Consider the following 55,104-nt stretch of genomic DNA (forward strand, 5'->3'; position numbering starts at 1 on the left):
CCACCCCACTCACCCCAGCCTCGCCACCTCGGATCCCTTCAGGATCCCAAGCTGCTCGCCGTCTTGAGCGGAGCCTTCGATTATGACACGGTTTTTGAGCGCTGATCAACTGCCCACCCAACTTTTTGCGTGCGGCCCCAGCATCTACTGCCGCGCCATGCGGGTGTTGGCCGGCAGCGCCTGCGGCCAACTGGTGCGGAACGGGTTGATATCGAGCCCGCCGCGCCGGGTGTAGCGGGCATAGACGGCCAGCTTCGTCGGCTGGCAGCGGCGCCAGATGTCCCAGAACATGCGTTCCGCGCAGGGCTCGTGGAACTCGTTGTGATTGCGAAAGCTCACGATGTAGCCCAGCAGACCCGCCTGATCGATTGGCGGCCCGCTATAGCGGATCTGCACGCTGCCCCAATCGGGCTGGCCGGTTACGAGGCAGTTGCTCTTCAGCAGGCGGCTGGTGAGCGTCTCGGTCACGGGGACCTGCGTCGCGTCGCTCGCGAGCAGTTCAGGCGCCGGCTGGTAGTGCGTGCACTCGATGTCGAGCCGATCGAGATCGAGGCCGTCGAGTTCATGTACCTGCTCGCGGTCGAACATGTCTGGGGCCACCAGTTTCACGCCGACGCCTGCAGCACGGTCGCTGCCGCGCCACAGCGCTTCGCTCAAGTCCACGCGCAGGCGTTCGCGCACCGCTTCCGCATCGGCGAACACCGTGCTGTTGAAGCTGTTGAGGTAGAGCTTGAAGGATTTGCTCTCGATGATGTTGGGCGTCTCGCAGGGCACCGTGAAATGCGCAATAGCCAGTTGCGGCTTGCCGCGAAGGTTGAGCCAGCTCAGCTCGAAAGCTGTCCAGAGATCGGCGCCAAAAAAGGGAAGCGCGTTGGCCGCAATGCCCATGGCTTCGCGCTGCGTTGCACGCGAAATCGGAAACAGCAGGCCGGCGTCGTAGCGATCGACGTAGGCCGAGGCGCGGCCCAGTTGGGATTGTTCGGGAGTGTTGTCGAGGCTCATGCGCGTTTCTCGGCTGTCTGCAAGAAGGGGACGATGTGCTGCAAAAGGATGTCGACCACCTGCGGCGGCAAGTCATGTCCCATGCCAGGCACGGACACGAAGTGCGCGCCCGGGATGCGCCGCGCAGTATCCTGGCCGCAGGCGATGGGCACCAGTGGATCGGCATCGCCATGCAGGACGAGTGTGGGGCTGGCAATGCGCGCCAGCAGGGCTTCGCGGCCGCTATCAGCACCGATTGCCAGCATCTGCCGCACGATGCCCGCCGGCCGGTACGCCCGTCTCAGCCCGCGGGTGATTCGATCGGTCAGCACCCGCTCTTCCTGCGGATAGGCAGGGCTGGCGATCAGGCGAACAAAACCCAGGCTGTGCGCCACCAGTGCGGCCTCGGTTCGGCTGGCCGGACGCCGCATGAGTGCAGCCGCCACATCGGGCCGCGGACCCGGCAGATTGCGTGCGCCGCTCGAACTCATGATGCTGACCAGGCTGGTCATGCGCTGCGGCGCGGAGGCGGCCAGCCGCTGGGCAATCATCCCGCCCATCGACGCCCCCACCACGTGGGCGCGGCGGATGCCCAGCGCATCGAGCACGCCCAGCCCATCGTTCGCCATGTCCTGCAAGGTGTAGGCAGAGTGCACCGGCAGGCCGATGCGCTGCCGCACGCTCTGCCAGACCAGGTTGCCGGTGCCTGCCTCATCGAAGGTCTGGCTCAGGCCGATGTCTCGGTTGTCGTAGCGCACGACCCGGAAGCCGGCATCGGCCAGCGCCTGCACGAAGGCGTCCGGCCAGGCGATGAGCTGCATGCCCAAGCCCATGATCAGAAGAATCACCGGGCGTCCAGCGCCTCCGCTGTCTTCGACCTCGATCTGGATGCCGTTGGCTGTCAGTTTCATAACGTCGTCGACAACCCGCAGGAGCGCCGCGGGCTCTGGTGAGCTAGATGAATTCGCGCTCTCGCAACCATTTGGTCGCGACCCACTTCTCGCCCGCGAGCACCGGGGCCCCGCCATGCAGCGTACGCGTCGCAGGATCGGGGCGCTCGTAGCTGAAGAAGACGCCGGTGCCGCGCTTGGGCGCGACTTCGAGCCCGACGTCCGGAAAGGTGGTGGCGCCGCCCAGTTCAGGCTCCTGCAGGTACATCACGAGCGTCGCGACGCGCTGGCCACCACGCCGCAGGATGGTCGGCGTGCCGGGCTCCGCGGGATCGAAGTAGTCGTAGTGCGGCCGGTATTGCGCGCCGGGACTGTAGCGCAGGATCTGCAAGCCCTCGCCGAACTCGAGCGGCCAGTTGAGCAACTTCGCGATGCGCTGCTCGAGCCGAGCGACGAAAACGTTCTCGCCGCGCTCGAAGAACATGCCGTCGCTGGTGCGATCGACGTTGAGCGCCTCGCCGCCGGTCTGGGTCTCGACGGTGAGGGAACGCGCGAGCCGCAGCCGCGCGGCCGCGATGAGGCCCTCGCATTCCTCGTCGGAGACCAGGTCACCGAACACCACCACGCGTGGATGGAGCATGGTCTGGAGCACCTGGACACGGCGATCGCCGGTGTCGATATACAGCGGCGAGGTCGACAGGTCCGGCCCCGGCATCGCGGTGCGCGGCGGCGCGACGGCCGCCGCGCCTGCAGCCTGCGCCTCGACCTCGGCCAGCGCGGCGTCCGCCACCTCGCTATGCCAGCCGGCATCGCGCATTGAAGCCCGCAGGCTGGGTACCGAATGCCCCGCGGCGAGCTGCGCGACGACCCACTCGCGCAGCTCGGGACTGATCGCCTGCCCAAGACTCATGCCGCTTTCCTCCTGAATACGAAGCGCTCGGGCAGCGATACCCCGGCGTCGAAGGCATAGCCCTCGAGATCGAACTTCTCCAGCACCTTGGGCGTGGCCGCCCTGTGCAGCACGGCCCAGCGCGCCATCAGGCCGCGGGCGCGCTTGGCGAAGAAGCTGATGACCTTGTACTTGCCGTTCTTCCACTCCTCGAACACGCACTCGATCACCCGAGCCCTCAGCACCTTCTGGTCGACCGACCTGAAGTACTCCTGCGAAGCCAGGTTGATCACGACCGGCGTGCGGTCCGCCTGGAGGCGCTCGTTCAAGTAGCCGGCGATGCGCGAGTTCCAGAAAGCATAGAGGTCCTTGCCATGGCCATTGGCCAGTTGCGTGCCCATCTCGAGCCGGTAGGGCTGCAGCCGATCCAGAGGCCGGAGCACGCCGTAGAGGCCGCTCAGGATGCACACATGATCCTGCGCCCAGGCGAGCTGCTCTGTGCTGAGGGTCTTGGCGTCGAGCCCGCCATAGACATCGCCGTCGAAAGCCAGCGCGGCCTGCTTCGCGTTCTTCTCCGTCCCCTTGGAAGCCCAGGCCGCATAGCGAGCCACGTTGAGCGCAGACAGCTTGTCCGACAGGTGCATGAGTTCGGCGATCTGCTGCGGCGACTTCTGCCGCAGGAGCTTGATCAGCTCGGCGGCCGGGCCGCGCGGCCCTTCGAAACGAGGCTGAGTGGCGGGCAGCGCATCGGGTACCGGGGTGTCGTAGTCGAGCGACTTGGCAGGCGAGATCAAAAACAGCATCTCCGAATTATCTTCGGGCCCGGACGGACTGCTCTCGAAGCGGTAGAGTCCGCCCTGCTTCCAACCCCACTCCCAGGAGATCTGCGATGAAGGCTGCCTCCCTTCTGCGAACCAGCGCTTTCGTTCTTGTCGCCGCCTGCGCGGCCACCGCACTGTGGACACCCACCGCGACGTATGCGGCGGCACCCCTTGCCAAGGAAACCGCGCCGGCCTTCTACCGGCTGATGGTCGGCGACTTCGAGGTCACGGCCCTGTCCGACGGAACGGTGGCGTTGCCGGTGGACCAGCTGCTGACGCGCACTACGCCCGAGCAGGTGAAGAAGACGCTGGCCAGGTCTTATCTCCAGAGCCCGCTCGAAACCTCGGTGAACGGCTATCTGATCAACACCGGCGAGAAGCTGGTGCTGATCGACACCGGCGCCGGCGGCCTGTTCGGTCCGACGCTGGGCCGCCTCGCGGCCAACCTCAAGGCGGCGGGCTACCAGCCCGAGCAGGTGGACGAGATCTACATCACCCACCTGCATCCGGACCACGTGGGCGGCCTGGCAGCAGGCGACAAGCCAGCCTTTCCCAATGCCACGGTGCGAGCCGACCAGCGCGACGCCGATTTCTGGCTCAGCCAGGCGAACATGGACAAGGCGCCGGCCGACTCGAAGGGCTTCTTCCAGGGCGCGGTGGCTTCGCTCAATCCCTACATCGCAGCCGGCAAGTTCAAGCCCTTCGACGGCGACACCGATCTGGTGCCCGGCATCAAGGCCAAGGCGGCACGTGGACACACGCCAGGCCACAGCATCTTCGTCGCCGAAAGCAAGGGCCAGAAGATGGTGTTCTGGGGCGACCTGATGCACGTGGCCGCCGTCCAGTTCGAGAATCCATCCATCACCATCCAGTTCGACACCGACTCCCGGCCGGCGGCCGTGCAGCGCAGAAGGGCCTATGCAGAAGCTGCCATGCAAGGTTACCTGGTGGGAGGCGCGCACATCTCCTTCCCCGGCGTCGGCCGGCTGCGCTCGCAGGGCAGCGGCTACGTCTGGCTGCCGGTGAACTACGTGCCCACGCGTTGAACACGTCGCGCGCCGCAGTCGAATAAAATCCTTCGCTCATCCACCCCCACCAGCGGCATCCTGCGGGATGCCGCTCGTCTTTGCACCGCCATGAGCGACACCTTGTCCCAACCCGGCCTCGAGAGCCTTTCCAAATCCTTCGAACCTGCCGCCCTCGAGGCGCACTGGGGTCCCGAGTGGGAGCGGCGCGGCTACGCGGTCGCGGGCTTTCGCGGCACCGGGCAACCAAAGGACGACGTGCCCTCCTTTGCGATCCAGCTGCCGCCGCCGAACGTGACCGGCACGCTGCACATGGGCCATGCGTTCAACCAGACGATCATGGACAGCCTCGCGCGCTACCACCGCATGAAGGGCGACAACACGCTGTGGGTGCCAGGCACCGACCACGCGGGCATCGCGACCCAGATCGTGGTCGAGCGCCAGCTGCAGGAACAGAAGATCAGCCGCCACGACCTGGGCCGCAAGAACTTCGTCGCCCGCGTGTGGGAGTGGAAAGAGCAGTCGGGCAACACCATCACCAACCAGATGCGCCGCATGGGCGACACGGTCGATTGGAGCCGCGAATACTTCACGATGGACGAGAAGCTCTCGAAGGTCGTCACGCAAACCTTCGTGCAGCTCTATGAAGAAGGCCTGGTCTATCGCGGCAAGCGGCTGGTGAACTGGGACCCTGTGCTCAAGACCGCGGTGAGCGACCTCGAGGTCGAGAGCGAAGAGGAAGACGGCTTCCTCTGGCACATCGCCTATCCGCTCGAAGACGGCTCGGGCTCACTCACCGTGGCGACCACGCGGCCCGAGACCATGCTCGGCGACGTCGCCGTGATGGTCCATCCCGAGGACGAACGCTACAAGCAACTGATCGGCCGGCGCGTCAAGCTGCCGCTGGTGGACCGCCTGATCCCGGTGATCGCCGACGACTACGTCGACAAGGAATTCGGCACCGGCGTGGTCAAGGTCACGCCCGCGCACGACCACAACGACTACGCCGTGGGCCAGCGCCACGGCCTGCCGACCATCGGCGTGCTGACGCTGGACGCCACGATCAACGACAACGCGCCCGAAAAGTACTGCAGGCTCGATCGCTTCGTGGCGCGCAAGGCGGTGGTGGCCGACCTCGAGGCGCTCGGCCTCCTGATCGAAACCAAGAAGCACAAGCTCATGGTGCCGCGTTGCGCACGCACGGGTGCCGTGGTCGAGCCGATGCTGACCGACCAGTGGTTTGTCGCGATGACCAAGCCCGACGCCGGCGGTCAGTCGATCGCGCAGAAAGCCATCGACGCGGTGCGCTCGGGCGAAGTGAGCTTCGTGCCCGAGAACTGGGTCAACACCTACAACCACTGGATGGAGAATATCCAGGACTGGACCATCTCGCGCCAGCTCTGGTGGGGACACCAGATCCCGGCCTGGTACGACGAAGAGGGCCGGGTCTACGTGGCCCACGACGAGGCCGAGGCGCAAGCCAAGGCGCCGGGCAAGAAGCTCGTGCGCGACGAAGACGTGCTCGACACCTGGTATTCGTCGGCCCTGGTGCCCTTCTCCTCGCTCGGCTGGCCCGAAAAAACGCAGGACTACGACCTCTACCTGCCTTCGACCGTGCTGGTCACGGGCTACGACATCATCTTCTTCTGGGTCGCCCGGATGATCATGATGACCAAGCACTTCACCGGCCGGGTGCCTTTCAAGCACGTCTACATCCACGGCCTGGTGCGTGACTCGCACGGCCACAAGATGAGCAAGTCCGAGGGCAACGTGCTCGACCCGGTCGACCTGATCGACGGCATCGCGCTGCCCGAACTGCTGGACAAGCGCACGCAGGGCCTGCGCCGGCCCGAGACCGCACCCGCTGTGCGCAAGAACACGCAAAAGGAATTCCCGGACGGCATCCCGGCCTTCGGCGCCGATGCGCTGCGCTTCACCTTCGCGTCGCTCGCCTCGTTGGGCCGCAACATCAATTTCGACCCCAAGCGCTGCGAGGGCTACCGCAACTTCTGCAACAAGCTCTGGAACGCGACGCGCTTCGTGCTGATGAATTGCGAAGGCCAGGACTGCGGCCTGCGCGAGCACACCAAGGAAGAATGCGCCGTCGGCGGCCCGGCCCACGGCTACCTCCGATTCAGCCAGGCCGACCGCTGGATCAGCTCGCAGCTGCAGCGTGTCGAGGCCGAGGTGGCCAAGGGCTTCGAAGACTATCGGCTCGACAACGTCGCCAACGCGATCTACCAGTTCGCATGGGACGAGTTCTGCGACTGGTACCTCGAGATCGCCAAGGTGCAGATCCAGCAGGGCGACGATGCGCAGAAGCGCGCCACGCGCCGCACGCTGATCCGCACGCTCGAAACGCTGCTGCGCCTGGCGCACCCGGTCATTCCCTTCATCACCGAGGAGCTCTGGCAGAAGGTGGCCCCAGTGGCCGGCCGCGGAGGCGAATCGGTCATGATCGCGGCCTATCCGAAGAGCCAGCCCGAGAAGATCGACGAAGCGGCCGAGGCCCACGTCGCGCGGCTCAAGTCGCTGGTCGATGCATGCCGCACGCTGCGCGGCGAGATGAACGTGTCGCCCGCCACCCGGCTGCCGCTCTACGCCGTGGCCGACGATGCGACAAGCAGCGCCTTCCTGCGCGATGCCGCACCGGTGCTGCAGGCGCTGGCCAAGCTCAAGGAAGTGAAGGTCTTCGACGACGCGGCCGACTGGGCAGCGGCCGCCGAAGCGGCGCCGGTGGCGGTGGTCGGCGGCGTACGCATCTGCCTGCACATGGAAATCGACAAGGCCGCGGAGAAGGCGCGCATCGGCAAGGAGATCGCGCGCATCGAAGGCGAGATCGCCAAGGTCAACGCGAAGCTCAGCAACGAAGCCTTCGTCGCCAAGGCGCCGCCCGCGGTGATCGAGCAGGAGCGCAAGCGGCTCGCGGACTTCAGCGCCACGCTCGAACGGCTGCGCGACCAGCTTGTGCGCCTCGGCTGACAGACGCTCGACATCGGAGAGCTTTAGTATTCGGGTTCGGCGCCGAGGCGCCGCCCTCCTCCGATCCATCTTCCCCGATCAGACGCAAAGCCCATGTCCACTTCACCAGCGCGCATTCGCAAGGCCGTGTTTCCCGTCGCAGGCTTCGGCACCCGTTTTCTGCCAGCCACCAAGGCGCAGCCCAAGGAAATGCTGCCGGTGGTGGACAAGCCGCTGATCCAGTACGCGGTGGAAGAAGCCTACGCCGCCGGCATTCGCGACATGATCTTCGTCACCGGGCGCAACAAGCGCGCGATCGAGGATCACTACGACACCGCCTACGAGCTCGAAAGCCAACTCGAGGCCAGCAACAAGCTCGCGCTGCTCAAGATTGCACGTTCGGTGATGCCGGACGACATGACATGCTCCTATGTGCGCCAGCCCCGCATGCTGGGTCTGGGGCACGCCGTGCTGTGCGCCGAACACCTGGTCGGCGACGAACCCTTCGCAGTGCTGCTGGCCGATGACCTGATGGTCGGCCCCGAGAACGGTGAGCCCGTGCTGGCGCAGATGACGCGCGCCTTCGGCAGGCTCGGCGGCTCGTTGCTGGCGGTGCAGGAAGTGCCGCTCGAACACGTCAAGCGCTACGGTATCGTGGCCGGCGACACGGTCGAGGAAGGCTTGGTCAAGGTCAACCGCATGGTCGAGAAACCGCAGCCGGAGGACGCGCCCTCGCGCCTCGGCGTGGCGGGCCGCTACATCCTGACGCCGGGCGTGTTCGAGGAGATCCGCAACCAGCCCAAGGGCGCCGGCGGCGAGATCCAACTGACCGACGGCATCGCCGCGCTCATGAAGAAGGAATCGGTCTACGCCTATGCCTACCAGGGTGTGCGCTACGACTGCGGCAGCAAGGAAGGCTTCCTGCAGGCCACCGTCGAGCTCGCGCTCGCGCACCCGGAAGTCGGCGGCGAATTCCGCGCCTACCTCAAGAGCCTGGAGCTCTAGGCGGATTCGTCAGCGCCAGCGGCTCGAGGAAGCTGGCCAGCTCCTCGTCGGCTATCGGCGTCAGCGGCAGACCGAAAACGTCCTGCAGGCGCGCCACGAGGGCTTGCGCCCACAAGGCGTTCCACACCAGCCCCGAATGGCGATCTGCCAGCAGGGCGTTGCGGGGATCATCGCCAATCGTGTTCGTCACGTGCAGCGTCGAACCGATCGCCACCGTCTTGTAGTCCGGCTTGCCATCGGCGCTGCGTGATCCCCAGTGGGCCTGGAACCACGCGAGATCGTCGAAATAAGCCAGGCGCGGGTCGCTGTCGGCCAGCCGGCGGATGGCGGCATTGAAGCCGTCGAGCGCAGTCCCGATGTTCGTGGTTTCGGCTGCCGACTGCCATCGATCGAAGTTGGCGGGATCGTCCGCTTCGTTGCCGATGCCCACCAGCAGGATGCGCGTCGAAGGGTGCGAAGCATGGATCAACGCGACCGCCGCGCCGATCTCGCCGGCGCAATAGGCCGTGGCGGCACGCAGTTCAGGCGCGGAAGGGTCGCGCGCCTGGAGATCCAGCAGGCCACCCCAGTTGTTGAGGCCGATGCGGATCACCACCACGCCGCGCATCCAGCGCTCGGGCTCCTCGTCCATCAGTGCGACGAGGCGTGGCGCCTGGCGAAACCGGCCGCCCATGAGGTTCTTGCAGGCCGCCCCGGAGTTCGCGAAGTTGTAGAAATAGTCCTCCTTCTTCGGCGCCCGGCCGCCGCGCAGGCCCAGCCACTCGCGCGCCTGGGCCACGACGCCGGGCCGGCCCCAGAGAACCCACGGCCCGAGGTCCAGCTGCTGCCCGCGCAGGCGCGCGAGCACCTCGGTCCACTGGAAGGCGCGCGAACGCCATGCGCCGCCGCGCTCGGTCGTATCAGCGGGAAACCAGGCATGGTCCTGGTAGGAGTGGCTGTTCGAATCGCCCAGCACCGCGAGCGGGATCGCCTCGGAAGACAGGGGACGATGCGGGGGATCGGGCGGCATGCCGTCGCTCCAGAGGGTCAACGTGAGCAGCGCGGCCGCGACGAGCAGCGCAAGCGCCAGGACGGCAATGCGGGCGCTGCGCTTCACGGCGGCACCGTCAGCGGCGGCGCAGCACGTGGATGAAATCGGTGCCGACGGTCTGCTGCTCGACCAGGTCGTTGCCGGTCTGGCGCGCAAAAGCCTGGAAATCGCGCACCGAGCCCGGATCCGTGGACACCACCTTCAGCAATTGGCCGCTCTGCATCTCGTTGAGCGATTTCTTGGCCTTCAGGATGGGCAGCGGACAGTTGAGTCCGCGGGTGTCGATTTCTTTGTGGATGTCCATCGCCTTGTCCTGTCCTTGAAGCTGCGTCGATTCTAGGCAGCTCATTCGGCCACGGGGGTTGCCGGCCGCGGCCAGTCCATGAACTGGGGTTCGTGTCCGCGCGTGCGCAGCCAGTCGGCCAGCGCGTAGCCGGTGCCGGCCGGCCAGCACTTGAGGGTGCCGAGTTCGTAGAGCCGGTAATCGACCAGTTCCGGCGACAGGCGCACCTCGCCATCGGCCACCGCGTGGTAGGCAATGATCACCTGATTCATGCGCTGGAAGTCGTACACGCCGACCAGGTTCAGCGCGCTGGCGTCGAGGTTCGTCTCTTCCTTGATCTCGCGCGCGATGCCCTCCTGCGGCGTCTCGCCGGCCTCCATGAAGCCTGTGATCAGCGCATACATCTTGTGCGGCCACGCGGCATTGCGCGCCAGCAGCACCTGGCCGCGGTACTCGATGATCGCGGCCAGCACCGGCGTCGGGTTGTTCCAGTGGGTCCAGCCGCAGGACGGGCAGCGCAGGCGCGACTTCGGCCCGCCGTCCTCGGCCAGTTCGATGTGCGCCAGCGGCGTGGCGCAGGCCGGGCAGAACTTGTGCTCGGACATGGCGCGTTCAGGCGGGAAACACGCCGGTGGAGAGGTAGCGGTCGCCGCGGTCGCAGACCACGAAGACGATGGTCGCGTTCTCGACCGTCCTGGCGATCTCCAGCGCCACCCACAGCGCCCCGGCGGACGAAATGCCCGCGAAGATGCCCTCCTCGCGCGCGAGCCGGCGGCACATCTCCTCGGCATTGTCCTGGCTCACATGGACCAGCTGGTCGACGCGGCTGGGCTCGTAGATCTTGGGCAGGTACTCCTCCGGCCACTTGCGGATGCCCGGGATGCGCGAGCCTTCCTCGGGCTGCGCGCCGATGATGCGTACTTCGCGGTTCTTCTCCTTCAGGAAGTGCGAGACGCCGGTGATGGTGCCGGTAGTCCCCATCGCACTCACGAAGTGCGTGATGCGTCCGCCCGTGTCGGCCCAGACCTCGGGGCCCGTGGTCTCGTAGTGGATGCGCGGGTTGTCGGGGTTGGCGAACTGGTCGAGCACGCGGCCCTTGCCCTGCGCCACCATCTGCTCAGCCAGGTCGCGCGCGTATTCCATGCCGCCGCTCTTCGGCGTCAGAACGAGTTCGGCGCCGAAGGCCTTCATGGTCTGCGCGCGTTCGACCGACAGGTCCTCCGGCATGATCAGCACCATGCGGTAGCCCTTGATGGCCGCCGCCATCGCGAGCGCGATGCCGGTGTTGCCCGAGGTCGCCTCGATCAGCGTGTCGCCGGGCTTGATCTCGCCGCGCTCCTCGGCCCGCTTGATCATCGAAAGCGCCGGCCGGTCCTTGACCGAGCCGGCCGGGTTGTTGCCTTCGAGCTTGGCCAGGATCACGTTGCCGCGCTTCGCGTTGGCGGCCGCGTCGATGCGCTGCAGCGCGACCAGCGGCGTCTTGCCGATCGCGTCTTCAATCGTCGGATATTGCATGGAAGGCACTGTGCCATAATTTTGAGCTGCCTTCCTTCCGTGCCCGGGTGGTGAAATTGGTAGACGCAGGGGACTCAAAATCCCCCACCGAAAGGTGTGCCGGTTCGATTCCGGCCCCGGGCACCATGGCTTCTCGCCATGCATCTCATTCGTGGACCCGGCAGAGACATTCGCGCACGCGTGTCAGCCGCAGCCGACGCCCGCAGACCGGATGAATCCGGACAAGACATCCGCACCGGGGCCGACGAGGCGGTCAGCCGCGGGCTGCTGGCTTCCAGGGCCGTGAACGCCTATACCTTCAAGCATTGGAGGCGCGCCATGGACAAGATCATTCTGGATTCGGCAGGAGTGGGTTGGGGCTACGAATGCCTCGGGCTGAATGGCTCGAGGATCTTCACCAACAGCCAGGCCGAAGCCCACTTCTGGCATTCGCTCGGTTATGTGGTGCTTCACTATTCGCATTGGGCGACGTGAGCCATCGCATCGGGAATGCATAAAGAGAAAGCCATGCTCATCGTCATGACAAGAATCCCTTCCGTGCAGGATCCTCGCATCGTGATTGCGTGCATCCGCGCATGCGTCTGGGCCGGCGTCGAAGGCCGGCCGTTCTGCATGCTGCGGTGAATCGGCGCTTGCCTCTTCCGACTTCAATCGTCCCGATCGTCCCAATCCCGACGGTGGTGATGACGGTACCCGTGGCGGTAGCCGGGGCCGTAGTACACCGGCGCGGGCGGCCCGTAATACACGGGTGCGGGACGGTAGTACACAGGCGGGGGCGGACGGTAATACACAGGCGGCGCGGGCTGGTAGTAGACCGGTGCGGGGCGCGAATAGACGGGGGCGGGTTCGTAGTAAACCGGACCAGGTTCGGCCACGCCGATGGCCAGGCCTGGTGCATTGACACCCACTGACCAGCTCACACCCGCATTGGCCGAAGCTGCGGCGAAGAGCGCCGCGGCTGCCACGGCACCGGCCGCGGCGTACTTGAAGAAGACAGAACGGTTGAGGTTCACAAGGACTCCTGAGGACGGGCGAATACCGCCCATGTCCACCAACCAACGCGCCAACCGCAGCGGAAGTGGACTGTCCCGACGGTGAAGATCGTTGCCAAACGTCACAGCAGGGATTGCGGCGCTCAGCCCGTGTACGGGCCTTTGACTTCGCCCCAGCCCCATTTCGGCATCGGCGCATGCGCATCGACCGTGGCGCCCGGTTGCGAATTGATGACGGCCAGGCGCGAGCCCCATTCCAGGTAGCCGACCAGCGCGGATCGGAATTCGGGGTCGTCGGGCATGCCCAGTTCGTCGGCCGTTTCCAGCAGCAGGCTCACCCAGCGGCGCCGCTGGGCCTGCGTGAGATGGCGGCCCAAGTGCTGCCGGATCATGTGCGGATGGCCTCCGTGCCGTTCGGAATACGAGGTCGGCCCGCCGAGCACCTCCGCCAGGAAGGCCGCGACATGCGAAGGATGGTCCGCCCCCATGTGCGCGAACACAGGTCCGAGCAGTTCGTCGCCACGCACCTGCTCGTAGAAGCGCGTCGTCAGGCGGTTCAGGGCATCGATGCCGCCGAGCCATTCGTAGAGGCTTGGAATTCCTTGATCCGGCATGTCCGTGTCCCGAAAAAATTCAAAGATGAATGACGCCGAGCCGGGCCGCCTGCGTGACGGCGTCGGTGCGGCCCGTGGCATCGAGCTTGTCGATCAGCGAACCGACATGGAATTTTGCCGTGTGCACCGAGATGCCCAGACGCCGCGCGATGGCCTTGTTGGAGGCGCCTTCAGCCACCAGGGCCAGCACCTCGAGTTCGCGCGGGGTCAACACCGAATCCACTGCCTCGCCGTGCTCCACCGCCTCGGAAGGATGGACCAGTACGACATCGGCGGCCTCTCCGCGCTCGGCCAGGCGCAGGTCCGGCGCGGCTGCCAGGGCGGCAGCGAGCCGTTGCGCCAACTCGGCGTCGTCGATCTCGATCGCGACCACGATCGGTTTCATCGCGCGGCTTTCGTTCAATCGGCTGGCCTTTCGCCCACGGTGAGTTGGACTTCGACCGGCTCGCCCGCGCGCTGGAGCGACAGCGTGAGGACCGAGCCTACGCTCGCTGGACCGAGTGCGCGCAGCAGCAGTTGCACGCTGCGGATAGGCTCGCCGTTCACGGCCACGATGATGTCGCCCTGATGGATGCCGGCCGCCGCACCGGGCCCCTGCTCCGCCACGCCCATGACCATCGCGCCGACGCTGGCGTGACTCACCTTCACCGGCTGCAGGCTCAGGCCAAGATAGCCGCGCGGCATGCGGCCATGGGCCGCGAGCTGCGCAGCCACGCGCTCGATGGTCGGCGCTGGAATGACCAGCACGCGCCGCCGCGGGCCGAACACCGACATGCCGATGACGCCGCCCTTCGCATTGAGCACCACGCCGCCTTCGGCGCTGGGCCGCAAGCGCAGGTCGAGCTCGACCCTGGCGTCGATCTCGCCGCCGCGCAGGCTGCGCCAGCCCGGGCCGGCCAGCGAGACGATGCCGCTCGCGCAAAGCGGCACGCCTTCACGCGAACCGACTGCGAGCACGAACTCGCCGGCGCGCGTCGTTGAATTGTCGAGCGTCAACTGCGGAGCTTCCGCACCTTCGAAGCGAAGCAGCGCGATGTCGGTGGTGGGGTCGCGGCCGGCCACCTTGGCGGCGACGGTCGTGCCGCCGGGCAGCGTGATCTCAACCTCCTCGTCTTCGGGCAGCGCTTCTTCCGAGGAGACGATGCATCCGGGTCGCCAGACGAAACCGCTGGCGCGCGTGCGCCGCGTGTGCACCGCGACCACGCTGCGCGCTGCGTCGGCGACCATGTCGGCCATCGCCGCAGACAGTTGTTCGAGGGGCGGCAAGGAAACAGTGTTCGACATGAAGATCTCCAAAGACGCTTGCATTGTCGAAATCCCTGCACCGCGCGCCAACTGCCCGGTTGGGCAGGCAGCGGCTAGATCGTTGCTTCGACAGCCGAGGCGCGCCGCTCCCGCGTCACCCAATTGAACAGCGGGGTCGCCATCAGCGTGGTGATGATCGCCATCAGCACCAGGATCGAGAACAGCCCCGGCAGGATCACGCCGGCATGCAGCCCGATGTTGATGATGATGAGTTCCATCAGCCCGCGCGCGTTCATCAGCGAACCGATCGCGAGCGCATCGCGCTGGCTTTCGCCCGACATGCGCGCCGCGGCCCAGCAGGCGATGCCCTTGCCGCAGAACGATGCGGCGAGGATCGCGATCGCGCCGAGCATGATGCCGGGCTCGAACAGCACCGCCAGCCGCGTGTTGAGCCCCGAGTAGGTGAAGAACATCGGCAACAGGAAGATCACGACGAAGGGCTGCAATTGCGCACGCAGCTTTTCGGTGAGCGCGCCGCGCGGCAGCACCGCGCCCAGCAGGAAGCCGCCGAAAACCGCGTGGATGCCGATGGCGTCCATCGCGAAGGCGCTCAGGCAGAAGAGCACCAGCACGATGGCCAGCAGCGACGAACTTAGCGGCGCATCGGGCCGCACATGCGCAGCCAGGCGCTTGAGCAGGCGCGAGCCGATGAACACCATGAAGAGCGCATAGGCCACGCCGCCGCCGATCGCCGCATAGGCGCCGCCCCAGGAACCGCCGAAGCTCGCCAGCACCACGGCCAGGATGCACCAGGCCGCCGCATCGTCGACCGCGCCGGCGGTAAGTGCGAGCGTACCCAGCGAGGTGCCGGCCAGGCCGCGCTCGTGGATGATGCGCGCCAGCATCGGAAAGGCCGTGATCGCGATCGCGGCGCCGAGGAACAGCGAGGCCTCGAGCGGCTTGGCGCGCGCCGAGAACAACCCGGGGATGTCGTGCAGCCACGGCACCAGCGCAAAAGCCAGCACGAAGGGCACGAGGATGCCGGCCGCCGACACCGAGGCGGCGCTCCTGAAGCGGCTCTTGAAGTGATCGGCGCGGAACTCGGTACCGACCAGGAACATGTACATGCCCACGCCCAGCTGGCCGCCCACGTAGAGCATGCTCAGTGTTTCCTTGGGAAACAGCGCGCGCTGCGCCTCGGGGAAGAAGAGCCCGAACAGCGAGGGGCCGAGCATCACGCCCGCGATCATCTCGCCCACCACCTGCGGCTGGCCGATCTTCTGCGCCAGGCGGCCCACGAGCTGGCAGACTGTGATGATGACGGCGACCTGCAGGAAGAAGTAGACGGAGAGCTGGGTGGTCGGCATGGAATCCCTCGGAAACGGGTCAGGAGGCGAGCCCCGTGGCCACGGTCGGATGACGAAGCCGCACGCGCAACTCGCGCTTCAGCCGCGTATTGTCCATCCGCCGAGACTCGCCCATGAAACTGAGCAGCGACGACGGCAATTGCGCCTGGGCCTCGTCGCGCGCGATGCGCGGCGGGCGCGGCATGCCGTACAGGTCGGCGGCCAGGTCGATGTAGTCGCCCATCTTGATCTCGCTGTCGTCGCTCACGTGGAACACACGCTGCGGCCCGCCGCGCCACAGTGCCGCCACGCAGGCACGCGCCAGGTCGTCGGCATGGATGTGATTGGTGTAGACGTCGTCCTCGGCACGCAGCACCGGCGTGCCTTTTTGCAGCCGCTCGCGCGGCGTGCCGCCTTCGCGATCGGGCGCATAGATGCCGGGAATGCGCAGGATGCGCACGGCGACACCCGCGCGGCCGAGCCAGCGCACGCTGCGCTCGGCATCGACGCGGCGATGCGCACGCGGCGTGTCGGGCTTCACGGTTTGCGTCTCGCCGATGCGTGCGCCGCCGCAGTCGCCGTAGACGCCGCTGGTCGAGCCGTAGACCAGTGCGGCCGGCAGCGAGCGCAGCCGCAACGCTTGCACGAGCGCGGTGGTGCGCGCGTCGCGCCACCATAGCGCCCCCTCCACGCGCGCCGGCGGCGCGAGATGCAGCACGCGCGTGGCCAGGCCCGAGAGCCGGCGCAGCGTTGCGGGTGCATCGAGATCGGCCACGATTGGTCTGATGCCGGCCTCGCGCAACAGCGCCACGCGCCCGGGCGAAGAGGTCAGCGCGATCAGCTGCACGCGGCCGCGCAACGCGCGTGCCGCCCTGAGCCCGACATCGCCGCATCCGATCACGAGCACACGCTCGCGCCGGAAGCGCGAGGGCGCGGCGCCAAGAGGGCTGTTGATTGAGGGCAAAATCCAGTTCCTTTTTTGAATCAGAGTCGAAGAATACCCATGACCAGCGCAGCGCCGAACGAGGCGGGTTTTCACATCACGGTGGAGCCGAGTGGACGTCATTTCACCGCGCATGCCGATGAAACCATCCTTGCGGCCGGCATTCGCCAGGGCATCGGGCTGCCCTACGGCTGCAAGGACGGCGCCTGCGGCTCGTGCAAGTGCAGGAAGCTCTCGGGCAAGGTCAGCGTGGGCCCGCACCAGAGCAAGGCGCTCAGCGCCGAGGAAGAGCTGGCCGGCTTCGTGCTGACCTGCTGCGCGCATGCGCAGAGCGACGTGGTGCTCGAATCGCGCCAGGTCACCGATGCCAATGCCTTCCCGATCCGCAAGATGCCGGCGCGCGTGCTCGCGCTTTCGAAGAAATCGCATGACGTGGTGATGCTGCGCCTGCAACTGCCGGCCGGCGAGCCCCTGCAGTTCCACGCCGGGCAGTACATCGAATTCATCCTGCGCGACGGCACGCGGCGCAGCTACTCGATGGCCAATGCGCCGCACACCCTGGGCGAGCCGGGCACCGGCATCGAGCTGCATATCCGGCATCTGCCGGGCGGCAAGTTCACCGACCATGTGTTCGGTGCGATGAAGGAAAAAGAAATTCTTCGCATCGAGGGGCCGTACGGCAGCTTCTTCCTGCGCGAAGACTCGGACAAGCCGATGGTGCTGCTCGCTTCGGGGACCGGCTTCGCTCCGATCAAGGCACTGCTCGAGCACATGAAGTTCAAGGCCATCGACCGGCCCGCGACGCTGTACTGGGGCGGGCGGCGGCCGGAAGACCTTTACATGGACGACTGGGTGCGCTCGCATCTGGAGCAGATGCCGAACCTGCGTTACGTGCCGGTGATCTCGAATGCGGTGCCGGAAGACAACTGGCGCGGGCGGACCGGTTTTGTGCACCGGGCGGTGATGGAGGATTTCGCCGATCTTTCGGGGTACCAGGTGTACGCCTGCGGAGCGCCGATCGTGGTCGACTCGGCCAAGCGGGACTATGTGGCCGAGCGCGGCTTGCCCGAGGACGAGTTCTTTGCGGATGCGTTCACGACGGAGGCGGACAAGGCGGTGCCTTGAGTGCGCCTGCTCTACCAGCCTGACGCGGCACCGTCGCTGCGCGGATCGGTGCCGCCTTCGTAGCTGCCGTCGGCATGCAGTACGACAGCACCCGCATGTCCCATGATTTCGTCATAGGCCGGCACGATGTCCACCTCGTGCCCCAGAGCGCGCAGGCCCTCCACCGTGGCCGGCGGAAAGCGCGATTCCAGCTTGAGCGAATCGCTGGCCTGTCCCCACGTGCGGCCCAGGAGCCAGCGCGGCGCGTCGATGGCCTGCTGCGGGTTCATGCCGAAGTGCACGATGCGGCTGAAGACTGCACTTTGCGACTGCGGCTGGCCATCGCCGCCCATGTTGCCGTAAACGATAGTGCGGCCGTCATCGAGCTTCGCCAGCGCCGGGTTGAGCGTATGGAAGGGCTTGCGCCCCGGCATCAGCGGGTTGAGCGCCTGCGGCTCCAGCGAGAAGCTGCAGCCGCGGTTCTGCCAGTTCACGCCCGATTCCGAGAGCACCACGCCACTGCCGAACTCATGGTAGATGCTCTGGATGAAGCTCACCGCCACGCCCGCACGATCGACCACCCCCATCCAGACCGTATCGCCCGGGCCCTGTCCGCCGTCCCACGAAGCGACATGGTCGAGGGAGATTCGCGCTGCCATGGCGTCGAGCGCATCCGGCCGAAGCCATTGCCGCGGATCGTCCCGCATCCAGGCAGGATCGGTGATGCGCTTGTCGCGGATGGCAAAGGCCTGCTTGGTCGCTTCCACGCAGGCGTGCACATAGGAGGCGCAGAGCGGATCCATGCGCCCCGCGTCGAAGATGCGATCGAGCTGCCCCAGGATCAGCAGCGACACGAGCCCCTGCGTGGGCGGCGGCATGTTGTAGAGGGTGCCGGACGAATGCGCCATGGTCAGCGGCGTCTTCCAGACAGCGTGGTGACGCTCCAGGTCGCCCAGTGCCACCGGGCTTCCTATGGCGGCCAGGTCGCGCGCCATGGTTCGCGCGAGGTCGCCGCGATAGAAATCCGACAGGCCGGCACGCGCGAGCTGCTCCAGCGCGGCGGCAAGCCGCGGTTGCACGAAGCGCGTACCCGCAAGTGGCGCTGCGCCGCCGGGCAGAAAGGTTTCGGCAAAACCGGGGATGCCGCGCAGTTCGTCCTGCCGGCTCTCGGTGCAGAGAGACTGGCTGCGCGTGACGGGGATGCCGTCGCGCGCGTGGAAGATGGCGTCGGCCAGCAGCCGCGCGAGCGGCATGCGGCCTCCCAGGACCTCGCGCGACCAGGCGTGCGCCGCCTCCCAGCCGGAAACGGTACCAGCCACTGTATTGGCCGCCATGCCGCCTCGAAACGGAATGCTCGCGAATCCCTGCACTCGGTAAGCCTCCGGCGTTGCCGCGCCGGCCGCCGCACCGCAGGCCTCCAGCCCGAGCGGCACCTCGCCAGGACGGGCGATCAGCCAGAAGCCGTCGCCGCCGATGCTGTTCATGTGCGGATAGACCACCGCGATCGTGGCTGCCGCGGCGATCATCGCCTCGACCGCATTGCCGCCTTCGCGCAGCACGGCCACCGCGCTTTGAGCGGCCAGCGCGTTGGGTGCAGTCACCATGCCACGCATGCCGCGCGCCGGATTCGGGATGTGCGTCAACTTCTTTCTCCTTTGCCCTCGTTCATGCGGCGAGCGGATGCAGGCAGGCCACGTGGCGCCGGCCGTCCAGCAGCGTCTGCGCCGGATCGATGCGCGAACAGTCGTCGCGAACATGCAGGCAGCGCGTGCGGAAGCGGCAGCCCGAAGGCAGATCGGCAGCGCTCGGAATCTCGCCCTGCAAGCTGGCGGCCAGCGGGGCGCCGAAGCGCGGAAAGGCCTGCATCAGCGCTTGCGTGTAGGGGTGCCGGGGCGACTGCAGGATCTCGCGCGTCGGTCCCATTTCGACGATGCGGCCGAGATACATCACCGCCACCTGCTCGCACAGATAGGAGGCCACGCCGAGGTCATGCGTGACGAAGAGCAGGGCAAGCCCGTTCTCGCGCTGCAGATCCCGCAGCAGATTGAGCAACTGCGCCTGGACCGAGACATCGAGGCCCGCCACCGATTCGTCCGCAACGATCACCCTCGGCTCGCAGGCCAGTGCGCGAGCCACTGCCACGCGCCGCACCTGGCCTCCGGAAAGCTCCGAGGGGTAGCGAAGGCGTGTCGCGCGCGGCAGGCCGACCTGGTCGAGCAGTTCGTCGACGCGCCCCGGGATCTCGCGCTCGTCGCGCAAGCGGTGCAGGCGCACAGGCTCGGCCAGCAGCGCCGCCACGGTCGCACGCGGGTTCAGCGAACCGCGCGCGTCCTGATAGATGTAGGCCACGTCGCGCGCAAAGCGCCGCCGCTGCGACGCGTCGAGGGCCGACAGCTCCGTCGCACCGGCCAGCACGCGGCCGTTGGTGGCTGCCTCCAGGCCGAGCATGACGCGAACGAGGGTCGATTTTCCCGAACCACTCTCGCCCACCAGGGCTACCGATTCGCCGGGACGCAGGATCAGGCGGATGCCGTCGAGCGCCTTGAGCTGCCGGCGGCCGCCGTCGACGGGAAAGGACTTCTCGACATCGAGCAGCGAGAAGAGCGGCAAGTCCTGGGTCTTGGAAGCTTGTTGCATGCGTCTGTGTTCCCTCAGGCGTGCCAGCATGCGATGGAGGACGCTCCGCGCTCGACGCGCGGAGGTCGCCCAACACCGCACTCGGTCGTGGCGAGCTTGCAGCGCGGTGCGAAGCGGCATCCGCCCGGCATGTCCGACAGCGGAGGAACCACGCCCGGGATCGGCTCCAGCCGCTCGGCGCCGAACTCGATGGCGCTGGCGCGCAGGCCGCGCGTGTAGGGATGCTGCGGGTGATTCAGCACCTCGGCAGCCGGCCCCTCTTCCACGATCTGTCCGGCATACATGACGGCCACGCGATCGGCCACCTGGGCGGCGAGCGCCAGGTCGTGCAGCACGAAGATCGCCGAGGCGCCGAGCGCGCGCACGCGCTCGAGGATGAGCACCATGATCTGGGCCTGGATGGTCACGTCCAGCGCGCTGGTGGGCTCGTCGGCAATCAGCAGTTCAGGCTCGCAGGCCAGCGCAATGGCGATCATCACGCGCTGCTGCATTCCTCCCGAGAGCTCGTGCGGGAAAGCCGCGAGCCGCGCCTGCGGATCGGCGATGCCCACGCTCTCCAGCAACTCGATGGCGCGCGCTCGGCAAGCAGCGCGCGAGAGGCGGCGGTGCCGGCGCAGCGGCTCCGAGAGATGGGCCAGCACGGTGAAGCAGGGGTTGAGCGCAGCCGACGCGTCCTGAAAGATCAGGCCGATGCGCCTGCCGCGCAGCGCGCGCAGTTCGCCCTCGGGCGCGCTCGCCACATCGATGTCGCCCACCATCAGGCGGCCTTCGAGGCCGACCTCGGGCGGCCGCAGCAGTCCCAGTGCAGCAAAGGCCAGCGTCGACTTGCCGGCGCCGGATTCGCCGATCAGCGCCAGCGTCTGGCCGGCCGGCAGTTGGATCGTCACGTCGTCGAGCACCGCCACGCCGCGGCGACGCAGCGTGAAGTGCTCGACCGAGAGCAGGTTCGCGGTCATGGGGCCTTGTTCTTGCAGCGTGCGCATCAGTGCTGACCGCGCGTGCCGGGATCGAGCGCGTCGCGCACGCCCTCTGCCAGCAGATTCAGTCCCACCAGCAGGATGGCCAGCGCGATGCCGGGCATGCCCGACATCCACGGCGCCATGCTGATGAAGCCGCGCCCCTCGGCGATCATCAGGCCCCAGTCGGGCGTCGGCGGCACCACGCCCAGTCCGAGAAAGGACAGACCGGATCCCAGCAGGATCGCGATGGACACGCGCATGCCCGCCTGGATCAGGATCGGCGACACGATGTTGGGCAGGACATGGCGCAGCACGACCTCTCTTTCCGGCACGCCCATCAATCGCGCGGCTTCCACATAGGGGCGCGATTTCACCTGCAGCACGTCGGCACGCACCATGCGCGCGAACGGTCCGACGAAGGACAGCGCGAGCGCGTAGATCACATTGACCATCCCCAAGCCGAGAACCGCCATGAAGGCCATGGCCATGATGAGTTCCGGGAAGGCGAGCAGGCCATCCACCAGCCGCATGATGGCCCACTCGGAGCGCCCACCGCGCAGGCCCGCGAGCACACCCAGCGGCACGCCGACCAGCAGCCCGAGCACGACCGAGGCGAATCCGATCCACAGCGCCGAGCGCGCTCCGTAGAACACGCGCGACAGGATGTCCTGGCCGAACGAGTCGGTCCCCATCCAATGCGCCGCGGAAGGACCTTGCATGGCATCCATGACGTTCTGCTCCGTCGGGGCATAGGGCGCCAGCAGGGGTGCGAATACCGCCACGAGCACGAAGGCCAGGACGATCGCCCCGCCGGCCATCGCCTTGCGCTGCGCGCGCACGAGCCGCCATGTGCGCAGAAGCCCGCCGGCGGGCAGCTCGGCAGAAGATGGGGCGGCCAGGCCGACGGATGCGGGATCAGCGGCCATGTCTGCGCAGCCTCGGGTCGAGAATCGAATAGGTCCGGTCGACGATGAGATTGACCAGGATGAAGAGCAGCGCGGTGATCATGATCCCGGCCTGCACCACGATGTATTCGCGCGTCTGCACGGCATTGGTGATCATCATTCCCAGTCCGGGCAGCGTGAACACCACCTCGGTCATCACGGCGCCGCGCAGCATGCCGCCGAGCTGCAGGCCGATCACGGTGACCAGCGGCATCAGCACGTTGCGCATGCCGTGCACCCAGATCACCCGCCACTCCGGTTCGCCGCGCGCACGCGCCGCGGCCATGTAGGGCTGTTCCAGCACTTCGAGCAGACTCGAACGCGTGACGGCCGCGATCAGCCCGACATACCACGCGCCCAAGGTCAGCGATGGCAGCGCCAGGTGCCAGAGGCCCTGGCCGAAGTCCTCCCATGGCGCGACAAAGCCCATGGTCGGGAACCAGCCGAGCGACACGCCGAAGATCCAGATCAGCACGACGCCGAGGTAGAAGCTCGGGAACGCGTTGCCTCCGATGGCCACGGCGCTCGCCGCGAGATCGATCCAGCTGTTGCGGCGCACCGCGGCCAGGACGCCGAGCGGAATGCCCACGGCCAGCGCGATCAGCAGAGAGAAGCCTGCCAGCGTCAGCGTCACGGGCAGCGCCTGCAGCACCGCCTGTTCGAAGATGTCCTGCCGGCTCACGTAGGAAACGCCCCAGTCGCCCTGAACGAAGCGGCCGAGCCACTGCAGGTACTGCACGGCGAGCGGCTGATCCAGCCCCAGGTCGCGGTAGAGCTTGTCGTAGGACTCGCGCGAGAAGTCCGAGCCCAGCATCACGGTGACCGGATCTCCGGGCGAGAACTTCAGGAACAGGAAGCTCACGATGGAGACGACCCACAGCACCAGTGCTGTCTGCGCGGTGCTGCCCAGCGCGCGGCCGACAGCGGCCGCGCCGGAGGGCCGCGCTTGCATTGCGGCGGCCATTGCCGCCTCAGGCCAGCGAGACCGTGTGCAGATTGAGCAGGTCGGCCGGGATGTACTCGAAGCCCTGCACCTTCTTGCTCATGATCTTGAACACCTTCATGTGCGCCAGCACCGCCAGCGGCGCATCGGCCATCAGCACGTCCTCGGCTTCGATGTAGAGCTTGCGGCGGGCTGCCGTGTCCGTGATCTCGGAGGCCGCGGCGGCCGCCTTGTCGAAGGCGGGATTGCTGTAGCCGACGAAGTTCCAGGGCTTGCCGGTCGACCATTCGGGCGTGATGGTTTCGTCCGGATCCAGGTCGGCGATCCAGGCTTCGTCATACATGTCGAAGTCGCCGGCGTTGCGCCGCTGCGCCCAGACGGCCCGGTCGACCAGTTCGATCTTGGGCTTGATGCCGATCTGCGCCAGCATCGGCGTCACCAGCTGCGCGTTGCGGGTTCCCATGCCGCCCGAGCCGGTAAAGCCTTCGGTGACGATGAACACCGGGTTGACCTCCCCTTGGTTCCTGGCCTTGGCGCGGAAGGCCTTGGCCTTTGCCAGATCAAAGTACTGGCCACGCCCGCTCTTGCCGATGTTCGGGTCGTAGAAGCCCGTCATCGGCGGCGAAATGCAGGTGGCGGCCGGGATGGCTTCGCCGAAGTAGCTCTGCTGCACGATCACCTTGCGGTCGATCGCAAAGGCCACCGCCTGGCGCAGCGCGATGTCGTCGAAGGGCGCGCGCTTGTTGTTCATGCCGATGAAGGCGTAGTTGCCTTCCACCTGTCCGTAGACCGAGAGGTTGGGGTTCTTGCGCAGTTGCGGAATGAACTGGAATGGACACACCGACAGCCCATCCACCTGGCCCGACATCATCGCGGCAACGCCGGCGCTGGGCTCCTTGATCAGGCGAAGCACCACCTTGTCGAGATGCGGCAGGCCCGCTTCGAAGTACTCCGGATTGCGCACCAGTTCGATCGTGTCGTTCTCCTTCCAGCTGGCGAACTTGAATGGCCCGGTGCCCACGGGATTGCGGCCGAAGGCCTTGCCGTGCTGCTCCACCGCCCGCTTGCTGACGATGGTGCCGGCGCGTCCGGTGCTGCCGGTCAGCGCCACCGGCAAGAACGCGAAGGGCTTCGTGAAGCGCAGGCGCAGCGTCAGGGGGTCGATCACGTCGATGCCGGCGAGCTGGGCAAACTTCCATGCGTGGGGCGACTTCACCTCCGGATCGGCCACGCGCTCCAGGCTCCACTTGACGGCCGCCGCATCGCAGACGTCGCCGTTGTGGAACTTGACGCCGGCACGCAGCTTGAAGACGTGGGTCTTCTCGTCGACCATGTCCCACTTCTGCGCCAGGTCGGGCGCGAAGCTGACGTTCTTGCCGTCGTAGGCCACCTTGAGGATGCCGTTGTAGACGTTGTTGATCACCTTGATCGATCCGCCCGACATCGTGAAGTGCGGGTCGAGCGTGTCGATGGCATCCAGCCAGGCCAGCGTGATCGTGCCGCCCTTCTTCGGTGCGGCCTGGGCCGCTCCCATGCCCGCGGCAGAAGCGGCAAGCAATCCCACGCCGGCACCGGCGGACTTCAGAAGGTTGCGGCGGCTGAAGCCGGCAGCGAGGGTGGCGGCGAGCGCGGCCTTGTGATCGATTTCAGACATGTTCATGCTCCGGAGGAAAGTAGATTGAAAAGGGACGGACTCAGGTCTCCGGTCGTTATGTGTCGCGTGCCTGCGGCACGAACTTCATGAGGTCCGGCACGGTGGCCAGCACGTGTTCGCGCATCGTCGTTTCGCAGACCTGCGGGTCACCGCTGTGCAGCGCATCGATCAGGTCCTGATGGTCGGCTCGCGCACTCAGCGGGCGATCCACCTGCAATGCCCACAGCCGCATGTGCGGCTCGACCAGCGAATGGAGACCGGCGATCTGCCGTATCAGCCGTGGCAGTCCGCTCCTGGCGCACAGCGTTTCGTGGAATGCCCGATGTGCGCTCGTCCAATCGGGCTGGACGCCGCTCTGGTCGTCGATGCGGTCCAGCATGTTTTCCAGTTCGCGGATGGTCGTCGCAGTGATGTTCGGCAAGGCGATGCGCATCGCCAGCCCTTCCAGCACGGCCCGCATCTCGAAGATCTCCTTCATGTCGGCGATGTCCAGCTTGTTGACCGTCACGCCGCGGTTGGGCCGGATCGTCACCAGCCCTTCCGTCGCCAGCCGCCGGAAAGCCTCGCGCACCGGCATGCGGCTGGTGCCGATCTCCGCCGCGATGGCCTCGGGCGCCAGGCGGTCGCCGGCGCGATAGCGGCCCATGCGAATGGCGGCGTGAATGTGCCGGTACGCCTCTTCCTCGGCCGTCACCGCCTGCAAGCCGGTGTAGATGGCGGAGGGTTCCATGAGGAGGCCGCTCATGGCCCGGCGTGCACGCACCCCGGATGCGCGCATGGCAAACTGGATAAGTGGATACAGTGATTCATTGATCCGGTCCTACGCAATTTGCGGGCCAACGTCCATGGGGCTTTCGGACCGGCCCTCGCGCCCACTTTGGGGCGAACGATGAAGCGCCCCATGAAACAATCCAGCCCCATGAACAAGCGCCACATCCTGTGCCTGCTGGCCGCCACGACGCTGGCCGCCGGAGCACCCATCGCCAACGCCCAGAGCGGCAAGACGATCCGCCTCGTCGTCCCCTACGCCGCCGGCGGCCCGATCGACGTCACGGCCCGCGTGCTGGCCGAAAGAGTCAAGGACTCGCTGGGCACCGTCATCATCGACAACAAGCCCGGCGCCGGCGGCAACATCGGCGCCGACGCGGTGGCCAAGGCTGCGCCCGATGGGCTCACGATCGGCATCGCCGCGACCGCGACCCACGCGGTCAATCCGTGGCTCTACAGCAAGATGCCCTTCAACGCGGCCGCCGACTTCGCGCCGATCACGCAGATGGTTCGCGTGCCCAACGTGCTGGTGATGAATGCCGAGACCGCGCAGCGCCTGAAGATCAATACGCTGGCCGACCTGATCGCCTATGCCAAGGCCAACCCGGCCAAGCTCAACTACGGCAGCGGCGGCAACGGCAGCGCGGGCCACCTGGCGGGTGAGATGTTCAAGAAGGAGGCCGGCATCTTCGCCGTGCACATCCCCTACAACGGCGGCAACCCGGCGCAGCTCGCGCTGTTGTCGGGACAGGTCGATTTCAACTTCGACAACCTCGCGACCGCGGCGCCGAATATCCGATCAGGCAAGCTCAAGGCGATCGCGGTGACGACGGCCGAGCGCAGCAGCGCGCTGCCCGAGGTGCCGACGGTGGCCGCCACGCTCAAGGGCTTCGCCATCGACACCTGGTGGGGCCTTGTGGCGCCGGCCGGCACGCCGGCCGACGTGGTCACCAAGCTCAATCAGGCCTTCGTCGCTGCGCTCAACACGCCGGAGACGAAGACCCGCTTCGCGTCGCTGCTGGCCGAGCCGGTCGCCAACACGCCGGAGCAGTTCGGCGCCTTCATGAAGAGCGAGCTCGCGAAATACGAGAAGGTGGTGAAAGCCACCGGCGCCAAGGTCGACTAGCGCTATTCGCCGAGGTAAGCAGCGCGCACCTTCGGGTCGCTCAGCATCACCTTGGCATCCCCGCTCATCGTGATGAGGCCCGACTCCATGACATAGCCGCGATCGGCCAGCCCGAGCGCGCGGCTCGCGTTCTGCTCGACCAGGAGCACGGTGACACCCTGGTCATAGACCTGCTTCACCACCTCGAAGATCTTGTCGACCATGATCGGCGACAGGCCCATCGACGGCTCGTCGAGCAGGAGCACCTTGGGACGCGCCATCAGCGCGCGGCCCATCGCGAGCATCTGCTGCTCGCCGCCGGACATGGTGCCGGCCAGCTGCATCGCGCGCTCCTTCAGCCGCGGGAAGGTCGCGAAGACGCGGTCCATGTCCTTCGCGATCTCGGCCTTGTCCTTGCGGATGTAGGCGCCGATCTGCAGGTTCTCGGTGATGGTCATGCGCGTGAACACGCCGCGCCCCTCGGGCACCATGACCAGCCCCTCGCCCACCAGGTCCCAGGCGCCGCGGCCCTTGATGCTCTTGCCGAGGAATTCGATGTCGCCGCCGCCATACGGCAGCGTCCCGGTGATGGCCTTCATGGTGGTGGTCTTGCCGGCGCCGTTGGAGCCGATCAGCGAGACCAGCTCGCCTTCGCGCACCTCGAAGTCGATGCCCTTCACGGCCTGGATGCCGCCGTACGCGACCTTCAGGCCGCTCACTTTCAGAAGTGTCTGTGCCATTTCAGTGTCCTCCCGTGCCGAGGTAGGCCTCGATCACTTTTTCGTTGCGCTGCACGTCCGCAGGCGTGCCCTCGGCGATCTGCTTGCCATAGTCGAGCACCGTCACACGGTCGCACAAGCCCATCACAAGCTTGACGTCGTGCTCGATCAGGAGGATGGTGCGGTCGTCCTTGCGGATGCGGTCGATCAGTTCGCGCAGCAGCACTTTCTCGGTGGCATTCATGCCGGCAGCGGGCTCGTCGAGCGCGATCAGCTGCGGGTCGGTCGCCAGCGCGCGGGCGATCTCGAGCCGGCGCTGGTCGCCGTAGCTCAACGTGCGCGCCTTGTAGTCGGCGAACTTGCCGATGCCCACGTAGTCGAGCAGCTGGTGAGCGCGCTCGGCGATCGCCGCTTCCTCGGCCTTGAAGCCACCTGTTCGGAAGATGGCACCCATCACGCCCGAATGGGTGCGGATGTGGCGGCCCACCATCACGTTCTCGAGCGCGGTCATTTCCGCGAAGAGCCGGATGTTCTGGAAGGTACGCGCGATGCCGGCCTTGGCAACCTCGTGCACCGCCGTCGGCCGATAAGGTTTGCCGGCCAGTTCGAAAGTCCCGCTGTCGGGCGAGTACAGGCCCGTGATGACGTTGAAGAAGGTGGTCTTGCCGGCGCCGTTGGGGCCGATCAGTCCATAGACCTGGCCGCGCATGATCTTGATGCCGACATCGGACAGGGCCTGCAGGCCGCCGAAACGCTTGGAGATGCCCTGAACATTGAGGACGGTGTCAGTCATTGTTGTGCTCCCCTCGCTCACGGATTGATCGACATGGGACGCGAGGCGGCACCGGGGACCTCATCGGCCGGGGTGTCGACGCCCGGTGCGGCAGCCGGCATGCCGGATGCGGGTGCGGGCGTCGCGCCCTTGCGCGTCAGCGACTTCCCGTGCTCCGGCGAGGGCCACAGACCGCGCGGGCGCACCAGCATGATGATGATCATCGCCAGCGCGATGAACAGCTGGCGCAGGATCGAGGCGTCGAGACGCCCGTCGGTCATGGCCTGCAGCGGCCCGGCCACGTAGCGCAGCACTTCGGGCAGCGCGGCCAAGAGCACCGCGCCGAGGATCACGCCCGGCAGGTGGCCGATGCCGCCCAGCACCACCATCGCGACGATCATCACCGACTCGTTCAAGGCGAAGGACTCGGGGGACACGAAGCCCTGGAAGGCCGCGAACATCGAGCCCGATACGCCGCCGAAGCTCGCGCCCATGCCGAAGGCCAGCAGCTTCATGTTGCGGGTGTTGATGCCCATGGCCTTGGCAGCGATCTCGTCCTCGCGGATGGCCATCCAGGCCCGGCCGATGCGCGAGATCTGCAGCCGATGCGAAATGATGATCGTGAAGATCACGAGCGCCAGGAACAGGTAGTAATACAGCGTGACCGACGCGATCGAGTAGTCGCCGATCTTGAGCGGCCGGCCCAGGTTGAGGCCCCAGAAGTGGACCGGGTCGATCGCGGTGATGCCCTTCGGACCGTTCGTGATGTTGATCGGATGATCCAGGTTGTTGAGGAACACGCGGATGATTTCGCCGAAGCCGAGCGTCACGATCGCCAGGTAGTCGCCGCGCAGCTTCAGCGTGGGCGCGCCGAGCAGCACGCCGAAGAAGGCGGCCAGCCCGAGCGCCAGGGGTATCACGAGCAGCAGCGAACTGTGCAGCCCGTTGGGGAACATGGCCTTGATCGCCGGGAAGGTGTCGGTCAGGTGCGGCGATCCCAGGAGCGCGAACATGTAGGCACCGATCGCGAAGAACGCGACGTAGCCCAGGTCAAGCAGGCCGGCGTAGCCGACCACGATGTTGAGGCCGAGGGCCAGCAGCACGTAGAGCAATGCGATGTCGGCGATGCGCACCCACGCGTTGCCCTGGCTTTGCAGCAGCAGCGGCAGCACCAGCAGGGCGACGGCCGCGATCAGGAAGTAGACGATGTTCTTGCCGTTTTTCATGGCTGTCCCTCCTTCAGGCCCGGTCCGCCACCCGCTCGCCGAGCAGGCCCGAGGGCCGCAAGGTGAGCATGATGATCAGCACGATGAACGCAAAGATGTCGCTGTAGTGGCTGCCGAGCACGTCGCCGGTGAGCGCACCGATGTAGCCCGAGCCGATGGCTTCGATGAGCCCCAGCAGGATGCCGCCGACCACCGCGCCCGCGAGGTTGCCGATGCCGCCGAACACCGCCGCCGTGAAGGCCTTGAGGCCGGGAATGAAGCCCATCGCATGCTGCGCGATGCCGTAGTTGGAGGCGTACATCACGCCGGCCACCGCGGCGAGCACCGCGCCGATGATGAAGGTGGCCGAGATCACCATGTCGGGCCGGATGCCCATCAGCGCCGCAACCCGCGGGTTCTCGGCCGTGGCACGCATCGCGCGGCCGAGCTTGGTGTAGTTGACCAGCCACATCAGCACCACCAGGCAGAAGGCGGTGACGCTCAGGATCATGACCTGCGTGGGCGAGATCACGGCGCCGCCTACATGGATCGGCGTGGTGGACAGCAGGTTGGGATAAGCCTTGTTGGTCGGCTTCCAGATGATCATCGCCAGCGTCTGCAGCAGGATCGACATCCCGATGGCGGTGATCAGCGGTGCGAGCTTCGGGCTGTTGCGCAGCGGCCGGTAAGCCACTTTCTCGATGACGAAGTTGAGCGTGGCGGCGACCACGCAGGCAATGATCAACGCAATGATGAGGATGATCCATCCCGGCGTGCCGGGCATCGATTCCTGCATGAGTCCGATGATGGTCCAACTGGTCAGCGCGCCGACCATCAGCACTTCACCGTGCGCGAAATTGATGAGGTTGATGATGCCGTACACCATGGTGTAGCCCAAGGCTATCAAGGCGTACATGCTGCCGAGTACCAGACCGTTGATGATCTGTTGCAGCAAGATGTCCATAAGGAGGTTCCCTTTTTCTAATGGTGACGCCCTTGGGGGGCGCCCGACTGACCAGGCACGCCGGTTGGGCACCCTGGTTTCCCTTAGCAAAAAACCCGCCAGCATGTGTCGACGGCGGGTTTGTGGCCGGGATTGTAGTCATGCCGGATCGCCATTTCGGTGCGTACCCGACGGGGGTTTTCCCGCTGGCGCGGACCGAATGAGCTTCGGCGGCGCAAGGGAGTACCGGCGCGAAGGCGCCGCGTATCAACCGGCGGCCTCTTCGTTTCGCCTTCGCAGTTCGCGCAGTTTCTCCGCGATGCGGATCTCGAGCCCGCGCTCGACGGGTCGGTAGAAAGGCGGCGGATCGAGGCCATCGGGCAGATAGCGCTCGCCGGCCGCGAAGCCTCCCTCCTCGTCGTGCGCGTAGCGATAGCCCTTGCCGTAGTCGAGTTCTTTCATGAGCCGCGTCGGCGCATTGCGCAGGTGCATCGGCACCGGGCGCGTGCCGTCGGTCTTGATGAGGGCCCGGACCTCGTTGTAGGCCTGGTAGACCGCATTCGACTTCGGTGCGATCGCGAGGTAAACCACGCATTCGGCCAGCGCCAGCTCGCCCTCGGGCGAGCCGAGCCGCTCATAGACCTCGGCCGCATCGAGCGCCAGCCGCAATGCGCGCGGGTCGGCCAGGCCGATGTCTTCGCTGGCCATGCGTACCAGCCGGCGCGCCATGTAGCGCGGATCGGCGCCGCCGTCGAGCATGCGCACGAACCAGTAGAGCGAGGCATCGGGGTCGCTGCCGCGCACCGACTTGTGCAGCGCGGAGATGGTGTCGTAGAACTGCTCGCCGCCCTTGTCGTAGCGGCGCATGCGCTCGCCCAGCACGCGCAACAGCCATTCGTCGGTGATGTCGTCGAGCTTCTCGGCGCCGGCCGCGACCGAGAGCGTTTCGAGGGTGTTGAGCAGGCGCCTCGCATCGCCGTCGGCATAGGCGACGAGCCGGTCGATGGCCTTCGCTTCGATGGCGGGTACGGCCTGGATATCCTGCGCCCGGGTCACGATCTGACGCAGATCGTCTTCGCCCAGGGGCTGCAGCACGTACACGGCGGCCCGCGACAAGAGCGCAGAGTTCACCTCGAAGGACGGGTTCTCGGTGGTCGCGCCGATGAAGGTGAAAAGGCCCGACTCCACATGAGGCAGGAAGGCATCCTGCTGGCTCTTGTTGAAGCGGTGGACTTCGTCGACGAAGACGATGGTGCGGCGCTGCTCGAGCCCGTCACGCACCAGCGTCGCGCGTTCGACCGCATCGCGGATGTCCTTCACGCCGCCGAGCACGGCGCTGATGCTGAGAAACTGCGCATCGAAGGCATCGGCCATGAGCCGCGCAATGGTCGTCTTGCCGGTGCCCGGCGGCCCCCAGAGGATGCAGGAGTGCGGCTGGCCCGACTCGAAGGCGATGCGCAGCGGCATGCCGGGGCCGAGCAGATGCTGCTGGCCGATGACCTCGCCCAGGGTCTTGGGTCGCAGGCGTTCGGCCAGGGGCTGGTGGGTGGAGGTGGCCATGGAAGCCCGCCGCCCGGCGCTATTGCCTGATCACGTCGGCGCCGGCCGGGGTCTTGAACTGGAAGGTGGCTGCGGGCAACGCAGGATTCACCTCGACCTTGTTGAACTTCAACACAGAGCGCTGGCCGAAGCTGTCGAGGATCTCGAGCGCCGCCAGCGCATCGCCCTGAAAGCCCACCTGGACGTTCTGCAATTGCCCCTCCTTGTTCTTGGGGCTGGCCTTGACCCATTGCAGTCCGTCGCGCTCGGGGGCCGCCTCGAGCGCGAAATCGGCTTGCAGCGCGCGCAGATCGGGCGCGGCGGCAATCAGCGCGGCCGGCGTCGAGCCGAGCGCCTGCGACTGCTTGCGCTGCGTGACCTGGTTCAGATCGGCGTCGTAGAGCCAGAGCGTCTCGCCATCGGCCACGATGCTTTGCGCGAAGGGCTTCTTGTAGTCGAACTTGAACCTGCCGGGCCGCTGGAATTCGAAGGTGCCGCTCGACACCTTGGCGCGCACGGCCTGGCCGTCCTTGGCTGGCGCGGTCACGGTCTGCGTGAATTCGGCGCGGCCCGACTTGACGTTCTTCACGAAGGCTTCGAGGCTTTCCATACCGCCGGCCCAGACGCCGGCTGCGGCGACGGCCAACCCGAATCCAACGAGCAACTTCTTCATCGACATCCCTGATCCCATCATCATTCGGTGCGTGCGGGCACCAGAATTTCGCGCTGGCCGCTGCCGCTCATGGCGCTCACCAGCCCGGCGTTTTCCATGTCCTCGACCAGCCGCGCGGCGCGGTTGTAGCCGATCTTCAGGTGGCGCTGCACCAGCGAAATGCTGGCCTTGCGGTTCTTGAGCACGACTTCGACCGCCTGGTCGTACATCGGGTCCTTCTCGCCGTCGCCGCTGCCGCCACCTTCACCCAGTAGATCGCCTTCGCCGTCGACGGTTCCGCCCTCGAGCACCCCTTCGATGTAGTCCGGCTCCCCTTGTGACTTGAGGTAAGCGACGACACGATGCACTTCCTCGTCGCTCACGAAGGCGCCGTGCACGCGCACCGGCAGGCCGGTGCCGCTCGGCATGTAGAGCATGTCGCCCATGCCGAGCAGCGCCTCGGCGCCCATCTGGTCGAGGATGGTGCGCGAGTCGATCTTGCTCGACACCTGGAACGCGATGCGCGTCGGGATGTTGGCCTTGATGAGCCCGGTGATCACGTCGACGCTGGGCCGCTGCGTGGCAAGGATCAGGTGGATGCCGGCGGCGCGCGCCTTCTGCGCCAGGCGGGCGATCAGCTCTTCGATCTTCTTGCCGACCACCATCATCAGGTCGGCCAGTTCGTCGATCACGACCACGATGTGCGGCTCGCGCGCGAGCGGTTCGGGGCTGTCGGGCGTGAGGCTGAAGGGGTTGTAGATGAACTCCTCCCGCGCTTTGGCCTCGTCGATCTTGGTGTTGTAGCCCGCCAGGTTGCGCACGCCCAGCTTGCTCATGAGCTTGTAGCGGCGCTCCATCTCGGCCACGCACCAGTTGAGGCCGTGAGCCGCTTGCCGCATGTCGGTGACCACGGGCGCCAGCAGGTGCGGGATGCCTTCGTAGACCGACATTTCGAGCATCTTCGGGTCGATCATGAGCAGGCGCACGTCGCGCGCCTCGGCCTTGTAGAGCAGGCTCAGGATCATCGCGTTGATGCCGACCGACTTGCCGGAGCCGGTGGTGCCGGCCACCAGCACGTGCGGCATCTTCGCGAGATCGGCCACCACCGGGTTGCCGACGATGTCCTTGCCGAGGCCCATGGTGAGCATCGACTTGCCTTCGTTGTAGACCTGCGAGCCGAGGATCTCGCTGAGCTTGATCGACTGCCGCTTGGCGTTGGGCAGTTCGAGCGCCATGAAGTTCTTGCCCGGAATGGTCTCGACCACACGGATCGACACCAGCGACAGCGAGCGCGCCAGGTCCTTCGCGAGGTTGACGATCTGCGAGCCCTTGACGCCGGTGGCCGGCTCGATTTCGTAGCGCGTGATCACCGGGCCCGGCGAGGCCAGCACCACGCGCACCTCGACGCCGAAGTCCTTGAGCTTTTTCTCGATCAGGCGCGAGGTCATTTCGAGCGTGTCGGCCGAAACGGTTTCCTGGCGCCCCTGCGCCGCGTCGAGCAGATCGACCTGCGGCAGCTTGCTGTCGGGCAACTCGCGGAACAGCGGCTTCTGGCGCTCCTTGGCCACGCGATCGCTGCGCGGCACCTCGGTCATCGCGGGTTCGATCTGCACCGGCGGCGAAGGCGCGCGGCGCTTGGTGCGGGGAACGATGCGCAACTCTTCGTCAGCCGATTCGAGCTCGCCGCCCTGCTCGCTGGACGCCAGCTCTTCGCGCTCGCGCACCGCCTTCTTGCCCATCGCGATGTCTTCGGCGATCTCGCGCTTCTCCCGGCGCGACTCGAACAAGGAGTAGAGACGAGAGCCGATGCGCTCGGCAATATGGCTCCACGAGAAGCGGAACACGAGCGCCGAGCCGATGACGCCGGCGGCGATGGCGATCAGCGCCGAGCCGGTGAAGCCCATCCACTGCACGCTGAGCGGGCCGACCAGGTAGCCGAGCACACCGCCGCCGTGCCCGGGCAGGCGGAATTCCAGCCTGTAAAGGCGCGACCATTCGAGCACTGCACTGGCGCACAGCAGCAGCAACAGGCCGAACCAGAAGGCCAGGCGGCTGCGGTTGAAGCGCCCCCGCGGCGCCTGATCGGCCGGCGCCGGATCGCCGCCGCGGAGCCAACCGGCCAGCGAGGACAGCCACACGCGCAAGCCGGCCGCCAGGCACCACCAGACCGAATAGCCGGCCAGAAAGTAACTGGCGTCGGCCAGCCAGGCGCCGATGCGGCCGCCCCAGTTCTTGATCTCGCCGCCGGTGCCTGAGGTGGACCAGGCGGCATCCGAGGGCGTGAAGCTCAGCATCGCGAGCAGCCAGTACAGCAGCACGACGAAGCCGGCGATCAGCGTGATCTCGTGCGCGAAGCGCATGGCACGCAAGCGCACCGGCTGCGACTCGGCCGATGAGGACGATTGAAGGGTATTGAGCGAATAGGTCATGGCAGACACGGCCACCGGCCCGCGGCAACGGGCAGACGACTTGCAGAAACTACAACGAAAACGATCGCGGCCGCGTTGTCAGGGCCGGCGATGCAGGGGTCGGCGCGCTCTGGCGCTGCCGGCCGGATGGTCAGGCAAGCGATGAGAGCCGTTCCTTGACGATCATCGAGCCGTCGGGCTGCGTCTGGACGAAGCCGCGCTCCTCGAGGTCCTTCATGACCCGGCTCACCATCTCGCGCGAAGCGCCGACCATCTTGGCCAGATCCTGGCGCGAGATCTTGTCGCGCACCTTGAGATTGCCGGCGCCGTCGTCGACCGCGAACTCGAGCAGCGAGCGGGCCACGCGGCCATAGACGTCCATCAGCGCCAACGATTCGATCTTGCGATCCGCGTGGCGCAGCCGCGCAACGAGGCCCCGCATGATGTTGTAGGACATCGATGAGTTCTCGGGCAGGCAACGCGCAAAGGCTTCGCGCCCGAGCATCAGCACGTCGGTCTGGACCTCGGTGCGCACGGTGGCGGAGTGCGGCTCGTCGTCGATCATGCTCATCTCGCCGATGTAGTCGCCGGGATGCAGCGTCGCGAGGATGACTTCGCGGCCGCGGCTGTCCGTGCTCATGACCCGGGCCCGGCCGGTCAGGATGATGTAGAGCGCGTCCGACTTCTTCCCTTGTTCGACCACTGCCTCGGCGCGCTTGAAGCGCTTCTTGATGATCGCATCGGCGATGCTCGCAGACTGTGTTGGCGTCAACGCAGCGAACAGTGGCACGCGGCGGAGCAATTCAAGATTGGACAGCATCGACATTCATCAATCCCCGGATTACCGCGCGATCGACAAGCCCATGCATTAATACAATCGCACGCATTGAAAACACCCCACGCCCGGTCTTGAACCGAACGGTGATACTCCATATCTATCACCCTGAAAATGTACACGCTGATGCAGCGTCAATCCTAGGTTTTCTACTCATGTCGTCCTCCCCACGCCACGCGAAGGTTCTTATTCTGGGCTCCGGCCCGGCCGGTTATACCGCCGCCGTCTATGCGGCCCGCGCCAACCTCCAACCCATGTTGATCACCGGCATCGCCCAGGGCGGCCAGCTCATGACGACCACCGACGTCGACAACTGGCCGGCCGATGTGCATGGCGTACAGGGCCCTGACCTCATGCAGCGCTTCCTGGAGCACGCCGAACGCTTCAAGACGGAGATCGTGTTCGATCACATCAACAAGGTCGACCTGAGCAAGCGCCCCTTCGCCCTGACCGGCGACAGCGGCACCTACACCTGCGATGCGCTCGTGATCGCCACCGGCGCTTCGGCCAAGTACCTCGGGCTCGACTCCGAACAGCACTTCATGGGCCGCGGCGTCTCGGGCTGCGCGACCTGCGACGGCTTCTTCTACCGCGACCAGGAAGTCTGCGTGGTCGGCGGCGGCAATACCGCGGTCGAAGAGGCGCTCTATCTCTCGAACATCGCCAAGAAGGTGACGCTGGTGCATCGCCGCGACAAGTTCCGCGCCGAGCCGATCCTGATCGACAAGCTCCACGAAAAGGCCGCCGAAGGGAAGATCGAGCTCAGGGTGCACAACACGCTGGACGAGGTGCTGGGCGACGACACGGGCGTGACCGGCATCCGCCTCAAGAACACCCAGACCGGCGCGACCGAGCAGATCGATCTCAAGGGCTGCTTCATCGCCATCGGCCACCACCCGAACACCGACATCTTTCAGGGCCAGGTCGAGATGAAGGACGGCTACATCCTCACCCGCTCGGGCCTTCAGGGCTTTGCGACCATGACCAGCGTTCCGGGCGTTTTCGCGGCCGGCGACGTGCAGGACCACGTCTACCGCCAGGCCATCACCAGTGCGGGCACCGGCTGCATGGCGGCGCTCGATGCCCAGCGTTTCCTGGAGCAGGACGGCACGCTTTGAACAACTCATAGAGCGGATGAGGCTATAATCTCAGGCTTTGCCGAATTCGGCCCTTGTTCTCGAGGGCCCGGAACTCACGGCAAGCCGGGGTACCGCCACCCGTTTCTGGCGAGGTCAAGCTGCAACCCACCCCGCAATCACCTTGCGCACGGTGCCAGCTGTTCAAGAAAGAGTGTCCACATGGCACGCGTATGCGATGTAACGGGCAAAGGCCCGATGGTCGGAAACAACGTTTCCCACGCCAACAACAAAACCAAGCGCCGGTTCCTGCCGAACCTGCAATACCGCCGTTTCTGGGTCGAGACCGAAAATCGCTGGGTGCGCCTGCGTGTTTCGAGCGCCGCTTTGCGCCTGATCGACAAGAACGGCATCGACGCCGTGCTCGCAGACCTGCGTGCACGCGGCCAAGCTTAAGGAGCTGAACCATGGCAACGAGCAAAGGCGGACGCGAAAAGATCAAGCTGGAATCCACCGCGGGTACCGGCCATTTCTACACGACCAGCAAGAACAAGAAGACGATGCCCGAAAAGATGTCGATCATGAAGTTCGACCCGAAGGCGCGCAAGCACGTCGAGTACAAGGAAATCAAGCTGAAGTAATTCGGCTGGCTTCAAACAAAAAACCCGCTGCGATCCAGCGGGTTTTTTGTTGCCCAAGAAAAAGCCGGCCCGCAGGCCGGCTTTGGATCGAGGCAAAAGGTTGCCCGTCAGGCGCGCGCCGCGCGCAGGCGGGTGGAGAACTCACGCAACCCTGCGATGCCGCTGGCTTCGGCACGGTGGCACCAGGCAGCCAGATCGGCGGCCAGTTGCTCGCGCGACTGCGAGGTGTTGAGCCACAGCTGGCGAAGTTCTTCGCGCATCGTCACCATCTTGTCGAGCACCGGGTGCGCAGCACGTGCCTGCACCAGGTTTGAACGGGCTGCAGCGGGCACCTTGTCGTCGTCGCGGTGCAACCAACGCTTGGCGGCCTTCAGCACCGACAGATCGGCACCCTTGGCCTTCAGCGACGCCAGCTCTGCCTTGGTGGCACGGCGCATTTCGCGCGCATAGCCGGCCATCACTTCGTAACGATTGGCGATGACAGCCTCGAGGGTCTTCTGGTCGGCCACCGGCTGGATGTCGCCCAGCTGCATCTTCGGCGGCACCTTCTTGACCTTGGCCCAGCCGAGCTTCTGCATCAAGCGGATGTAGACCCAGCCGATGTCGAACTCGTACTTCTTGACGGAGAACTTCGCCGAGGTCGGGTACGTGTGATGGTTGTTGTGCAATTCTTCGCCACCAATGATCAGGCCCCAGGGCATGATGTTGCGGCTGGCGTCGGGCGCCTCGAAGTTGCGGTAGCCCCAGTAGTGGCCGATGCCGTTGATCACGCCGGCCGCCGTGATCGGGATCCAGAGCATCTGGACCGCCCACACGGCCATCCCGAGCGTGCCGAAGAGCGCCAGGTTGAGCACCAGCATCAGGCCCACGCCCTGCCAGCTGTAGCGCGAATAGAGGTTGCGCTCGAGCCAGTCGTCCGGCGTGCCATGGCCGTAGCGCTCCATCGTTTCCTTGTTCTTCGACTCGGCGCGATAGAGCTCGGCGCCGCGCCACAGCACTTCGTCGATGCCCCGGACCTGCGGGCTGTGCGGGTCTTCTTCGGTTTCGCACTTGGCGTGGTGCTTGCGGTGGATCGCCACCCACTCCTTGGTCACCATGCCGGTGCCCAGCCAGAGCCAGAAACGGAAGAAATGCGAAGGAATCGGGCCCAGATCCATGGCCCGGTGCGTCTGCGTGCGGTGCAGGAAGATCGTGACCGCGGCGATCGTGATGTGCGTGGTGAACAGCGTGTACAGCACGACTTGCCACCACGCGAGATCCCACAAGCCGTGTCCGAGCCATTCGATGGCCGCGCTCAGAACGGCAGAGTCAGGAAGCAACATTGAGTTCGGTACTCCATGGCCGCACGAAGGTGCAGCCTTCAGGTAACCTGTGATTTTAAGGCTTCGGCCCCGAAAAGGGGGCTAAATCCTCGATCGAGCGCAAGTTATCGCTCTTCTTTGGGTCTTCTTGCCTACTTCCGGCTCCAGACCGCGGCAAAGAAACCATCGGTGGCATGACGGTGCGGCCAGAGGCGCAGATAGCGCTTGCCGCCTTCGCCGCCGGCACCGAGGCCTTCGGCGCCCGCGACCTTCAGGCCACTCAGCACTTCCACGGCGTCCTGCGGCTCGAAATCCGGGTTGGCGGCGCCAAAGGCCTCGGCGATGGCCTCGTTTTCCTCCGGCAGCACGCTGCAGGTGGCGTAGACAAGGCGGCCGCCCGATTTCACGAGCCGCGCGGCGCTCTGAAGAATCGCCGTCTGCTTCGCTGTCAATTCCTCGACCGACTTCGGCGACTGCCGCCACTTGAGGTCCGGATTGCGCCGCAGCGTGCCCAGGCCCGAGCATGGCGCATCGACCAGCACCCGGTCGATCTTGCCGGCCAGGCGCTTGATGCGCTCGTCGCGCTCGTGGGCGATGGCGGCGGGATGCACGTTCGAGAGCTTGCTGCGCGCTAGGCGCGGCTTGAGCGCATCGAGCCGGTGCGCCGAGGTGTCGAAGGCGTAGAGCCGGCCGGTGTTGCGCATCGTGGCCCCGATGGCAAGCGTCTTGCCGCCCGCGCCGGCGCAGAAGTCCACCACCATTTCGCCGCGCTTGGCATCGAGCAGCAGCGCCAGCAGCTGCGAGCCCTCGTCCTGCACCTCGACCGCGCCGCGCGCGAAAGCATCGAGCTTCGCGAGCGCGGGCTTGCCGTCGATGCGCAGGCCCCAGGGCGAGAACGGCGTCGCGACCGCCTTGATGGCGGCCAGCGCAAGCTCTTTCTGCACATCGGGCCGCTTGTCGGTGAGCGCATTGACCCGCAGGTCGAGCGGCGCGGGCTGCTGCAGGCTTTCCACCAACGGCCAGAATCCGTCGCCCAGCTGTGCCTTGAGTGGCGCCACCAGCCATTCGGGCAGGTTGTGGCGATGGCGCTCCAGCAGGTCGTCGGGTTTGACGGCGTCGCAGTTGTCGAGCCAGCGCTTTTCGACATCGCTGAGCGCGCTCTTCAGGAAATCGCGCGGACCGTGAAATCCGAGGATGGCCATGCGCCGTTCCTTCGGCCCGCTGCCGGAGGGCGACAGATGATCGAAGAGGAGCTTCTTGCGCAACACGGTGTAGACCGTCTCGGCCAGCGTGGCGCGCTCGCGCGGTCCGAACTCGCGGTGCTCACGGAAGAAGCGGGAAACGACCTGGTCGGCAGGGTGATCGAATTTCAGGACGAGGCCGACCAGATCGGCGCAGGCCTCGAGAAGGGCTTTGGGGTGCATGCCCCATTGTCTCAGCCGGCCGTGCGCGTCCAGACCGGCCCGAAGGCCTGACGCTCGATTTCCGCGAGGGTGGGCGAATGCCCGGCCCACAGCACCAGCGCGGCGCCGGGCAGGCTCAAGGTCTGCTCGAGCTGGCGGCACAGGTTCCAGCGCTCCTCGTCGGGCAGCCCCGGCAGTTCGACGAATACGACGTAGGCGCGGCGCCATGGGAATTCGCGCAAGTTTTTGCGTACCAGCCAGGCCCGCGAGATCGGGCTGCAACGGACCAGGTCGGCTCTCAACTCGCCGAGCTCGAACTCGCTCAGGTCATGGCGCGCGATCTGGCTGAAGAAGGGCGTACTGGTGATCTCCTCCCAGGCGCGCTGCTCGGCCGCCTCGGCCGCCTTGGCCCGCTCGCGCCACAGTTTGAGCGCGGGCTCGTCGTGCGGCCCGGCATCGGGATCCTCGAGCAGCGCGACGGCGGTCTTGGCGGCCCACCAGCGGCTCGCGGTGCTCGACGCGTGGAGCCGCTCCAGCACGGCAAGGCGCGCAGCCCGATCCTTGGGCGGGAGCGTCTGCGCCAGGCCGCGCAGCGCGCCCGGGTGGTCCGCCGTGATCTGCAACGCGCGTTCGTAGCGGCCGCGCACATCGGCGACTGCATTGATACGGCGCTCGCAATCGGCCCACTCGACCATCTCGTCGGCGTTGTTGCGTCCGGCGCTGCCGGCCAGCGCGGCGACGCGTTCCCGCACGCGTGCGAGGTAGGCGTGATGCTGCTTCCAGTCGCTCGCATGCGTGCGGCGCCATTCCCCATCGAAGTACGCGATCCATTTCGCCTTGTCGGCCAGCAATTCGAGCGCCGACTTCGTCGACCAGACCGGCAGCGCGGCCTTCTCATCGAGCGCTTCGAGCCGGTCGCGCAGCACCGGATGGGTGTCGTCGACATCGCTCACACGCCGCAGCGCGCTGCGCAGCGCCTCGCGCGCCAGATCGGGAGCGACGGGCGCGCAGAGCTGGGCTTCCATCGCGGAGAAGGGCCCGGCCGGCAACGGCTCCTGGGCAGCGCGCGCCCAGTGCCCGGCCCAGAAGGCATCCGCATACCAGGTGCTCTTGACGGCGATCTCGGTCAATGCCGCACCGGCCACGCCGGGCCCGAGCAGGCGGGCCGAGACACGGTCGGCTTCGTACTCGTCCTGCCGCGCCAGCGCAAAGGTCTTGGCGGCGAAGCGCGGGAAGTACCAGCGAAAAAAGGCCTGCGAGGCCAGCGCCATCACGCCCTCGTCGTTCTGCAGGCTGGCATCGAGCTTGAGCCAGGACAAGCGCGTGCGGTAGATCCAGGCGCTCAGCTTGCCGTGGTTCCCGCGCAGGTGGCCGTACTCGTGCGCCAGCACCGACAGCAGGCGCCGCTTGTCCAGCGCCATCAGGAGCGGCAATCCGACGCTCAGGTAGTTGACCGCACCCCCGAAGAGACCGAAGCGCGGCAGCTGGCGGATGCTGGCGTTGAACTCGCTGTCGAGGTAGACGTGATGGACCGGCGGGCCATCGATCTTCTGTCGGATGCGGTCGAGTGCCTCGAAAAGCGCCGGCGCATCCTCGCGCGCAAGCTGCACGCCCTCGGGCTCGTCGAAGCGCACCCACAGCGCACGCAGCGTGGCCCACAGCAGGCCCAGCGCGAAGAGCAGAAGCCAGCCGCGCGTGAAATTGAAGCGCCCCTGCCCCATCGACGCAACGACCCAGGCGATGATGCCGACCGCGAGCGCCAGGCATGCAATCACCCACAGATAGCCCAGTGCGGCGAAAGCAGCGACGCCGCGCCGGTAGCCGTTGCTGTCGTCCGCGCTGGCATGCTCGCTCAATCGGACCAGATGAACAAAATCGGCTCGATCCATCTCGACCTTTCAATCCCTTGAGGACAATGCCCAGCGTGACCGACGACGACCTTCCGCCCCTGATCGAAACACCGCCCGGCCGCTACCGGCATTACAAGGGCGGCGAATACGAAGTGCTCGGCACCGTGCGCCACAGCGAGACGCTGGAGCCGATGACGCTGTATCGAGCGCTCTACGGCGCGCGCGGGCTGTGGGTACGCCCGGCGGCGATGTTCGGCGAGACCGTGGAGATCGACGGCTTGCCACAGTTGCGTTTCGTCAAGCTCGGCTAGAGGAAAGCCAGAACGACCTTCAGCCGCAGCGCACCGCCGTCACGCGGTTGCGCGCATCGACGACGAGGTTGAGCCGGACCGCGTTGAATTCCATCGTGACCGCCTGGTTGGGCGTGAGGATGCGCACACTCTCAGCGCCGGCGCGGACGCGGGCCGCGGCCTCGAGCTGCGCCGAGGCGGGTTGGCCGATCGCGAACTTGGCGCCGTCGGCGTTGCATTGCGCTTGCGGCGCGGGCGCCGGGGCGGCAGCCACCGGTGCGGGCGCTGGCGCCGGAGCGGGCGCAGGTGCAGGAGTGGCGCAGCCGGACAACAGCGCGGCGGCAGCCAGCGCGGACAGCAACAGGTGACGGCTTCTCACAAACGATTCTCCGAGCGGGGAAAACCAGATTGTGTCATTTTGTTTCATCAAGCCAGTCCGCAATGGCTTGCGGGTAAACCCTATGTTCCTGCGCCAGCACACGGGCTGAAAGCGTCTCGGGCGTGTCGTCCGGCAGGACCGGTACCACCGCCTGCGCGAGGATCGGCCCATGGTCGAGCTCGACCGTCACCTGGTGCACCGTCACGCCTGCCACCCGGCAGCCCGCCTCGATCGCGCGGCGGTGAGTATGCAGCCCCGGAAAGGCCGGCAGCAGCGAAGGATGGATGTTGATCAGCCGCCCTTCATAGCGGGCCACGAAGCCCGGCGTGAGGATGCGCATGAATCCCGCAAGCACCACCAGCGCCGGCGCATGCGCATCGACGGCATCGGCCAACGCCGCATCGAAGGCCTCGCGGGTGGCGAAGTCCTGGTGCGGGATCACCGCGGTCGCGATGCCTTGCGCCTGCGCCAAAGCGAGACCCGGCGCCCCCGCCTTGTTGCTGATGACCGCTGCGACGCGCGCACCGAAGCGCTGCGCCCAGCGCTCACGCGCGGCGGCATGCACGATGGCCGCCATGTTGGAGCCGCTGCCGGAGATCAGGATCACGATGTTCTTCATGGGAGGCGGGATTATCTGTGCTCGTTTCCCCCGATCCCATTTGTCGCGGCGCGGACACCGCGAACTAGCACGACCGTGCTAAAACCAATCGGTCCGACGGACGCGCCGCCTCCGCGGCGCTCGATCAACACAGCGAGGCAAGCATGGATTTGAGCTTCACGCCCGAAGAACAGAAGTTCCGCGAAGAGATTCGCGCCTGGGTCAAAGACAACCTTCCCCAAGACATCTCCCACAAGGTGCACAACGCACTGGAACTCACGCGCGAAGACTTGCAGCGCTGGGCCAAGATCCTCGGCAAGAAGGGCTGGCTGGGCTACGGCTGGCCGACCGAATTCGGCGGCCCCGGCTGGAGCGCGATCCAGAAGCACCTGTTCGAGGAAGAAACCGCGCTGGCCGGCGCGCCGCGCATCGTCCCCTTCGGTCCGGTCATGGTGGCGCCGGTGATCCAGGCCTTCGGCAATGCCGAGCAGCAGAAGCGCTTCCTGCCCGGCATCGCAAGCGGCGAGGTCTGGTGGAGCCAGGGCTACAGCGAGCCCGGCTCGGGTTCCGACCTCGCTTCGGTGAAGACCAAGGCCGAACGAAAGGGTGACAAGTACATCGTCAACGGCCAGAAAACCTGGACCACGCTCGGCCAGTACGGCGAATGGATCTTCTGCCTGGTGCGCACCAGCAACGAGGGCAAGCCGCAGACCGGCATCAGCTTCCTGCTGATCGACATGAAGTCACCCGGCGTCACGGTGCGACCGATCAAGCTGCTCGACGGCAGCCATGAGGTCAACGAAGTCTGGTTCGACAACGTCGAAGTGCCGGCCGAGAACCTGATCGGCGAAGAAAACAAGGGCTGGACCTACGCCAAGCATCTGCTCTCGCACGAACGCACCAACATCGCCGATGCGAACCGCGCCAAGCGCGAGCTGGAGCGCCTGAAGCGCATTGCCAAACGCGAGGGCGTTTGGGAAGACCAGCGCTTCCGCGACGAGATCGCCAAGCTCGAGGTCGACGTGATCGCTTTGGAGATGCTGGTGCTGCGCGTGCTCTCGGCCGCCACCTCGGGCAAGAACTCGCTCGACATCGCGGGCCTGCTCAAGATCAAGGGCAGCGAGATCCAGCAGCGCTATTCCGAACTCATGATGCTGGCGGCGGGCCCCTTCGCGCTGCCGCTGATCCGCGAAGCCATGGCAGCCGGCTGGCAAGGCGACTTCCCCGGCGGCCACGCCGAAGTGGCGCCGCTCGCGACGACCTACTTCAACATGCGCAAGACCACCATCTACGGCGGCAGCAACGAGGTGCAACGCAACATCGTCGCCCAGACCGTTCTGGGCTGAACGCAGGCATCAAGGATCAAGACAATGGACTTCAATTTCAGCGATGACCAGCAACAGCTTCGCGACGCCGTCGCCAAGTGGGTCGAAAAAGGCTACGGCTTCGAGCGCCGCCGCGGCATCGAGGCCGCCGGCGGCTTCTCGCGCGAAGCCTGGGACGAGCTGGCCGAACTGGGCCTGTGCGGTCTCTACATTCCCGAAGACGAGGGCGGCCTCGGCATGGGGCCGGTCGAGGGCATGGTCGTGATGGAGGAGCTGGGGCGCGGCATCGTGCTGGAGCCGCTCGCCCAGTCCTTCATCGCCGGTGCCGTGCTCGCAGCGCATGCCGACGAGGACACCAAGGACAGCTGGCTGCCGCGCATCGCAGGCGGACAGGCCCTGGTCGTGCTCGCACACCAGGAACGCAAGGCGCGCTATCGACTCGACGTCTGCGAGGCCAGCGCGGTCAAGGACGGCGATGGCTATCGCCTGAACGGCAGCAAGAGCGTGGTGCCGGCCGGCGACGAGGCCGATGCCTTCATCGTCCCCGCGCAGTTGGACGGCAGGATCGCGCTCTTTCTCGTCCCGCGTTCCGAAGACGGCGTGGCCGCACGCGGCTACGGCACGCAGGACGGCAGCCGCGCCGCCGAAGTCGTGTTCGACAAGGCCGCCGCTACCCTCATCACGAAAGATGGCCTGCCCGCACTCGAACACGCGGTCGACATCGGCATCGCCGCGGCCTGCGCCGAAGCCGTTGGCGTAATGGACAAGACGCTCGCCCTCACGGTCGAGTACATGAACACGCGCAAGCAATTCGGCGTGGCGATCGCGAGCTTCCAGGCCCTGCGCCACCGCGTGGCCGACATGAAGATGCAGCTCGAACTCGCGCGCTCCATGAGCTACTACGCAACCCTGAAACTCAACGCACCGGCCGCCGAGCGCCGCCAGGGCGCCGCGCGCGCCAAGTACCAGCTGGGCGTGTCGATGCGCTTCATCAGCCAGCAGTCGGTGCAACTGCACGGCGGCATCGGCGTGACCGACGAGTACATCGGGAGCCACTACTTCAGGAAGCTGACGCAGCTGGAGATGAGCTTCGGCGATACGCTGCACCACCTGGGCGAGGTATCGTCGCGCATGCAGGACACCGCCGGCGTCTTCGCCTGACACACGGAACTGCTATCTTTTCCCGATAGCACCGCGCCCGCCAGCCCTGCGCTCGCGGGCGCTTTTTTGTATTGGAGCCTGCCCACATGCACACTCGCCGTCATCTGATCGCCCTCTGCCTCGCCACGACCATGCTCGCCGCCTGCAACACCGCGCCTCTTTCCAGCGAGCGGCCGCCGATCGTGTTCATGCACGGCAACGGCGACTCCGCCGCACTGTGGCAGACGACGCTGTGGCGCTTCGAATCGAACGGCTGGCCGCGCGAACGGCTCTTCACGGTCGACCAGCCCTTTCCGCTGGCGCGCGACGACGATGCGGTGGCGCAGCCGGGGCGCAGTTCGACCGCCGAGTCGATGGCCTTCCTGAAAGCGGAGGTCGAGCGCGTGCTGAAGACCACGGGCGCCAGCAAGGTCGTCCTGATCGGCAACTCGCGCGGCGGCAACACGATCCGCAACTACGTGCAGAACGGCGGTGGCGACCAGGTCGTGAGCCACGTGGTACTGGGCGGCAACCCGGCGCACGGCATCTGGGCCGTCAAGGGGCTGCGCGAGGGCAACGAGTTTTCCGGCCTGAGCCCCTTCATGCAGCGGCTCAACGCACCGAAGAACGGGGCCGGCGACGAGGTCACGCCGGGCGTGAAGTGGCTGACCGTGCGCTCCGACAACAACGACAAGTACGCACAGCCCGACGGCGTGTGGATCGGCGCCAAGGGCACGCCCACGAACATCGGCTTCGACGGTCCGGCGCTCAAAGGCGCGACCAACGTGGCGCTTCCGCGCGTCGACCATCGCGAAACTTCGTTCTCGCCGGCCGCCTTCGATGCGGGCTGGCGCTTCCTGACCGGCGAGGCCCCGCGCACGCTGCAGCCGGTGGCCGAATCGACGATCACGCTGTCGGGCAAGGTCACGGGCCTGGGGCTCGATCCGCTCCATCCCGCGAGCGGCACCTTCGTCAACAACCTGCCGTTCGCCGGCGCCCGGCTCGCGATCTTCGCGGTCGATACCGCGACCGGCGCACGCCGCGGCGCAGCCGCGTGGGAGCAGACCATCGCGCAGGACGGCCGCTGGGGCCCCTTCAACGCGCAACCGGCCACGGCCTACGAATTCGTGCTGAGCGCGCCGGGCTATGCCACCACGCACATCTACCGCAGTCCCTTCCCGCGTTCGAGCGCCGTGGTGCAGTTGCGGCCCGAGCGCATCGCCGAAGCCGATCGCGACGCCAAGGCGCTGGTCGTCTTCACGCGGCCGCGCGGCTATTTCGATGCCCAGCGCGACGCCATGCGCTTCGACGGCCAGGCCACGCTGCCCGGGGTGCCGCCGCAGGGCGCGGGCGTGTCGAGCTCGAAGCTCAAGCTTTCAAGTGATGCGCTGCGCAGCGTCGTGGCCGAGTTCAATGGCGAACGCGTGGCCGGCCAGAGCTGGCCGGCGGCACAGGGCGATGTCAGCGTGCTCGAGCTGACCTACTAGCAGATCGAGATCGGCCCGGCGCTAGCCGTGCAGCCGCGAGCTGTGCGGCAAGTGCGCCATCAGGAACTCCATCTGGTCGGCCAGGATGCGGCGGTTGCGCAGGATGAAGTCTTCCCACAGGCTGGGCACGTAAGGCGCGTAGAGCAGCGGCATGTTGGCCTGCTCGGGCGTGCGGCTGCTCTTGCGGTGGTTGCAGGGCTTGCAGGCCGTGACCACGTTCATCCAGGTGTCGATGCCGTTCTGCGCGAACGGGATGATGTGCTCGCGCGTGAGTTCTTCCTCGTGGAAGTGGCCGCCGCAATAGGCGCAGACGTTGCGGTCGCGTGCGAACAGCTTGCTGTTGGTGAGGCCGGGGCGCTGCGTGAAGGGGTTGATGCGCGGCACGCCCTTGGTGCCGATGATGCTGTTGACCGCGATCTGCGACTGCTCGCCCGTGATCGCGTTGTGGCCCCCGCGGAACAGCGCGACCTGCGCGCCGACTTCCCAACGCACTTCGTCCGCCGCGTAGTGGATCACCGCCTGTTCGAGCGAAATCCACGATTGGGGCAGCCCTTGGGCCGACAACTTCAAGACCTTCACCACACGCCTCCTCGACAAAAGAAGAACCACGGAAAGACCAGGCCATCACGCCTGCCGGAGGGCTTGCGGATGACGCACTGCGTCACAATATACCGGCTTTGTGACAAAAAGCCCCGAATGGGCCCATTCGGCGGGCGCAAAGCGCTATCAAAAAGATATCAACCGATGCAGGTTTTCCGGGGTTTCAGGCATCCGGGTGTGGCTCCGGCCTGCGCCCTGACCATTGGCAATTTCGACGGCGTGCACCGTGGCCACCAGGCCATGCTGGGGCTGCTCAACACCGAGGCGCGCCTGCGCGGGCTGCCCAGCTGCGTGCTGACCTTCGAGCCGCATCCGCGCGACTACTTCGCCGCCGTCAACAAGCGACCCGAACTGGCGCCGGCGCGCATCGGCACGCTGCGCGACAAGCTCAGCGAGCTGGCGGCCAGCGGCGTGGCACAGACCATCGTGCTGCCTTTCGATGCCCGCCTCGCCTCGCAGACCCCCGACGAATTCATCCAGCACGTGCTGATCGAGGGCTTGGGCGTGCGCTACGTGCTGGTCGGCGACGACTTCCGTTTCGGCGCCAAGCGCGCCGGCGACTACGCGATGCTCGACCAAGCCGGCGACCGGCATGGCTTCGACGTGGCGCGGATGATGAGCTACGAAGTGCACGGCCTGCGCGTCTCGAGCTCCGCCGTGCGCGAGGCGCTGGCCGAAGGCCGGATGGGTGACGTGCAGGCCCTGCTCGGCCGGCCCTATGCGATCTCCGGCCATGTGGTGCACGGCCGCAAGCTCGGCCGCGCGCTGGGCGCCTCGGAGCCCGGCCGCGACGACGGCTTCCGCACCCTCAACCTGCGCTTCAAGCACTGGAAGCCGGCCGCCAGCGGCATCTTCGCGGTGCTGGTGCACGGTCTCGGCGATGCACCACTGCATGGCGTCGCCAACCTCGGCGTGCGTCCCTCGCTCGACGCCAACGATGTCAACGCCGGCCGGGTGCTCTTGGAGACCCATTGCCTCGATTGGCCGGCCCACCTCGGCGCGGAAGGGGCCTACGGTAAAATCGTGCGCGTGGAACTGCTGCACAAACTGCACGACGAATTGCGCTACACCAGCCTCGAGGCCCTCACGGCGGGCATCGCGAAGGATGGCCGCGACGCACGTGCGTTCTTTGCTTCCACCCACGCCGAAACCCATCGCCAGACCACGCGCGACCGAATTTAGCCCTGCACGCACCGTGCTGCCGCCCTTCGACAAGCTCAGGGCGAACGGCTTTTTATTCGCGCCGACGCCTAACCGTTCGGGCTGAGCCTGTCGAAGCCCTGTTTCGAACTCCATCATGTCTGACGTTGCACCCTCCATCGACTACCGCGCCACGCTGAACCTGCCCGACACCCCCTTCCCGATGCGCGGCGACCTGCCCAAGCGCGAACCGGGCTGGGTGAAAGAGTGGAACGACGAAGGCCGCTACCACCGCCTGCGCGACGCGCGCCACGGCGCGCCCAAGTTCATCCTGCACGACGGCCCGCCGTACGCCAACGGCCAGATCCACATGGGCCACGCCGTCAACAAGATCCTGAAGGACATGATCACCAAGGCGCGCCAGCTCGAGGGCTACGACGCGCTCTACGTGCCCGGCTGGGACTGCCACGGCCTGCCGATCGAGAACGCGATCGAAAAGAAGTACGGCCGCAACCTGAGCCGCGACGAGATGCAGGCCAAGAGCCGCGCCTACGCGACCGAGCAGATCGCGCAGCAGATGGGCGACTTCCAGCGCCTGGGCGTGCTGGGCGAATGGGACCATCCCTACAAGACCATGGACTTCGCCAACGAGGCCGGCGAGCTGCGCGCCTTCAAGCGCGTGATCGAGCGCGGCTTCGTCTACCGCGGGCTCAAGCCGGTCTATTGGTGCTTCGACTGCGGCTCTTCGCTGGCGGAGTTCGAGATCGAATACGCCGACAAGAAGAGTCAGACGCTCGACGTCGCCTTCAAGGCGCACGAGCCGGCCAGGCTCGCGGCTGCCTTCGGCCTGCCGGCGCTCGCCAAGGACGCTTTCGTCGTCATCTGGACCACCACCGCCTGGACCATCCCCGCCAACCAGGCCCTCAACCTGAACCCCGAGCTCGACTACGCGCTGGTCGATACTGAGCGCGGCCTGCTGGTGCTGGCCGCTTCGCTGGTCGAGATGTGCATGAACCGCTATGCGCTCGACGGCAAGGTGCTGGCCACCGCCAAGGGCGAGAAGCTCGGCGGCCTCGAGTTCGAGCATCCGCTCTACGACGTCGATGCCGGCTACCGCCGCCTGTCGCCGGTCTACCTGGCCGACTACGCGACGGCCGACGACGGCACCGGCATCGTCCACTCCTCGCCGGCCTACGGCGTGGACGACTTCAACTCCTGCATCGCGCACGGCGTCGCCTACGACGACATCCTGAACCCGGTGCAGGGCAACGGCAGCTACGCGCCCGACTTCCCGCTCTTCGGCGGCCAGAACATCTGGAAGGCCGTGCCGCACATCATCCAGACGCTGCGCGATGCCAACCGCCTGCTCACGACCGAGACCATCACCCACAGCTACCCGCACTGCTGGCGCCACAAGACGCCAGTGATCTACCGCGCGGCGGCCCAGTGGTTCGTCCGCATGGACGAAGGCGAAGGCGTGTTCACCAAGGACAAGGCGCCCAAGACCCTGCGCCAGATGGCACTGGATGCGATCGAAGAGACCAGCTTTTACCCGGAGAATGGCAAGGCCCGCCTGCACGACATGATCGCCAACCGGCCCGACTGGTGCATCAGCCGCCAGCGCAGCTGGGGCGTGCCGATCCCCTTCTTCCTGCACAAGGACTCGGGCGAGCTGCATCCGCGCACGATGGAGATCCTCGACCAGGCGGCCGACATCGTCGAGAAAGGCGGCATCGAGGCCTGGAGCCGCGTGACGGTCGAAGAGATCCTTGGCGCCGCCGACGCGCCCCACTACACCAAGAGCACCGACATCCTCGAGGTCTGGTTCGACTCGGGTTCGACCTTCTTCCACGTGCTGCGCGGCACGCACCCGAACGTCCACCACCAGACCGGCCCGGAAGCCGACCTCTACCTCGAAGGCCACGACCAGCACCGCGGCTGGTTCCACTCGTCGCTCTTGATCGCCTGCGCACTCGAAGGCCGCGCGCCCTACAAGGGCCTGCTGACGCACGGCTTCACCATCGACAGCCAGGGCCGCAAGATGAGCAAGTCGCTCGGCAACGGCCTCGACCCGCAGGAAGTCAACAAGAAGCTCGGCGCCGAGATCATCCGGCTCTGGGTCGCGGCCAGCGACTATTCGGGCGACATCGCGGGCGACGACAAGATCCTTGCGCGCGTGGTCGACGCCTACCGGCGCATCCGCAACACGCTGCGCTTCCTGCTCGCCAACACCAGCGACTTCGACATCGCGAAGGACGCGGTGCCGCGGGGCGAGCTGCTCGAGATCGACCGCTATGCCTTGAGCCGCGCCGCGCAGTTCCAGGCCGAGGTGCTCGCGCACTACAAGGTCTACGAGTTCCACCCGGTGGTGGCCAAGCTGCAGGTGTATTGCTCGGAAGACCTCGGCGCCTTCTACCTCGACATCCTGAAGGACCGCCTCTACACCACCGCGCCCGGCTCGCACGCGCGGCGCAGCGCGCAGACGGCGCTGTGGCACATCACGCAGGCGATGCTGCGCTGGATGGCGCCCTTCCTGAGCTTCACTGCCGAAGAGGCGTGGAAGTTCGTCGGCAACGGCGAGTCGATCTTCACCCAGGTCTTCAGCGACCTGGGCACGCCCGACGAGGCGCTGCTCGCCAGGTGGAGCCGCATCCGCGAGATCCGCGACAGCGTCAACAAGGAAATCGAAACCGTGCGCGCGGCCGGCCAGGTCGGCTCCTCGCTGCAGGCCAACGTGAAGCTCGTCGCGCCGGCCGAGGACCACGCGCTGCTGGCCTCGCTCGGCGACGACCTCAAGTTCGTCTTCATCACCTCCGCCGTCGAGCTGGCGGCCGGCGACAACCTGTCGGCGCAGGTGACGGCGAGTTCGGCCACCAAATGCGAACGCTGCTGGCACTGGCGCGATGACGTCGGGCACGACCCAGCGCATCCGGCCATCTGCGGCCGCTGCACCAGCAACCTCTACGGTGCCGGCGAAGCCAGGAGCATCGCCTGATGGCCACCCGCTCCCTCGCCGCGCCGCGCACCGGCATCTGGCCCTGGCTCGGCTTGGCCCTGGTGATCCTGATCCTCGACCAGTTCACCAAGACGCTGATCCTCGGCTACTACAAGCTCGGCGATGCCACCTACATCACGAGCTTCTTCAACATCGTGCGCGCCCACAACACCGGCGCCGCCTTCTCCTTCCTCGCGGATGCGGCAGGCTGGCAGCGCTGGTTCTTCACGGCCGTCGGCGTGGCTGCGGCCATCTTCATCGTCTGGATGCTCAAGTCGCATGCCGGGCAGAAACTGTTCTCCTTCGCCATGGCCGCGATCCTCGGCGGCGCGATCGGCAACGTGATCGACCGCTTGATGCACGGCTACGTGGTCGACTTCCTCGACTTCCATCTCGCGGGCCGGCATTTCCCGGCCTTCAACGTGGCGGACAGCGCGATCACCATCGGGGCGATCTGTTTGATCCTCGACGAACTGCGGCGCGTCCGGCGCGGGCGCTGAACCACCTTTCCTGAGTCGCCAAGGGTTTGCCCTTGGCCACCCGTTGTCATGACGGGGTCACACTGCGGCGCTGAAATGTAATCGATTACATAACAGCAACGCCGCCATGAGCATCCAGTCCGTCGCCGAGAAAGCCGGGGTCTCCGTGGCCACGGTCTCGCGCGTCTTCAACTTCCCGGACAAGGTGACGCCGGCCACGCGCGAGCACGTCGAACGCGTCGCCGGCGAGCTCGGCTATCTGCCCAATTCGAGCGCCCGCACGCTGCGCACCCAGCGCAGCCGGGTGCTCGGCGTGGTGCTGCCCACGCTGCTGAATCCGGTCTTCGCCGAATGCCTGCAGGGCATCGCCCGAGCCGCCGCCGCGGGCGGCTACGCGATCATTCCGGTCACCACCGGCTACCAGCTCGACGAGGAACAGCGCGCGGTCAATCTGCTCCTGGCCGGCAATGTCGACGGCCTGATCCTGGTGGTCTCCAACCCGGCCACCTCGGCCGCGCTCGAGCGGCTGCGCGGCGCCGGCCTTCCCTATGTGCTGGTCTACAACCGGCACCCCGAGCACCCCTGCATCTCGGTGGACAGCGAGAGCGCGGTGGCGGGCGCCGTCGCGCGCCTGGTCGAGCTCGGGCACCGCCGCATCGCCATGGTCAGCGGCACGCTGGCCGCATCGGACCGCGCACAACAACGCTGGCGCGGCTTTCTCCAGGGCATGGCGACTGCCGGGCTCGAGCCGCCGGCACTGGTCGAAGTGCCGTTCATCGAAACCGCCGTCGACGAACTGACGCGCTTTCTCGAAGCCGCGCCGCGGCCCACCGCCCTCGTCTGCTCCAACGACCTGTTGGCCATCCGCAGCATCCGCGCGGCCCATCTGAGCGGGCTGCAGGTGCCGCGCGACCTGAGCGTGATCGGCTTCGACGGCATCGCGCTCGGCGAGGACCTGACGCCGGCGCTCAGCACCGTGACCCAGCCGAACGGCGACATCGGCCGCCACAGCGTCGAGCTGCTCGTGCAGGCGCTGGCCGGCGGCACGGTCCCGAACGCCGGCGCGAGCCTCGTGCTGCCCCATGCGTTTCGCGCCGGTGAATCCTGCGCACCAGTCCCCTGACCCACCCGTCCCTCCTCAATCAAGGAACTCCCATGTCACTGCCTCTCCATCGCATCGCCCGCGCCGCGCTGCTGGCCCTCGGCCTCGCCGCCGGCTCGGCCATGGCGCAGACCGCCATTTGCTACAACTGCCCGACCGAATGGGCCGACTGGGGCACGCAGCTGCGCGCCATCAAGGCCAAGACCGGCATCACCGTGCCGCCGGACAACAAGAATTCCGGCCAGTCGCTCGCGCAGCTGGTGGCCGAGAAGGCCAGCCCGGTCGCCGACGTCACCTACCTAGGCGTCACCTTCGCGATCCAGGCGCAGAAGGACGGCGTGGTCCAGGCCTACAAGCCCGCCGCATGGCAAGACATTCCCGACGGCCTCAAGGACCCGGCGGGTCAGTGGTTCACCATCCACTCGGGCACGCTCGGCTTCATGGTCAACGTCGACGCGCTGCGCGGCAAGCCGGTGCCCAAGTCCTGGGCCGACCTGCTCAAGCCCGAGTACAAGGGCCTGATCGGCTACCTCGATCCGGCCTCAGCCTTCGTCGGCTATGTGGGCGCGGTCGCGATCAACGAGGCGCGCGGCGGCTCGCTCGACAACTTCGCGCCGGCGATGGACTACTTCAAGGCGCTGCAGAAGAACGAGCCCATCGTGCCCAAGCAGACCTCCTATGCACGCGTGCTGTCCGGCGAGATCGCGATCCTGCTCGACTACGACTTCAATGCCTACCGCGCCAAGTACAAGGACAAGGCCAACGTCGCCTTCGTCATCCCGAGCGAAGGCACGGTGGTGGTGCCCTACGTGATGAGCCTGGTCGCCAACGCGCCGCATGCCTCCGAAGGCAAGAAGGTGCTGGACTTCGTGCTCTCCGACGAAGGCCAGGCGCTCTGGGCCAAGGCCTACCTGCGGCCGGTGCGCGCCGGTGCGATGCCCAAGGAGGTCGAGGCGCAGTTCCTGCCGGCCGCCGAGTACGCACGCGCCAAGTCCGTCGACTACGGCCGCATGGCGCAGGCCCAGCGCGCGTTCTCCGACCGCTATCTGAAGGAAGTGCGCTGAACATTCATCAGCGTTGGCTGCTGCCGGCCTGCCTGGCGCCGGCGGCCGTGTTCTTCCTCGCCTTCTGGCTGCTGCCGGTGGCGCGCCTGCTCGCGTTGCCGGCGGCCAAAGGCTGGGAGACCTACTTCGCCGTGCTGACCGACGGCCGCTACCTGGCGAGCATGCTCAACACGGTCGCACTGTCGCTGGCGGTGACGGTGGCGACGCTGGTGCTCGGCAGCGCGGTCGGCATCTACCTGGCGCGCCGCGCCTTTCCGGGCCGGCGCCTGCTGCTGTCGCTGCTGACGCTGCCCTTGTCCTTTCCGGGCGTGATCATCGGTTTCTTCGTGATTCTGCTCGGCGGCCGCCAAGGGCTGGTCGCCGACCTGGGCGCGGCCTTCGGCCTGGAGCGCATCACCTTCGCCTACGGCCTGCTCGGTCTCTTCCTCGCCTATCTCTACTTCTCGCTGCCGCGCGCCATCGCCACCTACGCGGCGGCCGCCGAGGCCATGAACCTGCAGCTGGAAG

General features: G+C 66.7%; 54 protein-coding genes and 1 tRNA gene (1 of these 55 only partly in view). 20 read left to right on the plus strand and 35 right to left on the minus strand.

What is annotated here, in order from left to right; translation table 11 throughout:
* Positions 1 to 144: 144 nt before the first annotated feature.
* From queF to yaaA, 4 genes are read right to left on the minus strand one after another with little or no spacing between them, the layout of a single operon-like run.
* Entirely contained in the window at positions 145 to 1,002 is an 858-nt protein-coding gene (queF, locus tag BLS74_RS20015) for an NADPH-dependent 7-cyano-7-deazaguanine reductase QueF (protein WP_093108904.1), read from the minus strand.
* Entirely contained in the window at positions 999 to 1,892 is an 894-nt protein-coding gene (locus BLS74_RS20020; RefSeq protein ID WP_093108905.1) for an alpha/beta fold hydrolase, read from the minus strand. The genes queF and BLS74_RS20020 overlap by 4 nt, the downstream gene beginning before the upstream one ends.
* Before the next feature lie 43 nt (positions 1,893 to 1,935).
* Complete coding sequence (locus tag BLS74_RS20025; protein WP_093108906.1) at positions 1,936 to 2,781, minus strand: 2OG-Fe(II) oxygenase; 846 nt, start codon at positions 2,779 to 2,781, stop codon at positions 1,936 to 1,938.
* Entirely contained in the window at positions 2,778 to 3,563 is a 786-nt protein-coding gene (gene yaaA / locus BLS74_RS20030; RefSeq protein ID WP_093108907.1) for a peroxide stress protein YaaA, read from the minus strand. The genes BLS74_RS20025 and yaaA overlap by 4 nt, the downstream gene beginning before the upstream one ends.
* An 86-nt stretch (positions 3,564 to 3,649) precedes the next feature.
* Between yaaA and BLS74_RS20035 the strand changes: the two genes are divergently transcribed.
* From BLS74_RS20035 to galU, 3 genes are all read left to right on the plus strand, one after another.
* Entirely contained in the window at positions 3,650 to 4,627 is a 978-nt protein-coding gene (locus tag BLS74_RS20035) for an MBL fold metallo-hydrolase (protein WP_093108908.1), read from the plus strand.
* 90 nt (positions 4,628 to 4,717) lie between these two features.
* Positions 4,718 to 7,588 (plus strand): valine--tRNA ligase, encoded by a 2,871-nt coding sequence (locus tag BLS74_RS20040; RefSeq protein WP_093108909.1) that lies wholly within the window; start codon positions 4,718 to 4,720, stop codon positions 7,586 to 7,588.
* Between the two features lie 93 nt (positions 7,589 to 7,681).
* Entirely contained in the window at positions 7,682 to 8,572 is an 891-nt protein-coding gene (gene galU / locus BLS74_RS20045; protein ID WP_093108910.1) for a UTP--glucose-1-phosphate uridylyltransferase GalU, read from the plus strand.
* On the opposite strand, the gene BLS74_RS20050 is transcribed toward galU, so the two are convergent.
* The 4 genes from BLS74_RS20050 to cysM are packed head-to-tail and all read right to left on the minus strand — an operon-like array spanning position 8,553 to position 11,400.
* Entirely contained in the window at positions 8,553 to 9,668 is a 1,116-nt protein-coding gene (locus BLS74_RS20050; protein ID WP_093108911.1) for an SGNH/GDSL hydrolase family protein, read from the minus strand. The genes galU and BLS74_RS20050 overlap by 20 nt on opposite strands.
* Positions 9,669 to 9,678: 10 nt before the next feature.
* Positions 9,679 to 9,906 carry a sulfurtransferase TusA family protein gene (locus tag BLS74_RS20055; protein WP_093108912.1) on the minus strand — a complete coding sequence of 76 codons (228 nt, stop codon included), beginning with the start codon at positions 9,904 to 9,906 and terminating at the stop codon, positions 9,679 to 9,681.
* Between the two features lie 41 nt (positions 9,907 to 9,947).
* Positions 9,948 to 10,490, minus strand: coding sequence for an NUDIX hydrolase (locus BLS74_RS20060; RefSeq protein ID WP_093108913.1), 543 nt, complete (start codon positions 10,488 to 10,490; stop codon positions 9,948 to 9,950).
* A gap of 7 nt (positions 10,491 to 10,497) precedes the next feature.
* Positions 10,498 to 11,400 (minus strand): cysteine synthase CysM, encoded by a 903-nt coding sequence (gene cysM / locus BLS74_RS20065; RefSeq protein ID WP_093108914.1) that lies wholly within the window; start codon positions 11,398 to 11,400, stop codon positions 10,498 to 10,500.
* A gap of 41 nt (positions 11,401 to 11,441) precedes the next feature.
* Here cysM and BLS74_RS20070 point away from each other — a divergent pair.
* Together BLS74_RS20070 and BLS74_RS33930 are read left to right on the plus strand one after the other, a co-directional pair.
* Positions 11,442 to 11,526 (plus strand) — tRNA-Leu (locus BLS74_RS20070).
* 12 nt (positions 11,527 to 11,538) lie between these two features.
* Positions 11,539 to 11,874, plus strand: coding sequence for a hypothetical protein (locus BLS74_RS33930; protein WP_139191719.1), 336 nt, complete (start codon positions 11,539 to 11,541; stop codon positions 11,872 to 11,874).
* A gap of 173 nt (positions 11,875 to 12,047) precedes the next feature.
* Here the strand turns inward: BLS74_RS33930 and BLS74_RS20075 are convergent, their stop codons facing one another.
* The 6 genes from BLS74_RS20075 to BLS74_RS20100 form a co-directional block, all read right to left on the minus strand.
* Entirely contained in the window at positions 12,048 to 12,413 is a 366-nt protein-coding gene (locus BLS74_RS20075) for a hypothetical protein (RefSeq protein WP_093108915.1), read from the minus strand.
* A gap of 122 nt (positions 12,414 to 12,535) precedes the next feature.
* The gene (locus tag BLS74_RS20080) at positions 12,536 to 13,006 is read right to left on the minus strand and encodes a group II truncated hemoglobin (protein WP_093108916.1); all 471 of its coding nucleotides are present in this window, start codon (positions 13,004 to 13,006) and stop codon (positions 12,536 to 12,538) included.
* 19 nt (positions 13,007 to 13,025) lie between these two features.
* Positions 13,026 to 13,391, minus strand: a complete 366-nt coding sequence (locus BLS74_RS20085; RefSeq protein ID WP_093108917.1) for a response regulator transcription factor — start codon at positions 13,389 to 13,391, stop codon at positions 13,026 to 13,028.
* Positions 13,392 to 13,405: 14 nt separating this feature from the next.
* Positions 13,406 to 14,290, minus strand: a complete 885-nt coding sequence (locus BLS74_RS20090; protein WP_093109074.1) for a S1C family serine protease — start codon at positions 14,288 to 14,290, stop codon at positions 13,406 to 13,408.
* Between the two features lie 74 nt (positions 14,291 to 14,364).
* Positions 14,365 to 15,618 carry a cation:proton antiporter gene (locus BLS74_RS20095; RefSeq protein WP_093108918.1) on the minus strand — a complete coding sequence of 418 codons (1,254 nt, stop codon included), beginning with the start codon at positions 15,616 to 15,618 and terminating at the stop codon, positions 14,365 to 14,367.
* 19 nt (positions 15,619 to 15,637) lie between these two features.
* Positions 15,638 to 16,561 carry an SDR family oxidoreductase gene (locus BLS74_RS20100; RefSeq protein ID WP_093108919.1) on the minus strand — a complete coding sequence of 308 codons (924 nt, stop codon included), beginning with the start codon at positions 16,559 to 16,561 and terminating at the stop codon, positions 15,638 to 15,640.
* A gap of 39 nt (positions 16,562 to 16,600) precedes the next feature.
* Between BLS74_RS20100 and BLS74_RS20105 the strand changes: the two genes are divergently transcribed.
* A complete protein-coding gene (locus BLS74_RS20105; protein ID WP_093108920.1) occupies positions 16,601 to 17,665 on the plus strand; it encodes a CDP-6-deoxy-delta-3,4-glucoseen reductase in 1,065 nt (354 codons plus the stop codon).
* Between the two features lie 11 nt (positions 17,666 to 17,676).
* Here BLS74_RS20105 and BLS74_RS20110 read toward each other — a convergent pair whose 3' ends face one another.
* From BLS74_RS20110 to BLS74_RS20140, 7 genes are all read right to left on the minus strand, one after another.
* Positions 17,677 to 19,248, minus strand: coding sequence for a gamma-glutamyltransferase family protein (locus BLS74_RS20110; protein ID WP_093109075.1), 1,572 nt, complete (start codon positions 19,246 to 19,248; stop codon positions 17,677 to 17,679).
* A 61-nt stretch (positions 19,249 to 19,309) separates the two neighbouring features.
* The gene (locus BLS74_RS20115; RefSeq protein ID WP_093108921.1) at positions 19,310 to 20,281 is read right to left on the minus strand and encodes an ABC transporter ATP-binding protein; all 972 of its coding nucleotides are present in this window, start codon (positions 20,279 to 20,281) and stop codon (positions 19,310 to 19,312) included.
* 14 nt (positions 20,282 to 20,295) lie between these two features.
* Complete coding sequence (locus BLS74_RS20120) at positions 20,296 to 21,237, minus strand: ABC transporter ATP-binding protein (protein ID WP_170855665.1); 942 nt, start codon at positions 21,235 to 21,237, stop codon at positions 20,296 to 20,298.
* A gap of 26 nt (positions 21,238 to 21,263) precedes the next feature.
* Positions 21,264 to 22,166, minus strand: a complete 903-nt coding sequence (locus BLS74_RS20125) for an ABC transporter permease (protein ID WP_093108923.1) — start codon at positions 22,164 to 22,166, stop codon at positions 21,264 to 21,266.
* Positions 22,156 to 23,148, minus strand: a complete 993-nt coding sequence (locus tag BLS74_RS20130; RefSeq protein WP_212733680.1) for an ABC transporter permease — start codon at positions 23,146 to 23,148, stop codon at positions 22,156 to 22,158. Before BLS74_RS20130 ends, BLS74_RS20125 begins: the two co-directional genes overlap by 11 nt.
* A 7-nt stretch (positions 23,149 to 23,155) precedes the next feature.
* A complete protein-coding gene (locus BLS74_RS20135; RefSeq protein ID WP_093109077.1) occupies positions 23,156 to 24,781 on the minus strand; it encodes an ABC transporter substrate-binding protein in 1,626 nt (541 codons plus the stop codon).
* A gap of 55 nt (positions 24,782 to 24,836) precedes the next feature.
* Positions 24,837 to 25,511 (minus strand): GntR family transcriptional regulator, encoded by a 675-nt coding sequence (locus BLS74_RS20140; protein ID WP_093109078.1) that lies wholly within the window; start codon positions 25,509 to 25,511, stop codon positions 24,837 to 24,839.
* Between the two features lie 189 nt (positions 25,512 to 25,700).
* Here BLS74_RS20140 and BLS74_RS20145 point away from each other — a divergent pair, with 189 nt between their 5' ends.
* On the plus strand, positions 25,701 to 26,675 hold the full coding sequence (locus BLS74_RS20145) for a Bug family tripartite tricarboxylate transporter substrate binding protein (RefSeq protein ID WP_093108924.1): 975 nt from the start codon (positions 25,701 to 25,703) through the stop codon (positions 26,673 to 26,675).
* Positions 26,676 to 26,677: 2 nt separating this feature from the next.
* Here the strand turns inward: BLS74_RS20145 and BLS74_RS20150 are convergent, their stop codons facing one another.
* The 8 genes from BLS74_RS20150 to BLS74_RS20185 form a co-directional block, all read right to left on the minus strand.
* Positions 26,678 to 27,394: an ABC transporter ATP-binding protein gene (locus tag BLS74_RS20150; protein ID WP_093108925.1), complete on the minus strand. Its 717-nt coding sequence runs from the start codon at positions 27,392 to 27,394 to the stop codon at positions 26,678 to 26,680.
* A gap of 1 nt (position 27,395) precedes the next feature.
* Entirely contained in the window at positions 27,396 to 28,166 is a 771-nt protein-coding gene (locus BLS74_RS20155) for an ABC transporter ATP-binding protein (RefSeq protein WP_093108926.1), read from the minus strand.
* A 17-nt stretch (positions 28,167 to 28,183) separates the two neighbouring features.
* On the minus strand, positions 28,184 to 29,371 hold the full coding sequence (locus tag BLS74_RS20160; protein WP_093108927.1) for a branched-chain amino acid ABC transporter permease: 1,188 nt from the start codon (positions 29,369 to 29,371) through the stop codon (positions 28,184 to 28,186).
* A 13-nt stretch (positions 29,372 to 29,384) separates the two neighbouring features.
* Positions 29,385 to 30,314, minus strand: coding sequence for a branched-chain amino acid ABC transporter permease (locus BLS74_RS20165; RefSeq protein ID WP_093108928.1), 930 nt, complete (start codon positions 30,312 to 30,314; stop codon positions 29,385 to 29,387).
* Between the two features lie 246 nt (positions 30,315 to 30,560).
* A complete protein-coding gene (locus tag BLS74_RS20170; RefSeq protein ID WP_093108929.1) occupies positions 30,561 to 31,853 on the minus strand; it encodes a replication-associated recombination protein A in 1,293 nt (430 codons plus the stop codon).
* Positions 31,854 to 31,872: 19 nt separating this feature from the next.
* The gene (lolA, locus tag BLS74_RS20175; RefSeq protein ID WP_093108930.1) at positions 31,873 to 32,511 is read right to left on the minus strand and encodes an outer membrane lipoprotein periplasmic chaperone LolA; all 639 of its coding nucleotides are present in this window, start codon (positions 32,509 to 32,511) and stop codon (positions 31,873 to 31,875) included.
* Between the two features lie 14 nt (positions 32,512 to 32,525).
* Positions 32,526 to 34,913: a DNA translocase FtsK gene (locus BLS74_RS20180; RefSeq protein ID WP_093109079.1), complete on the minus strand. Its 2,388-nt coding sequence runs from the start codon at positions 34,911 to 34,913 to the stop codon at positions 32,526 to 32,528.
* 130 nt (positions 34,914 to 35,043) lie between these two features.
* The gene (locus BLS74_RS20185) at positions 35,044 to 35,718 is read right to left on the minus strand and encodes a Crp/Fnr family transcriptional regulator (protein WP_093108931.1); all 675 of its coding nucleotides are present in this window, start codon (positions 35,716 to 35,718) and stop codon (positions 35,044 to 35,046) included.
* Positions 35,719 to 35,882: 164 nt separating this feature from the next.
* On the opposite strand from BLS74_RS20185, the gene trxB reads away from it, so the two are divergent.
* From trxB to rpmG, 3 genes are all read left to right on the plus strand, one after another.
* Positions 35,883 to 36,845 carry a thioredoxin-disulfide reductase gene (gene trxB / locus BLS74_RS20190; RefSeq protein ID WP_093108932.1) on the plus strand — a complete coding sequence of 321 codons (963 nt, stop codon included), beginning with the start codon at positions 35,883 to 35,885 and terminating at the stop codon, positions 36,843 to 36,845.
* A 180-nt stretch (positions 36,846 to 37,025) separates the two neighbouring features.
* The gene (gene rpmB, locus BLS74_RS20195) at positions 37,026 to 37,259 is read left to right on the plus strand and encodes a 50S ribosomal protein L28 (protein ID WP_007830293.1); all 234 of its coding nucleotides are present in this window, start codon (positions 37,026 to 37,028) and stop codon (positions 37,257 to 37,259) included.
* An 11-nt stretch (positions 37,260 to 37,270) separates the two neighbouring features.
* On the plus strand, positions 37,271 to 37,444 hold the full coding sequence (gene rpmG / locus BLS74_RS20200) for a 50S ribosomal protein L33 (RefSeq protein ID WP_007830291.1): 174 nt from the start codon (positions 37,271 to 37,273) through the stop codon (positions 37,442 to 37,444).
* A 107-nt stretch (positions 37,445 to 37,551) separates the two neighbouring features.
* On the opposite strand, the gene BLS74_RS20205 is transcribed toward rpmG, so the two are convergent.
* The 3 genes from BLS74_RS20205 to BLS74_RS20215 form a co-directional block, all read right to left on the minus strand.
* Complete coding sequence (locus tag BLS74_RS20205; RefSeq protein ID WP_093108933.1) at positions 37,552 to 38,766, minus strand: DesA family fatty acid desaturase; 1,215 nt, start codon at positions 38,764 to 38,766, stop codon at positions 37,552 to 37,554.
* Positions 38,767 to 38,897: 131 nt separating this feature from the next.
* A complete protein-coding gene (locus BLS74_RS20210) occupies positions 38,898 to 40,169 on the minus strand; it encodes an RsmB/NOP family class I SAM-dependent RNA methyltransferase (protein WP_093108934.1) in 1,272 nt (423 codons plus the stop codon).
* 11 nt (positions 40,170 to 40,180) lie between these two features.
* A complete protein-coding gene (locus BLS74_RS20215; RefSeq protein WP_093108935.1) occupies positions 40,181 to 42,037 on the minus strand; it encodes a M48 family metalloprotease in 1,857 nt (618 codons plus the stop codon).
* Positions 42,038 to 42,072: 35 nt separating this feature from the next.
* Between BLS74_RS20215 and BLS74_RS20220 the strand changes: the two genes are divergently transcribed.
* Complete coding sequence (locus tag BLS74_RS20220) at positions 42,073 to 42,309, plus strand: DUF1653 domain-containing protein (RefSeq protein ID WP_093109080.1); 237 nt, start codon at positions 42,073 to 42,075, stop codon at positions 42,307 to 42,309.
* A 19-nt stretch (positions 42,310 to 42,328) separates the two neighbouring features.
* Here the strand turns inward: BLS74_RS20220 and BLS74_RS20225 are convergent, their stop codons facing one another.
* Complete coding sequence (locus BLS74_RS20225) at positions 42,329 to 42,667, minus strand: I78 family peptidase inhibitor (RefSeq protein ID WP_170855666.1); 339 nt, start codon at positions 42,665 to 42,667, stop codon at positions 42,329 to 42,331.
* Between the two features lie 34 nt (positions 42,668 to 42,701).
* Complete coding sequence (gene purN, locus BLS74_RS20230) at positions 42,702 to 43,286, minus strand: phosphoribosylglycinamide formyltransferase (protein WP_093108937.1); 585 nt, start codon at positions 43,284 to 43,286, stop codon at positions 42,702 to 42,704.
* Positions 43,287 to 43,429: 143 nt separating this feature from the next.
* On the opposite strand from purN, the gene BLS74_RS20235 reads away from it, so the two are divergent.
* From BLS74_RS20235 to BLS74_RS20245, 3 genes are all read left to right on the plus strand, one after another.
* Positions 43,430 to 44,611 carry an acyl-CoA dehydrogenase family protein gene (locus BLS74_RS20235; protein WP_093108938.1) on the plus strand — a complete coding sequence of 394 codons (1,182 nt, stop codon included), beginning with the start codon at positions 43,430 to 43,432 and terminating at the stop codon, positions 44,609 to 44,611.
* Positions 44,612 to 44,635: 24 nt separating this feature from the next.
* Entirely contained in the window at positions 44,636 to 45,751 is a 1,116-nt protein-coding gene (locus BLS74_RS20240) for an acyl-CoA dehydrogenase family protein (protein ID WP_093108939.1), read from the plus strand.
* 86 nt (positions 45,752 to 45,837) lie between these two features.
* Positions 45,838 to 47,217: an alpha/beta fold hydrolase gene (locus BLS74_RS20245; RefSeq protein WP_093108940.1), complete on the plus strand. Its 1,380-nt coding sequence runs from the start codon at positions 45,838 to 45,840 to the stop codon at positions 47,215 to 47,217.
* 21 nt (positions 47,218 to 47,238) lie between these two features.
* On the opposite strand, the gene BLS74_RS20250 is transcribed toward BLS74_RS20245, so the two are convergent.
* Positions 47,239 to 47,796: an HNH endonuclease gene (locus tag BLS74_RS20250; protein WP_093108941.1), complete on the minus strand. Its 558-nt coding sequence runs from the start codon at positions 47,794 to 47,796 to the stop codon at positions 47,239 to 47,241.
* 165 nt (positions 47,797 to 47,961) lie between these two features.
* Here BLS74_RS20250 and BLS74_RS20255 point away from each other — a divergent pair, with 165 nt between their 5' ends.
* The 6 genes from BLS74_RS20255 to BLS74_RS20280 all read left to right on the plus strand — a co-directional run.
* On the plus strand, positions 47,962 to 48,999 hold the full coding sequence (locus BLS74_RS20255; RefSeq protein WP_093108942.1) for a bifunctional riboflavin kinase/FAD synthetase: 1,038 nt from the start codon (positions 47,962 to 47,964) through the stop codon (positions 48,997 to 48,999).
* Between the two features lie 115 nt (positions 49,000 to 49,114).
* On the plus strand, positions 49,115 to 51,952 hold the full coding sequence (gene ileS, locus BLS74_RS20260; protein ID WP_093108943.1) for an isoleucine--tRNA ligase: 2,838 nt from the start codon (positions 49,115 to 49,117) through the stop codon (positions 51,950 to 51,952).
* Positions 51,952 to 52,452 carry a signal peptidase II gene (lspA, locus tag BLS74_RS20265; RefSeq protein WP_170855667.1) on the plus strand — a complete coding sequence of 167 codons (501 nt, stop codon included), beginning with the start codon at positions 51,952 to 51,954 and terminating at the stop codon, positions 52,450 to 52,452. Before ileS ends, lspA begins: the two co-directional genes overlap by 1 nt.
* A 106-nt stretch (positions 52,453 to 52,558) precedes the next feature.
* Entirely contained in the window at positions 52,559 to 53,554 is a 996-nt protein-coding gene (locus BLS74_RS20270) for a LacI family DNA-binding transcriptional regulator (protein ID WP_093108945.1), read from the plus strand.
* Positions 53,555 to 53,586: 32 nt separating this feature from the next.
* Positions 53,587 to 54,597, plus strand: coding sequence for an ABC transporter substrate-binding protein (locus tag BLS74_RS20275; protein WP_093108946.1), 1,011 nt, complete (start codon positions 53,587 to 53,589; stop codon positions 54,595 to 54,597).
* On the plus strand, positions 54,594 to 55,104 hold the 5' portion of the coding sequence (locus tag BLS74_RS20280) for an ABC transporter permease (RefSeq protein ID WP_093109081.1). Its footprint extends 296 nt past the window's final position; only the first 511 of its 807 coding nucleotides appear in the window; its start codon is at positions 54,594 to 54,596; its stop codon lies beyond the right edge, outside the window. Before BLS74_RS20275 ends, BLS74_RS20280 begins: the two co-directional genes overlap by 4 nt.

The sequence above is a fragment of the Variovorax sp. CF079 genome, assembly GCF_900101545.1.
Lineage (GTDB): Bacteria > Pseudomonadota > Gammaproteobacteria > Burkholderiales > Burkholderiaceae_C > Variovorax.

What these genes read in the sequence shown, in the direction of transcription:
- BLS74_RS20255 (WP_093108942.1), top strand. Translation starts at nt 47,962, where the DNA reads ATGCAGGTTTTCCGGGGTTTCAGGCATCCGGGTGTGGCTCCGGCCTGC.
- cysM (WP_093108914.1), bottom strand. Translation starts at nt 11,400, where the DNA reads ATGCAATATCCGACGATTGAAGACGCGATCGGCAAGACGCCGCTGGTC.
- BLS74_RS33930 (WP_139191719.1), top strand. Translation starts at nt 11,539, where the DNA reads ATGCATCTCATTCGTGGACCCGGCAGAGACATTCGCGCACGCGTGTCA.
- BLS74_RS20085 (WP_093108917.1), bottom strand. Translation starts at nt 13,391, where the DNA reads ATGAAACCGATCGTGGTCGCGATCGAGATCGACGACGCCGAGTTGGCG.
- BLS74_RS20155 (WP_093108926.1), bottom strand. Translation starts at nt 28,166, where the DNA reads ATGACTGACACCGTCCTCAATGTTCAGGGCATCTCCAAGCGTTTCGGC.
- BLS74_RS20235 (WP_093108938.1), top strand. Translation starts at nt 43,430, where the DNA reads ATGGATTTGAGCTTCACGCCCGAAGAACAGAAGTTCCGCGAAGAGATT.
- BLS74_RS20240 (WP_093108939.1), top strand. Translation starts at nt 44,636, where the DNA reads ATGGACTTCAATTTCAGCGATGACCAGCAACAGCTTCGCGACGCCGTC.
- BLS74_RS20090 (WP_093109074.1), bottom strand. Translation starts at nt 14,290, where the DNA reads ATGTCGAACACTGTTTCCTTGCCGCCCCTCGAACAACTGTCTGCGGCG.
- rpmG (WP_007830291.1), top strand. Translation starts at nt 37,271, where the DNA reads ATGGCAACGAGCAAAGGCGGACGCGAAAAGATCAAGCTGGAATCCACC.
- BLS74_RS20025 (WP_093108906.1), bottom strand. Translation starts at nt 2,781, where the DNA reads ATGAGTCTTGGGCAGGCGATCAGTCCCGAGCTGCGCGAGTGGGTCGTC.
- BLS74_RS20120 (WP_170855665.1), bottom strand. Translation starts at nt 21,237, where the DNA reads ATGACCGCGAACCTGCTCTCGGTCGAGCACTTCACGCTGCGTCGCCGC.
- BLS74_RS20055 (WP_093108912.1), bottom strand. Translation starts at nt 9,906, where the DNA reads ATGGACATCCACAAAGAAATCGACACCCGCGGACTCAACTGTCCGCTG.
- BLS74_RS20270 (WP_093108945.1), top strand. Translation starts at nt 52,559, where the DNA reads ATGAGCATCCAGTCCGTCGCCGAGAAAGCCGGGGTCTCCGTGGCCACG.
- BLS74_RS20165 (WP_093108928.1), bottom strand. Translation starts at nt 30,314, where the DNA reads ATGGACATCTTGCTGCAACAGATCATCAACGGTCTGGTACTCGGCAGC.
- BLS74_RS20205 (WP_093108933.1), bottom strand. Translation starts at nt 38,766, where the DNA reads ATGTTGCTTCCTGACTCTGCCGTTCTGAGCGCGGCCATCGAATGGCTC.
- lolA (WP_093108930.1), bottom strand. Translation starts at nt 32,511, where the DNA reads ATGTCGATGAAGAAGTTGCTCGTTGGATTCGGGTTGGCCGTCGCCGCA.
- BLS74_RS20135 (WP_093109077.1), bottom strand. Translation starts at nt 24,781, where the DNA reads ATGTCTGAAATCGATCACAAGGCCGCGCTCGCCGCCACCCTCGCTGCC.
- BLS74_RS20185 (WP_093108931.1), bottom strand. Translation starts at nt 35,718, where the DNA reads ATGTCGATGCTGTCCAATCTTGAATTGCTCCGCCGCGTGCCACTGTTC.
- BLS74_RS20115 (WP_093108921.1), bottom strand. Translation starts at nt 20,281, where the DNA reads ATGCAACAAGCTTCCAAGACCCAGGACTTGCCGCTCTTCTCGCTGCTC.
- BLS74_RS20060 (WP_093108913.1), bottom strand. Translation starts at nt 10,490, where the DNA reads ATGTCCGAGCACAAGTTCTGCCCGGCCTGCGCCACGCCGCTGGCGCAC.
- BLS74_RS20095 (WP_093108918.1), bottom strand. Translation starts at nt 15,618, where the DNA reads ATGCCGACCACCCAGCTCTCCGTCTACTTCTTCCTGCAGGTCGCCGTC.
- yaaA (WP_093108907.1), bottom strand. Translation starts at nt 3,563, where the DNA reads ATGCTGTTTTTGATCTCGCCTGCCAAGTCGCTCGACTACGACACCCCG.
- trxB (WP_093108932.1), top strand. Translation starts at nt 35,883, where the DNA reads ATGTCGTCCTCCCCACGCCACGCGAAGGTTCTTATTCTGGGCTCCGGC.
- galU (WP_093108910.1), top strand. Translation starts at nt 7,682, where the DNA reads ATGTCCACTTCACCAGCGCGCATTCGCAAGGCCGTGTTTCCCGTCGCA.
- BLS74_RS20125 (WP_093108923.1), bottom strand. Translation starts at nt 22,166, where the DNA reads ATGGCCGCTGATCCCGCATCCGTCGGCCTGGCCGCCCCATCTTCTGCC.
- BLS74_RS20110 (WP_093109075.1), bottom strand. Translation starts at nt 19,248, where the DNA reads ATGGTGACTGCACCCAACGCGCTGGCCGCTCAAAGCGCGGTGGCCGTG.
- BLS74_RS20150 (WP_093108925.1), bottom strand. Translation starts at nt 27,394, where the DNA reads ATGGCACAGACACTTCTGAAAGTGAGCGGCCTGAAGGTCGCGTACGGC.
- BLS74_RS20105 (WP_093108920.1), top strand. Translation starts at nt 16,601, where the DNA reads ATGACCAGCGCAGCGCCGAACGAGGCGGGTTTTCACATCACGGTGGAG.
- rpmB (WP_007830293.1), top strand. Translation starts at nt 37,026, where the DNA reads ATGGCACGCGTATGCGATGTAACGGGCAAAGGCCCGATGGTCGGAAAC.
- BLS74_RS20275 (WP_093108946.1), top strand. Translation starts at nt 53,587, where the DNA reads ATGTCACTGCCTCTCCATCGCATCGCCCGCGCCGCGCTGCTGGCCCTC.
- BLS74_RS20130 (WP_212733680.1), bottom strand. Translation starts at nt 23,148, where the DNA reads ATGGCCGCCGCAATGCAAGCGCGGCCCTCCGGCGCGGCCGCTGTCGGC.
- BLS74_RS20180 (WP_093109079.1), bottom strand. Translation starts at nt 34,913, where the DNA reads ATGACCTATTCGCTCAATACCCTTCAATCGTCCTCATCGGCCGAGTCG.
- BLS74_RS20215 (WP_093108935.1), bottom strand. Translation starts at nt 42,037, where the DNA reads ATGGATCGAGCCGATTTTGTTCATCTGGTCCGATTGAGCGAGCATGCC.
- BLS74_RS20040 (WP_093108909.1), top strand. Translation starts at nt 4,718, where the DNA reads ATGAGCGACACCTTGTCCCAACCCGGCCTCGAGAGCCTTTCCAAATCC.
- BLS74_RS20160 (WP_093108927.1), bottom strand. Translation starts at nt 29,371, where the DNA reads ATGAAAAACGGCAAGAACATCGTCTACTTCCTGATCGCGGCCGTCGCC.
- BLS74_RS20170 (WP_093108929.1), bottom strand. Translation starts at nt 31,853, where the DNA reads ATGGCCACCTCCACCCACCAGCCCCTGGCCGAACGCCTGCGACCCAAG.
- queF (WP_093108904.1), bottom strand. Translation starts at nt 1,002, where the DNA reads ATGAGCCTCGACAACACTCCCGAACAATCCCAACTGGGCCGCGCCTCG.
- ileS (WP_093108943.1), top strand. Translation starts at nt 49,115, where the DNA reads ATGTCTGACGTTGCACCCTCCATCGACTACCGCGCCACGCTGAACCTG.
- BLS74_RS20140 (WP_093109078.1), bottom strand. Translation starts at nt 25,511, where the DNA reads ATGGAACCCTCCGCCATCTACACCGGCTTGCAGGCGGTGACGGCCGAG.
- BLS74_RS20145 (WP_093108924.1), top strand. Translation starts at nt 25,701, where the DNA reads ATGAACAAGCGCCACATCCTGTGCCTGCTGGCCGCCACGACGCTGGCC.
- BLS74_RS20020 (WP_093108905.1), bottom strand. Translation starts at nt 1,892, where the DNA reads ATGAAACTGACAGCCAACGGCATCCAGATCGAGGTCGAAGACAGCGGA.
- BLS74_RS20210 (WP_093108934.1), bottom strand. Translation starts at nt 40,169, where the DNA reads ATGCACCCCAAAGCCCTTCTCGAGGCCTGCGCCGATCTGGTCGGCCTC.
- BLS74_RS20080 (WP_093108916.1), bottom strand. Translation starts at nt 13,006, where the DNA reads ATGCCGGATCAAGGAATTCCAAGCCTCTACGAATGGCTCGGCGGCATC.
- purN (WP_093108937.1), bottom strand. Translation starts at nt 43,286, where the DNA reads ATGAAGAACATCGTGATCCTGATCTCCGGCAGCGGCTCCAACATGGCG.
- lspA (WP_170855667.1), top strand. Translation starts at nt 51,952, where the DNA reads ATGGCCACCCGCTCCCTCGCCGCGCCGCGCACCGGCATCTGGCCCTGG.
- BLS74_RS20245 (WP_093108940.1), top strand. Translation starts at nt 45,838, where the DNA reads ATGCACACTCGCCGTCATCTGATCGCCCTCTGCCTCGCCACGACCATG.
- BLS74_RS20035 (WP_093108908.1), top strand. Translation starts at nt 3,650, where the DNA reads ATGAAGGCTGCCTCCCTTCTGCGAACCAGCGCTTTCGTTCTTGTCGCC.